The 55703-nt window shown below is 70.6% G+C and carries 53 protein-coding genes and 4 tRNA genes (1 of these 57 running past the window's edge); 21 read left to right on the top strand and 36 right to left on the bottom strand.

Annotation, left to right across the window (positions count from 1 at the left end):
- From ACZ6KF_RS07145 to ACZ6KF_RS07105, 9 genes are all read left to right on the top strand, one after another.
- Nucleotides 1-620 carry the final stretch of an SCO6880 family protein gene (locus tag ACZ6KF_RS07145; protein WP_469157537.1) on the top strand. Its footprint begins 874 nt before the window's first position, so 620 of the gene's 1494 nt are visible here — the last part of the coding sequence; its start codon lies beyond the left edge, outside the window; its stop codon occupies nt 618-620.
- Nucleotides 617-2122, top strand: coding sequence for an ATP/GTP-binding protein (locus tag ACZ6KF_RS07140; RefSeq protein WP_356627516.1), 1506 nt, complete (start codon nt 617-619; stop codon nt 2120-2122). The genes ACZ6KF_RS07145 and ACZ6KF_RS07140 overlap by 4 nt, the downstream gene beginning before the upstream one ends.
- A complete protein-coding gene (locus ACZ6KF_RS07135; RefSeq protein ID WP_469237636.1) occupies nt 2119-3867 on the top strand; it encodes a type IV secretory system conjugative DNA transfer family protein in 1749 nt (582 codons plus the stop codon). Before ACZ6KF_RS07140 ends, ACZ6KF_RS07135 begins: the two co-directional genes overlap by 4 nt.
- On the top strand, nt 3867-4253 hold the full coding sequence (locus ACZ6KF_RS07130; protein ID WP_356627518.1) for a DUF4913 domain-containing protein: 387 nt from the start codon (nt 3867-3869) through the stop codon (nt 4251-4253). Before ACZ6KF_RS07135 ends, ACZ6KF_RS07130 begins: the two co-directional genes overlap by 1 nt.
- Before the next feature lie 23 nt (nt 4254-4276).
- On the top strand, nt 4277-5647 hold the full coding sequence (locus ACZ6KF_RS07125) for a hypothetical protein (protein ID WP_469237634.1): 1371 nt from the start codon (nt 4277-4279) through the stop codon (nt 5645-5647).
- 33 nt (nt 5648-5680) lie between these two features.
- Entirely contained in the window at nt 5681-6124 is a 444-nt protein-coding gene (locus ACZ6KF_RS07120; protein ID WP_469157541.1) for a hypothetical protein, read from the top strand.
- A complete protein-coding gene (locus ACZ6KF_RS07115; RefSeq protein ID WP_469237632.1) occupies nt 6121-7188 on the top strand; it encodes a tetrahydrofolate dehydrogenase/cyclohydrolase catalytic domain-containing protein in 1068 nt (355 codons plus the stop codon). Before ACZ6KF_RS07120 ends, ACZ6KF_RS07115 begins: the two co-directional genes overlap by 4 nt.
- A gap of 82 nt (nt 7189-7270) precedes the next feature.
- Entirely contained in the window at nt 7271-7435 is a 165-nt protein-coding gene (locus tag ACZ6KF_RS07110) for a hypothetical protein (RefSeq protein ID WP_469237630.1), read from the top strand.
- Nucleotides 7436-7691: 256 nt separating this feature from the next.
- Nucleotides 7692-7997 carry a hypothetical protein gene (locus tag ACZ6KF_RS07105; protein WP_356627523.1) on the top strand — a complete coding sequence of 102 codons (306 nt, stop codon included), beginning with the start codon at nt 7692-7694 and terminating at the stop codon, nt 7995-7997.
- 39 nt (nt 7998-8036) lie between these two features.
- On the opposite strand, the gene ACZ6KF_RS07100 is transcribed toward ACZ6KF_RS07105, so the two are convergent.
- The 12 genes from ACZ6KF_RS07100 to ACZ6KF_RS07045 form a co-directional block, all read right to left on the bottom strand.
- Complete coding sequence (locus tag ACZ6KF_RS07100) at nt 8037-8579, bottom strand: DUF1707 and DUF4190 domain-containing protein (protein WP_469176261.1); 543 nt, start codon at nt 8577-8579, stop codon at nt 8037-8039.
- A gap of 163 nt (nt 8580-8742) precedes the next feature.
- Complete coding sequence (locus ACZ6KF_RS07095; protein WP_356627525.1) at nt 8743-12642, bottom strand: DNA-directed RNA polymerase subunit beta'; 3900 nt, start codon at nt 12640-12642, stop codon at nt 8743-8745.
- A 94-nt stretch (nt 12643-12736) separates the two neighbouring features.
- Complete coding sequence (gene rpoB, locus ACZ6KF_RS07090; RefSeq protein ID WP_356627526.1) at nt 12737-16222, bottom strand: DNA-directed RNA polymerase subunit beta; 3486 nt, start codon at nt 16220-16222, stop codon at nt 12737-12739.
- Between the two features lie 591 nt (nt 16223-16813).
- Nucleotides 16814-17203, bottom strand: a complete 390-nt coding sequence (gene rplL / locus ACZ6KF_RS07085; protein WP_356627527.1) for a 50S ribosomal protein L7/L12 — start codon at nt 17201-17203, stop codon at nt 16814-16816.
- Nucleotides 17204-17317: 114 nt separating this feature from the next.
- Nucleotides 17318-17848, bottom strand: a complete 531-nt coding sequence (gene rplJ, locus ACZ6KF_RS07080; RefSeq protein ID WP_356627528.1) for a 50S ribosomal protein L10 — start codon at nt 17846-17848, stop codon at nt 17318-17320.
- 295 nt (nt 17849-18143) lie between these two features.
- Nucleotides 18144-18992, bottom strand: coding sequence for an SCO4651 family lipoprotein (locus ACZ6KF_RS07075; protein ID WP_469157544.1), 849 nt, complete (start codon nt 18990-18992; stop codon nt 18144-18146).
- 48 nt (nt 18993-19040) lie between these two features.
- Entirely contained in the window at nt 19041-19913 is an 873-nt protein-coding gene (locus ACZ6KF_RS07070; RefSeq protein ID WP_469237872.1) for an SCO4651 family lipoprotein, read from the bottom strand.
- A gap of 149 nt (nt 19914-20062) precedes the next feature.
- On the bottom strand, nt 20063-20788 hold the full coding sequence (gene rplA, locus ACZ6KF_RS07065) for a 50S ribosomal protein L1 (RefSeq protein ID WP_356627531.1): 726 nt from the start codon (nt 20786-20788) through the stop codon (nt 20063-20065).
- Between the two features lie 77 nt (nt 20789-20865).
- Nucleotides 20866-21300: a 50S ribosomal protein L11 gene (rplK, locus tag ACZ6KF_RS07060; protein ID WP_003992325.1), complete on the bottom strand. Its 435-nt coding sequence runs from the start codon at nt 21298-21300 to the stop codon at nt 20866-20868.
- 173 nt (nt 21301-21473) lie between these two features.
- Complete coding sequence (gene nusG / locus ACZ6KF_RS07055; RefSeq protein WP_469237628.1) at nt 21474-22337, bottom strand: transcription termination/antitermination protein NusG; 864 nt, start codon at nt 22335-22337, stop codon at nt 21474-21476.
- Nucleotides 22338-22414: 77 nt separating this feature from the next.
- Nucleotides 22415-22702: a preprotein translocase subunit SecE gene (gene secE / locus ACZ6KF_RS07050; protein ID WP_356627533.1), complete on the bottom strand. Its 288-nt coding sequence runs from the start codon at nt 22700-22702 to the stop codon at nt 22415-22417.
- Nucleotides 22703-22807: 105 nt separating this feature from the next.
- Nucleotides 22808-22880 (bottom strand) — tRNA-Trp (locus ACZ6KF_RS07045).
- A 281-nt stretch (nt 22881-23161) separates the two neighbouring features.
- Between ACZ6KF_RS07045 and ACZ6KF_RS07040 the strand changes: the two genes are divergently transcribed.
- Together ACZ6KF_RS07040 and ACZ6KF_RS07035 are read left to right on the top strand one after the other, a co-directional pair.
- Complete coding sequence (locus tag ACZ6KF_RS07040; protein WP_356627534.1) at nt 23162-24388, top strand: pyridoxal phosphate-dependent aminotransferase; 1227 nt, start codon at nt 23162-23164, stop codon at nt 24386-24388.
- A gap of 127 nt (nt 24389-24515) precedes the next feature.
- Entirely contained in the window at nt 24516-25556 is a 1041-nt protein-coding gene (locus ACZ6KF_RS07035; protein WP_469237626.1) for an adenosine deaminase, read from the top strand.
- Nucleotides 25557-25585: 29 nt separating this feature from the next.
- On the opposite strand, the gene ACZ6KF_RS07030 is transcribed toward ACZ6KF_RS07035, so the two are convergent.
- On the bottom strand, nt 25586-26215 hold the full coding sequence (locus tag ACZ6KF_RS07030) for a TetR/AcrR family transcriptional regulator (protein WP_469237870.1): 630 nt from the start codon (nt 26213-26215) through the stop codon (nt 25586-25588).
- A gap of 180 nt (nt 26216-26395) precedes the next feature.
- Here ACZ6KF_RS07030 and ACZ6KF_RS07025 point away from each other — a divergent pair, with 180 nt between their 5' ends.
- Complete coding sequence (locus ACZ6KF_RS07025; protein WP_469237624.1) at nt 26396-27028, top strand: NAD(P)-dependent oxidoreductase; 633 nt, start codon at nt 26396-26398, stop codon at nt 27026-27028.
- Nucleotides 27029-27102: 74 nt separating this feature from the next.
- Here the strand turns inward: ACZ6KF_RS07025 and ACZ6KF_RS07020 are convergent, their stop codons facing one another.
- The 8 genes from ACZ6KF_RS07020 to ACZ6KF_RS06985 form a co-directional block, all read right to left on the bottom strand.
- The gene (locus tag ACZ6KF_RS07020) at nt 27103-28158 is read right to left on the bottom strand and encodes a UDP-N-acetylmuramate dehydrogenase (protein ID WP_469237622.1); all 1056 of its coding nucleotides are present in this window, start codon (nt 28156-28158) and stop codon (nt 27103-27105) included.
- Nucleotides 28159-28530: 372 nt separating this feature from the next.
- Complete coding sequence (locus ACZ6KF_RS07015; protein ID WP_356627572.1) at nt 28531-29919, bottom strand: DHA2 family efflux MFS transporter permease subunit; 1389 nt, start codon at nt 29917-29919, stop codon at nt 28531-28533.
- Nucleotides 29920-30162: 243 nt separating this feature from the next.
- The gene (locus tag ACZ6KF_RS07010) at nt 30163-30741 is read right to left on the bottom strand and encodes a TetR/AcrR family transcriptional regulator (protein ID WP_356627537.1); all 579 of its coding nucleotides are present in this window, start codon (nt 30739-30741) and stop codon (nt 30163-30165) included.
- Between the two features lie 210 nt (nt 30742-30951).
- Nucleotides 30952-31380 carry a MaoC family dehydratase gene (locus ACZ6KF_RS07005; protein WP_356627538.1) on the bottom strand — a complete coding sequence of 143 codons (429 nt, stop codon included), beginning with the start codon at nt 31378-31380 and terminating at the stop codon, nt 30952-30954.
- A gap of 4 nt (nt 31381-31384) precedes the next feature.
- Nucleotides 31385-31837, bottom strand: a complete 453-nt coding sequence (locus ACZ6KF_RS07000; RefSeq protein WP_356627539.1) for a MaoC family dehydratase N-terminal domain-containing protein — start codon at nt 31835-31837, stop codon at nt 31385-31387.
- Nucleotides 31838-32084: 247 nt separating this feature from the next.
- Complete coding sequence (gene rpmG, locus ACZ6KF_RS06995; RefSeq protein WP_003948671.1) at nt 32085-32249, bottom strand: 50S ribosomal protein L33; 165 nt, start codon at nt 32247-32249, stop codon at nt 32085-32087.
- A gap of 88 nt (nt 32250-32337) precedes the next feature.
- Nucleotides 32338-32410 (bottom strand) — tRNA-Met (locus tag ACZ6KF_RS06990).
- A 46-nt stretch (nt 32411-32456) separates the two neighbouring features.
- Nucleotides 32457-32529, bottom strand: a tRNA-Thr gene (locus ACZ6KF_RS06985).
- 261 nt (nt 32530-32790) lie between these two features.
- Here ACZ6KF_RS06985 and ACZ6KF_RS06980 point away from each other — a divergent pair.
- Complete coding sequence (locus ACZ6KF_RS06980; protein WP_469237620.1) at nt 32791-34032, top strand: amidohydrolase family protein; 1242 nt, start codon at nt 32791-32793, stop codon at nt 34030-34032.
- Nucleotides 34033-34166: 134 nt separating this feature from the next.
- The gene (locus ACZ6KF_RS06975; protein WP_356627541.1) at nt 34167-34823 is read left to right on the top strand and encodes an SDR family oxidoreductase; all 657 of its coding nucleotides are present in this window, start codon (nt 34167-34169) and stop codon (nt 34821-34823) included.
- Between the two features lie 11 nt (nt 34824-34834).
- On the opposite strand, the gene ACZ6KF_RS06970 is transcribed toward ACZ6KF_RS06975, so the two are convergent.
- A complete protein-coding gene (locus ACZ6KF_RS06970) occupies nt 34835-35062 on the bottom strand; it encodes a hypothetical protein (RefSeq protein ID WP_469176277.1) in 228 nt (75 codons plus the stop codon).
- Between the two features lie 188 nt (nt 35063-35250).
- On the opposite strand from ACZ6KF_RS06970, the gene ACZ6KF_RS06965 reads away from it, so the two are divergent.
- A complete protein-coding gene (locus ACZ6KF_RS06965; RefSeq protein WP_469237618.1) occupies nt 35251-36129 on the top strand; it encodes an AraC family transcriptional regulator in 879 nt (292 codons plus the stop codon).
- A gap of 160 nt (nt 36130-36289) precedes the next feature.
- Here the strand turns inward: ACZ6KF_RS06965 and ACZ6KF_RS06960 are convergent.
- A tRNA-Tyr gene (locus ACZ6KF_RS06960) sits at nt 36290-36371 on the bottom strand.
- 224 nt (nt 36372-36595) lie between these two features.
- Here ACZ6KF_RS06960 and ACZ6KF_RS06955 point away from each other — a divergent pair.
- A complete protein-coding gene (locus ACZ6KF_RS06955; RefSeq protein WP_469237615.1) occupies nt 36596-37084 on the top strand; it encodes a YajQ family cyclic di-GMP-binding protein in 489 nt (162 codons plus the stop codon).
- A 301-nt stretch (nt 37085-37385) separates the two neighbouring features.
- Nucleotides 37386-38642 (top strand): APC family permease, encoded by a 1257-nt coding sequence (locus tag ACZ6KF_RS06950; protein ID WP_469237613.1) that lies wholly within the window; start codon nt 37386-37388, stop codon nt 38640-38642.
- A 98-nt stretch (nt 38643-38740) separates the two neighbouring features.
- Here ACZ6KF_RS06950 and ACZ6KF_RS06945 read toward each other — a convergent pair whose 3' ends face one another.
- The 13 genes from ACZ6KF_RS06945 to ACZ6KF_RS06885 form a co-directional block, all read right to left on the bottom strand.
- Entirely contained in the window at nt 38741-39316 is a 576-nt protein-coding gene (locus ACZ6KF_RS06945; protein WP_356627547.1) for an SMI1/KNR4 family protein, read from the bottom strand.
- A gap of 279 nt (nt 39317-39595) precedes the next feature.
- Complete coding sequence (locus ACZ6KF_RS06940) at nt 39596-39991, bottom strand: YccF domain-containing protein (protein WP_469157553.1); 396 nt, start codon at nt 39989-39991, stop codon at nt 39596-39598.
- Nucleotides 39988-40848, bottom strand: a complete 861-nt coding sequence (gene htpX, locus ACZ6KF_RS06935; protein WP_469157554.1) for a zinc metalloprotease HtpX — start codon at nt 40846-40848, stop codon at nt 39988-39990. The genes ACZ6KF_RS06940 and htpX overlap by 4 nt, the downstream gene beginning before the upstream one ends.
- A gap of 271 nt (nt 40849-41119) precedes the next feature.
- Nucleotides 41120-42646 (bottom strand): NADH-quinone oxidoreductase subunit N, encoded by a 1527-nt coding sequence (locus ACZ6KF_RS06930; protein ID WP_469237611.1) that lies wholly within the window; start codon nt 42644-42646, stop codon nt 41120-41122.
- Nucleotides 42643-44217, bottom strand: a complete 1575-nt coding sequence (locus ACZ6KF_RS06925) for a complex I subunit 4 family protein (protein ID WP_469176285.1) — start codon at nt 44215-44217, stop codon at nt 42643-42645. The genes ACZ6KF_RS06930 and ACZ6KF_RS06925 overlap by 4 nt, the downstream gene beginning before the upstream one ends.
- 6 nt (nt 44218-44223) lie before the next feature.
- A complete protein-coding gene (locus tag ACZ6KF_RS06920; protein ID WP_469237609.1) occupies nt 44224-46218 on the bottom strand; it encodes an NADH-quinone oxidoreductase subunit 5 family protein in 1995 nt (664 codons plus the stop codon).
- Nucleotides 46215-46610, bottom strand: a complete 396-nt coding sequence (gene nuoK, locus ACZ6KF_RS06915) for an NADH-quinone oxidoreductase subunit NuoK (protein ID WP_356627553.1) — start codon at nt 46608-46610, stop codon at nt 46215-46217. Before nuoK ends, ACZ6KF_RS06920 begins: the two co-directional genes overlap by 4 nt.
- The gene (locus ACZ6KF_RS06910) at nt 46610-47287 is read right to left on the bottom strand and encodes an NADH-quinone oxidoreductase subunit J family protein (RefSeq protein ID WP_469176288.1); all 678 of its coding nucleotides are present in this window, start codon (nt 47285-47287) and stop codon (nt 46610-46612) included. Before ACZ6KF_RS06910 ends, nuoK begins: the two co-directional genes overlap by 1 nt.
- Complete coding sequence (locus tag ACZ6KF_RS06905; RefSeq protein WP_469176290.1) at nt 47284-48030, bottom strand: NuoI/complex I 23 kDa subunit family protein; 747 nt, start codon at nt 48028-48030, stop codon at nt 47284-47286. The genes ACZ6KF_RS06910 and ACZ6KF_RS06905 overlap by 4 nt, the downstream gene beginning before the upstream one ends.
- Nucleotides 48031-48032: 2 nt before the next feature.
- Nucleotides 48033-49001 (bottom strand): complex I subunit 1/NuoH family protein, encoded by a 969-nt coding sequence (locus ACZ6KF_RS06900; RefSeq protein ID WP_356627556.1) that lies wholly within the window; start codon nt 48999-49001, stop codon nt 48033-48035.
- Entirely contained in the window at nt 48998-50371 is a 1374-nt protein-coding gene (locus ACZ6KF_RS06895; protein ID WP_469237607.1) for an NADH-quinone oxidoreductase subunit C, read from the bottom strand. Before ACZ6KF_RS06895 ends, ACZ6KF_RS06900 begins: the two co-directional genes overlap by 4 nt.
- Entirely contained in the window at nt 50368-50982 is a 615-nt protein-coding gene (locus ACZ6KF_RS06890) for an NADH-quinone oxidoreductase subunit B (protein ID WP_356627558.1), read from the bottom strand. Before ACZ6KF_RS06890 ends, ACZ6KF_RS06895 begins: the two co-directional genes overlap by 4 nt.
- The gene (locus ACZ6KF_RS06885; RefSeq protein ID WP_356627573.1) at nt 50973-51356 is read right to left on the bottom strand and encodes an NADH-quinone oxidoreductase subunit A; all 384 of its coding nucleotides are present in this window, start codon (nt 51354-51356) and stop codon (nt 50973-50975) included. Before ACZ6KF_RS06885 ends, ACZ6KF_RS06890 begins: the two co-directional genes overlap by 10 nt.
- Nucleotides 51357-51728: 372 nt before the next feature.
- Between ACZ6KF_RS06885 and ACZ6KF_RS06880 the strand changes: the two genes are divergently transcribed.
- From ACZ6KF_RS06880 to ACZ6KF_RS06865, 4 genes are all read left to right on the top strand, one after another.
- Entirely contained in the window at nt 51729-52910 is a 1182-nt protein-coding gene (locus tag ACZ6KF_RS06880; protein ID WP_356627574.1) for a sensor histidine kinase, read from the top strand.
- A gap of 121 nt (nt 52911-53031) precedes the next feature.
- Nucleotides 53032-54426: a sensor histidine kinase gene (locus ACZ6KF_RS06875; protein WP_469176316.1), complete on the top strand. Its 1395-nt coding sequence runs from the start codon at nt 53032-53034 to the stop codon at nt 54424-54426.
- Nucleotides 54427-54708: 282 nt separating this feature from the next.
- Entirely contained in the window at nt 54709-55389 is a 681-nt protein-coding gene (locus ACZ6KF_RS06870) for a response regulator transcription factor (protein ID WP_356627559.1), read from the top strand.
- 132 nt (nt 55390-55521) lie between these two features.
- On the top strand, nt 55522-55703 hold a 182-nt coding region (locus tag ACZ6KF_RS06865; protein ID WP_469176295.1), incomplete at its 3' end, for a hypothetical protein.

The following is a 55703-nucleotide window of genomic DNA, read 5'->3' as shown; positions in this document are numbered from 1 at the left end:
ACGACCCGGCCATCGCGCCCGACGTACTGGCCGTCCGCGCCCAGCACGCCGGCACGGGCCTGGACTGGAAGGACGCCGGCCCGGCCGCGGCCGTGGAGACGATCGACGCCTACAAGCACGACTCCGGGGTGTCCCGCACCTGGATGCTGACCCTCGCCCCGCGCGGCACCGTACGGTCCAGCGTGCTGCGCGGCCTGCTGGAACCCGCCCACGGCACGCGCCGCAAGCGGGTGTCGCTGGTCTACCGGCCCATCGACCCGGCGACCTCCGCGCGGATCGTGGAGGCCGACCGCAGGGCGGCGCACTTCATGGCCGGCTCCCGCCGGGGCCTGGTCCAGGCGCGTGCCTCGTCCGAGATGCGCGCGGCCGAGCAGACCGCGGCCGAGGAGGCCGCCGGCGCCGGTCTCGTGGAGTTCTCCCTGATGGTGACGGTCACCGTCGACAACGAGGAGGAGCTCCAGGACGCCTCCATCACCGTGCGCAACCTCCAGGCGTCCTCCCGCATCCTGATGCGCCCCGCGGACCGCATGCAGGCGTCGGCGTTCAGCTGCACGCTGCCCGTCGGCCTGCTGCCGTGGGAGTACACGCTCATCCCCTACCAGCTGAGGGAGACCCTGTGAGCAGGCGACAGCGTCCGGCCGCCCGACCGCCGCGCGAACCCGTCGTGCCGGCTCGGGGATGGCCCGGCCCGGGCGGCGGCCAGGTCGGCCACCTGGACCCGCCGACCATGTGGCGCGCGACCACCGTGCAGGCCTGCGGCCTGTGGCCGTTCGCGGCCGGCTCGGGCGCGCCGATGACGGGCGTACCCCTCGGGCAGCATCTGCACACCGGCGCGACGGTGTGCGGGGACCCCATCTCCTGGTTCACCCGGGCCCGTTACATCTCGAACCCGTCGCTGTTCATGCTCGGCATGCCCGGCCTCGGCAAGTCCACCCTGGTCAACCGGATGCTGATCGGCATGACGGCGACCGGGATCGTGCCGCTGGTGCTCGGCGACCTCAAGCCCGACTACGCCGACACCGTGCGGGCCCTGGGCGGCCAGGTGATCTCCATCGGACGCGGGGTCGGCGGCATCAACGTGCTGGACCCCGGCGCCATGGGCGAGGCCGCGGCCCGGATCGGCGGCGACGCCGGCCGGGTGCTGGCGGCCGAGGCGCACGGCCGGGTGCTGAACATGGTTGCCGCCCTCGTCACCATCGTGCGGGGCCGACCGATGGACGACCACGAGCAGTCGGTGCTGTCCGCCTGTCTGCACCACCTCAACGAGCGCGGCAAACCCGGCCGAGCACCGCTCCTGCCCGATCTGCTGAAGGTCCTCGACGAGGGGCCCGACCGAGTGCGCGCGGTGACGCTCGACCGCGGCGACATGGTGCGCTACCAGCAGGCGGTGGACCCACTGCACCGCTCGCTGCTCGGCGTGCTCGACGGCCCGCTCGGTGACACCTTCGCCTCCGAGACGTCGACCCGGATCGACCCGAACTCGCCCGCCGTGTGCGTCGACATCTCCCGGATCGGCGAGGCCGACACCCAGCTCACCGCGGCGGCGATGCTCGCCGCCTGGTCCGACGGGCTCGGCACGGTCGCCGCCGCCCACGCCCTGGCGGACGCCGGGCTCGGCCCGCAGCGCTGGTTCTTCACCGTCCTGGACGAGCTGTGGCGACCGCTGCGCGCCGCCTCCGGCATCGTCGAGCGGATCGACGCGCTCACCCGCCTCAACCGCTCCCTGGGGCTCGGCGACGCCAAGATCACCCACACCCTCAAGGATGCCGAGGCGCTCGGCACCGAGGCCGACCGGGCGAAGGCGCGCGGCTTCGTCGAGCGGGCGGGCATGGTCGTCTGCGCCGGGCTGCCCCGTGCCGAGATGCAGGAGCTCAGCAAGATCGTCGGCATGTCGGAGCGGGAGATCGAACTGGTGTCGTCCTGGTCGTCGCCGCCGGGCTGGGCCGGCACGGACGGCAACGCCGAGCCGCCCGGCCGTGGCCGCTTCCTCATCAAGGTCGGCGGCCGGCCCGGCATCCCCATCAAGGTCGCCATCACCGACACGGAGCGCGCCCTGCACAACACCAACACCCGCTGGACCGGCACGGAACAGGCCGTGCAGCACGGTGAGGGGCCACGATGAGCGCGCGCAGGGGCAGCGCCGGCGCCGACGACTTCCTGCCGTGGATCATCGTCGTGGTCGCGGCGCTCACCGGCTTCGTCTTCTTCGCGGTCTGGCTGGGCGGCACGCTGGGCGCGGCCACCAGCGGCGGTGGCTGGGATCCCCCGCCGTTCGCCCTGTCGACCTTCGCGACCCTGACGCAGGACGGGCCGGAGGCGCTGTGGCCGGGCTCACCGGTCGGCGCCTTGCTGGCGGGTATGACCGTGGTGCTCGGGGTGTGCGTCGCGCTGCTCGTCGTAGTGATCATGCTGGTGCGCAAGGGGTCCGCCCGGCCGACCGGTCTCGCCGGACGCCGGGAGCTCGCGGCCATGCTCCCCAAGGGCGCCGCCGCCCGCGCCCGCGAGCTGCGTCCCTCACTGCCGAGGACGGGACGGCTCCACCCGGACGACACCGGAAACCTGCTGGGCGACCTGGAGCCGAACGGCCCCGAGCTGCGCTCCAGCTACGAGGACGTCGAGCTGGACCTGATGGCCCCGCGGGCCGGCAAGTCCACCGGCATCGCGGTGCCGCGGGTGCTGCGCGCCCGGGGCAGTGTGCTGCTGACCTCCAACAAGGCCGACGTCTACAGCGTCACCCGGGCCGAACGCGAACGGCACGGCACGGTATGGACGTTCGACCCGCAGGGCATCGCGCACACCCCGCGCGCGATGTGGTGGGACATGCTCGCCGACGCGGCCACCATCGAGGGCGCCCGGCGGCTGGCCGGTCACTTCGTGGGCGCCGTCAACGACGACGCCTCCAAGCGCGACTTCTGGATCTCCGCGGCCCAGAACACCCTCACCGCCCTCTTCCACGCCGCCAGCCGGGGCGGGCGGCGGATCGACGAGGTGCTGGCCTGGCTGGCCGACCCGGCCGACCGCACACCGATCGACCTGCTGCGCGACGCCGGCATGACCGCGCTGGCCGACCAGCTGCGCGGCACCATCCAGGGCGCGGTCGAAACCCGGGACGGCATCTACGAGACCGCACGCCAGTGCGTGGCCTGCCTCCTCGACCCGCGGATCGCCGCCTGGGTCAGCCCCGACCCGCGGCTGCCGCAGTTCCGGCCCGACACGCACGTGCTCAGCCGTGACACCCTCTACCTGCTCTCCAAGGACGGGGGCGGCTCGGCCGCCGGAGTGATCGCGGCCGCCGCCGACTCGGTGCTGCGCGCGGGCGTCGTCGCCGCCGAACGGATGGGCGGACGCCTCGACCCGCCCATGACCGCCGTCCTCGACGAGGCGGCCAACGTCTGCCGTATCTCCGATCTCCCCGACCTCTACAGCCACTTCGGCTCCCGCGGCATCAACATCGTGACACTGCTGCAGAGTTACCGGCAGGGCGTACGGGTGTGGGGCGAGCCCGGCATGGACGCCCTGTGGGGCGCCGCCACGATCAAACTGCTCGGCGCGGGCCTGGACGACGCCGACTTCGTCGAGAAGATCTCCCGGCTGGTCGGCGAACACGACGTGAGCACGGTCAGCTACTCCAGGAGCAAGGACGGCAGGTCCCGCTCGACGTCCTACCGGCTCGAACGCATCCTGCCCGCCGACCGCATCCGCGCCCTGCCCAAGGGCACCGCCCTGCTGCTCGCCACCGGGGTCAAGCCGGCCCTCGTCCGGCTGCGCCCCTGGTACCTGGAACCGGACGCCGACCGGATCCGGGCCGCGGCCCAGGCGGAGGTCCAGGCGATCACCCGCCGCGCCGGCAAGGAGACCATCCACTGATGACCGAGCACCTCCCCCACCAGGTGCCGCAGTCTCCGCCGTTCATCCTCTACCTCGACGGCGACGCGTACGTCCAGGAGCTGCGGCTGCTGGCGACCTGGGTGAACTCCCTGCTGCTTCCCGTCTACGGGCGGGAGACCCACTCCGGCTCGCCCTGGTGCCCGCGCTGGTGGGAGCACCTGGAGGCGGTGGCCCGGCTGCACGCGCTGTGGCTCGCCTGGCAGGAACTCACCGATCCCGCCGCGGGCGCCGTCGGTCCCTCCGTATGGCAGCGTGATCACCTGGGACCGGCGCTCAGCGAACTGCGGGACCCCGCCGGGCCGTTCGCCGGCTGCAAGGAAGGCTCCCACCGGGCCAAGGCGGCCCCGGTGGTCGAGCCGTACTGATCGACCGAGAGGACACACAGCACATGCCCAAGACGAAGGCAGCGGCGAGCGCCCTGCTCGCGGGGCTGCTCCTGGCCGGCTGCGGCGACGGCTCGTCGCCGGACCCGAAGAACGAGCACACGGCGTCCGCCGGCCCGTCCGCGAAAGCCTCCCCCACCCCGGAGGGCCCGTCGGTCCTGTTGACGGTCCCCTCCCAGTACGACCCGGGCAAGGGCTGGCAGCAGACGCTCTCCTGGATGCCGAAGAACTACTCGGCGCAACCGCTGGTGGCCGTGGGTACCCGGAGCGACACCGTCGCCCATGTGAACACCACGGAGGACGGGTACGTCGTCCAGGTGCGCGACGCGACGACGGGGAAGATCCGCTTCACGGGCGAGCCGTGGGAGCCGCCTGCTCCCAAGGAGAAGACGAACTCGCTGTTCGGGCACTCGGTGCAGCTGCCCTCCGTGTCGACCACCGTCCAGAACGGCCGCGAATACGTCGTGCTGTGGGCCCACGGCGTCCTCGGCGCAGACGCCCTCGACAAGGGCAAGGAGATCGTCCGCCTTCTGGTCTATCCGATGAATGCCTCCGGCAGCGCGGTGGCCCCTACGCGCGAGATCGACATCCCCGTCGAACTGTTCGCACTCGGTCGCGACTACCTGAGGGTCGTCGACCTCGGAACGGGCTTGCAGGTTCACTGGGAGGCGCGCAACACGGACAAGGAAGCCGTCGCCGTGAACGTGACGAACGGGACGCTCGACCACTGCGCGGACGCCTGCTCCGAGAGCATCGGACGCCTCTGGACCGACAAGGGATGGGTCGTCTCCGACTACTCCCAGGACACCGTGTCGATGCCCAAGTCGTGGCACATCACCGACGACGCCCCGCCCGGCGCCAAGTACGCACAGGACTCGGCGTCCGGGAACGGCGCGTACGTGGGAATCACCGGCGGCCATCTCTTCACCCGGTGGAAGGCCGAATCCGGCAGCGTCATGCACCCTCTCACCGCCCTGCACGACGCCGCCACGGGCAAGCTGGAGACCAGCATCGTCTGCGACCGGCCGTCGGAGGGCGACACCGTCTCCTCCCCCAACGGCCGCTTCGTCGCCTCCGGCACCGTCGCCTTCGACCTCCAGCAACGCAGCGGCTTCTGCCTCGACGCCGGGAAGGAGCGGAAGGCCAGCGTGTACATCCGGTCGATCACCGACGAGGGGATCGCGTACGGAGGGCTCGATCACACCCCCCGCGAGGGAGAGGAGACGGCCGAGGTCGACCTCTCCTCCGGCACCGCCGCCCCCGAACTCCTCCCCGAGGGCACCGTCCTGCCCCACCTGACCCTGAAGAACACGGGTGTCTTCCTGACCCCGAGCCCCGACGACGGCGTGCTGATCTCGGTACTCCGCCACAAGTGACGGCCCTCGGCCGACCGATTCCGGGAGAGGTACATGTCCCTTCCTCAGCTCACCCAGGTGCTCCACTGGCAGAACCGCTGGTCCGGTCCCGCGCACACGCTCCTGCGCGCCTTCCACGATCCCACCGCCCGGGAAACCGTGGTCGTCGTGTCCGAACTGGCGGACAACCCGATGGAGCGCGGCATCACCGGCGACTTCCAGAGCGTCGCGGACGCCGCCCTCCCCCTGCTGCGCCGGCATCTGTCCCCCGACCTCGGCCACATCGTCTGGATCGCGCACTTCGGAGACTTCTCCTCCTACGACCCCGGCGGCCCCGAGACCTTCACCCGCATTGCCGTCACCGAGACCGACGGCGTCCACGAGGAGAACCTCCACGAAGACCGGCGGCTTACCGCACAGCAGGTCACGGAACTGCTGAAGGGCCGGACCCTGGCCCCCGTGCCCGAGGTCCTCGCACAGCTGGGCCACCCGAAGTGACCGAGCTGGTCTCCGGCAGGGACGTGCTCGCACAGGCTCGTGCGCTGTACCAGGGCTACCGGTCGGCCATCGAGCCGACCGGCATGCGTGTTGCCATCATCCGCTTCACGCCCTCGCCCGAGGACCCCGCGGACTGGCATGCGCGGCTTGAGGCGTCCAGGGTCTCCGCCGAGCAGAAGGTGAAGAGCTTTGAGTACCTCGGCTTCCGAGCCGAGCACGTGGTCCTGCCACCGGGGGCGCACCGCTGGCAGTTCGCCGATGTCCTCAACCACTACAGCCAGGACCCGAAGACACGGGCGATCATCGTCCAGTACCCGCCGCCACAACAGTTGGCGCCTCTTGTCGCCCGGATGGACCCCGCCAAGGACATCGACGCCCTCCTCAAAACCCGCTCCCCCTACCCGTCCTGCGCCACCGCCGAGGGCATCTACCGGGTGGCCGAGCCGTTCGCCGAGGACGCCCCGGCGATAGCCGTCGTCGGCAGCCGCGGCTTCGTCGGACAGGGCGTGGTCGAACTGCTCCGCAACAACGGCCACGACCCGATCACCCTGGACGCCGGCGACGACCTCAGGCACGTACGTGACGCCGACATCGTCATCTCCGTCACCGGCAACCCCGGTATTCTCGGCCCCGACCACCTGCGTCCGCACCACCGCCTGGTCATCGACTCAGGCTTCGTCCCCCAGCGCGACGGCACCGTCCAGGGCGATGTACGCCGGGAGATGTACGGCGTTCCCCAGCACCTCACACCGGTGCCCGGCGGCATCGGACCGGTCGAGATGGCCACGCTCATGGAACGGGTGATCCGCCAGGAGGTCGACCCCCAGGTGACACCGTGGAAGGTCGAACCACGCCCTTACCTGACCAGAGACCAGATCACCACAACCGGCCTTCCAGCACCCGCCCCCGCCTCTCTCGCCGAAGCAGCCCGCCTGCGGGCACCCCGCATCACAGCCCCCACCACCACCCAACCCCCGGCCGGGCACCACCCGACGTCGGCACACCCGCAGATGCCCACCCAACGCCCGCCGACATCCCCACGCCCCGGCGGCCCCGGACGCTGAACGGCCCCCGCATCCGCCCGCCGTACCCCGCGAAACCATTCCAGCGCCGGCGCGCCCGGTCTACCGACCTCCGGAGAGATACGTGTCCCTTCCCCAGCTGACGCGTTCGTTCCTCCGGCAGCGCCCGCTCCACGGAGAGACGTTCTCCCTGCTGCGCGCCGTCCAACGGTGGCGCGAGACGTTCACCGCGATCGCCCTGAAGGTCACGGGACCGGCTACCAGGACGACCACCGGGACCGAAGGCTGACCGCCGACGAGTTCATCCGCCTGCTCGGCGGACAGCCCCTCGCCCCGGTGCCCGACGTATTGGCCGGCCTGGAGCCCCGCACGTAACGGAACTGGCGTCCGGCCGGGACGTTCCGCGTCAGGCTCGCGAGCTGCACGCGCACTACCGACCGGTCGTCGAGCCGACCAGGATGGGGGGCGGGTGGAATCCCCGGCCTGCCGATCCCGAGGGGGTACGCGCTCCGCACCGCCCCCACCGCACACCGGAAAGGAAGAACATGTCGCACGACGGCATCTCGATCACGCACCGATTGGACCCGCACGAGTGGTCCAACGAGGAGACGGCCGCGTATGAGGCGGCCATCGAGGCGGTCAACGGAGCGGTGGCCGCCTACAGCGCCGTCATCGCCGCCGAGGAGGCCAAGTCCGCGCCGGACGGCGCAGTGATCGAGGCCGCTGTGGCCGCGCAGACCCGGCTGGCCCGGGAACGCGAGAGCCTGCGCTCCTCCGACCACGAACAGATCGCTGCGGCCCGAGCCCACTACGCCCGGCTCGCCCATGACGTCATGGCGGGCCTCGCCTGATCGGCCCGCGGAAGGTGACGGGCGGGCGGGATGCCGCCGTCAGCCCCCCGACCCCGCCGCCGCAGCGAACACCATGATCAGGACCATCAGAAGAGCCAGGCCGGCCACGGAGAGCCAGCCGAGGATCAGGCCGGTCAGGGCGAAGCCGTCGCCGGCCTCACCGGTGCGGCGGATCTCGGCGCGGGCCATGTGACCGAGGACCACCGCGGGGATACCGGTGATCCCTCCGGTGAACACCGTCAGGATCCCGCACACCATCGATCCGACCGCCTTGCCGTTCTGCCTCGGCTGAGGCGCGGGCAGGAACGTCTGCGGCACCGGGCCGGCCATGGCGACCGGCTGCTGCATCTGCGGCCCCTGCGGCAGATCCGCGACGAGCAGCGCCAGGTCGGCGATCGAGCGGGCCTGATACGCCCGCGCGATGCGCTTCTCGAACTCGGCATGGTCCAGCCGCCCCTCGCCGTAACCGGCCCGGAGCACGTCCACGGCGCGCTCCCGGTCGGCATGCGACGCGAGCATGGGCGGCGGGCCGAACGGCCCCTGCATCGGCGGCTTGCCCTGCCACGGTGTCGGGTACGACACGGGTGCCTCCCGGGCGCCGGTGAACGGTCTCGAAGACTCGAACGCTCCATACCCACCGTTTGGTTCCGGGCACCCTCGCGAAACCAGCGGTTTGTGACACTGCCGTCACACGACAAGCCGAAGGGCGGCCACCCCTCGGGATGACCGCCCTTCGTACCACTGCCTACTGGTTGTACGGACCGTAGTCGTAGTCCTCCAGCGGAACGGCCTGGCCGGAGCCCGTGCCGAACGGCGAGTAGTCGATGTCGTCGTAGCCGACGGCCGAGTACATCGCGGCCTTGGCCTCCTCGGTCGGCTCGACCCGGATGTTGCGGTAGCGGGACAGACCCGTACCGGCCGGGATGAGCTTACCGATGATGACGTTCTCCTTGAGGCCGATGAGGCTGTCGGACTTGGCGTTGATCGCCGCGTCCGTCAGCACTCGGGTCGTCTCCTGGAAGGAGGCGGCCGACAGCCAGGACTCCGTCGCCAGCGAGGCCTTGGTGATACCCATCAGCTGCGGACGACCCGAGGCCGGGTGACCGCCCTCCTGGACCACACGACGGTTCTCGTGCTCGAAGCGCGAACGCTCGACCAGCTCGCCGGGCAGCAGCTCGGCGTCGCCGGACTCGATGATCGTCACACGGCGCAGCATCTGCCGGATGATGATCTCGATGTGCTTGTCGTGGATCGACACGCCCTGCGAGTTGTACACCTTCTGGACCTCGCCGACCAGGTGGACCTGGACGGCGCGCTGGCCCAGGATGCGCAGCACGTCGTGCGGGTTGGTGGCGCCCACGGTGAGCTTCTGGCCCACCTCGACGTGCTCGCCCTCGCTGACCAGGAGCCGGGCGCGCTTGGAGATCGGGTACGCCGTCTCGTCGCTGCCGTCGTCCGGAGTGATGACGATCTTCTTGGTCTTCTCGGTCTCCTCGATCCGGACGCGGCCGGAGGCCTCGGAGATCGGGGCGACGCCCTTCGGGGTACGGGCCTCGAAGAGCTCGACGACACGCGGCAGACCCTGGGTGATGTCGTCACCGGCCACACCACCGGTGTGGAAGGTACGCATCGTCAGCTGGGTGCCGGGCTCACCGATGGACTGGGCGGCGATGATGCCGACCGCCTCGCCGATGTCGACCAGCTTGCCGGTGGCCAGCGAGCGGCCGTAGCACATGGCGCAGGTGCCGACGGCGGACTCGCAGGTCAGGACCGAGCGGGTCTTGACCTCCGCGACGCCGTGCGTGATCAGCTCGTCGATGAGCACGTCGCCCAGGTCGGTGCCGGCCGGGGCCAGCACCTTGCCGTCCACGACGATGTCCTCGGCGAGGCAGCGCGCGTACACGGACGTCTCGACGTTCTCCGCCTTCAGCAGCGAACCGTCGGCGCCGCGCTCGGCGATCTGCAGACGCAGGCCGCGCTCGGTGCCGCAGTCCTCCTCGCGGATGATGACGTCCTGGGAGACGTCGACCAGACGACGGGTGAGGTAACCCGAGTCGGCGGTGCGCAGAGCGGTGTCCGCCAGACCCTTACGGGCGCCGTGGGTGGAGATGAAGTACTCCAGCACGGACAGGCCCTCACGGAACGACGCCTTGATCGGACGCGGGATCGTCTCGTTCTTCGCGTTCGACACCAGACCACGCATACCGGCGATCTGACGCATCTGCATCATGTTGCCTCGTGCACCCGAGTTCACCATCATGAAGATCGGGTTGGTCTTCGGGAAGTTGTCGTTCATCGCCTCGGCGACCTCGTTGGTCGCCTTGGTCCAGATCGCGATGAGCTCCTGCGTGCGCTCGTCCTTGGTGATCAGACCGCGCTCGTACTGCTTCTGGACCTTCTCGTCCTGCGCCTCGTAGCCCTTGACGATCTCCCGCTTGGCGTCGGGGACGACGACGTCGGAGATGGCGACGGTGACGCCGGAACGGGTGGCCCAGTAGAAGCCGGCCGCCTTCAGGTTGTCGAGCGTCGCCGCCACGATGACCTTCGGGTAGCGCTCGGCCAGGTCGTTGACGATCTGGGAGAGCTGCTTCTTGCCGACCTCGTAGTCGACGAACGGGTAGTCCTCGGGCAGCAGCTCGTTGAAGAGCGCACGGCCCAGCGTCGTCTTCAGCGTGAAGCTGTCACCCTGCTGCCACTCCGGCTCGCCCTCCTCACGCGCCGGCGGCTCCCAGCCACGCGGCGGGATGGTGCCCACCGGGAAGCGGATGTCGACCGGCGCCTGCAGCGACAGGTCGCCGGCGTCGAACGCCATGATCGCCTCGGCGACCGAGGAGAACGGACGGTCGGCGCCCTTGATGTCGCGGCCCTCGGCGTCCGTGGTGAGGAAGTACAGACCCAGCACCATGTCCTGGGTCGGCATCGTCACCGGACGGCCGTCGGCGGGCTTGAGGATGTTGTTCGAGGACAGCATCAGGATGCGGGCCTCGGCCTGCGCCTCCGCGGACAGCGGCAGGTGCACGGCCATCTGGTCGCCGTCGAAGTCCGCGTTGAACGCGGTGCAGACGAGCGGGTGGATCTGGATGGCCTTGCCCTCGACCAGCTGCGGCTCGAAGGCCTGGATGCCGAGGCGGTGCAGCGTGGGCGCACGGTTCAGCAGAACCGGGTGCTCCGCGATGACCTCTTCCAGCACGTCGTACACGACCGTGCGGCCGCGCTCGACCATGCGCTTGGCGCTCTTGATGTTCTGCGCGTGGTTCAGGTCGACCAGGCGCTTCATCACGAACGGCTTGAACAGCTCCAGCGCCATCGCCTTCGGCAGACCGCACTGGTGCAGCTTGAGCTGCGGACCGACGACGATCACGGAACGCGCGGAGTAGTCCACGCGCTTGCCGAGCAGGTTCTGGCGGAAGCGGCCCTGCTTGCCCTTGAGCATGTCGGACAGCGACTTCAGCGGACGGTTGCCGGGGCCCGTGACCGGGCGGCCGCGGCGGCCGTTGTCGAAGAGCGCGTCGACGGCCTCCTGGAGCATGCGCTTCTCGTTGTTCACGATGATCTCGGGCGCGCCGAGGTCGAGAAGCCGCTTCAGGCGGTTGTTGCGGTTGATCACGCGGCGGTACAGGTCGTTCAGGTCGGAGGTCGCGAAGCGGCCACCGTCCAGCTGCACCATCGGACGCAGGTCCGGCGGGATGACCGGCACGCAGTCGAGCACCATGCCCTTGGGGCTGTTGCTGGTCTGCAGGAACGCGGAGACGACCTTGAGGCGCTTGAGCGCACGGGTCTTCTTCTGGCCCTTGCCGGTGCGGATGATCTCGCGGAGGCGCTCGGCCTCCTCCTCCAGGTCGAAGGACTCCAGGCGCTTCTGCAGCGCCGCGGCGCCCATCGAGCCGTCGAAGTAGGTGCCGAAGCGGTCGCGCAGCTCGCGGTAGAGCAGCTCGTCGCCCTCCAGGTCCTGGACCTTGAGGTTCTTGAACCGGTTCCACACCTCGTCGAGGCGGTCGATCTCGCGCTGGGCGCGGTCGCGCAGCTGCTTCATCTCGCGCTCGGCGCCCTCGCGCACCTTGCGGCGCACATCGGCCTTGGCGCCCTCGGCCTCCAGCTCGGCCAGGTCGGTCTCGAGCTTCTTGGCCCGGGCCTCCAGGTCGGCGTCGCGGCGCTGCTCGATCTGCTGGCGCTCGACGGAGACGTGCGCCTCCAGCGAGGGCAGGTCGCGGGTGCGGCGCTCCTCGTCGACGTACGTGATCATGTACGCCGCGAAGTAGATGACCTTCTCGAGGTCCTTGGGAGCCAGGTCGAGCAGGTAGCCCAGCCGGCTGGGGACGCCCTTGAAGTACCAGATGTGCGTGACGGGGGCGGCGAGCTCGATGTGGCCCATCCGCTCACGGCGCACCTTGGCGCGCGTGACCTCGACGCCACAGCGCTCGCAGATGATGCCCTTGAAGCGGACGCGCTTGTACTTGCCGCAGTAGCACTCCCAGTCCCGGGTCGGACCGAAGATCTTCTCGCAGAAGAGTCCGTCCTTCTCGGGCTTGAGGGTGCGGTAGTTGATGGTCTCGGGCTTCTTGACCTCGCCGTGGCTCCACTGACGGATGTCGTCAGCGGTGGCCAGGCCGATCCGGAGCTCGTCGAAGAAGTTGACGTCGAGCACTATGCGTCAATCCCTCTCAGGGTCGTAAGTCTTGGGGTCTGAAACGGGGTCCCGGGGTCGGCGGGCCTTCTCGGGGAAGGCCCGCCGGACTCCGTCAGACCTCTTCGACGCTGCTCGGCTCGCGCCGGGACAGGTCGATGCCGAGCTCCTCCGCAGCGCGGAAGACGTCCTCGTCGGTGTCACGCATCTCGATGGACATACCGTCGCTGGACAGCACCTCCACGTTCAGGCACAGGGACTGCATCTCCTTGATGAGCACCTTGAAGGACTCGGGGATGCCGGGTTCGGGGATGTTCTCGCCCTTGACGATGGCCTCGTAGACCTTCACGCGGCCGGTGACGTCGTCGGACTTGATGGTCAGCAGCTCCTGGAGGGCGTAGGCCGCTCCGTACGCCTCGAGTGCCCACACCTCCATCTCGCCGAACCGCTGACCGCCGAACTGGGCCTTACCGCCCAGCGGCTGCTGGGTGATCATCGAGTACGGGCCGGTCGAACGGGCGTGCAGCTTGTCGTCGACCAGGTGGTGCAGCTTCAGGATGTACATGTAGCCGACCGAGATCGGGTCCGGGAACGGCTCACCGCTGCGGCCGTCGAACAGCCGCGCCTTGCCGGACGGGAGCACCATGCGCTCGCCGTCGCGGTTCGGGATGGTGTGCTGCAGCAGACCCGCGAGCTCGTCCTCGCGCGCACCGTCGAAGACCGGGGTGGCGACGTTGGTGCCGGGCTCGACCTTGTCGGCGCCGATGACCTGGAGGCGCTGCGCCCACTCCTCCGCGAGGCCGGAGACGTCCCAACCGCGGCTGGCGAGCCAGCCGAGGTGGATCTCCAGGACCTGTCCCGGGTTCATTCGGGACGGGACGCCCAGCGGGTTGAGGATGATGTCGACCGGGGTGCCGTCCTCCAGGAACGGCATGTCCTCGATCGGCAGGATCTTGGAGATGACGCCCTTGTTGCCGTGGCGGCCGGCGAGCTTGTCACCGTCGGTGATCTTGCGCTTCTGCGCGACGTACACGCGCACCAGCTGGTTCACACCGGGGGGAAGCTCGTCGCCCTCCTCGCGGTCGAAGACGCGCACGCCGATGACCTTGCCGGTCTCGCCGTGCGGCACCTTCAGCGAGGTGTCGCGGACCTCACGGGCCTTCTCGCCGAAGATCGCGCGCAGCAGGCGCTCCTCGGGCGTCAGCTCGGTCTCGCCCTTGGGCGTGACCTTGCCGACCAGGATGTCGCCGGCGATGACCTCGGCGCCGATGCGGATGATGCCGCGTTCGTCGAGGTCGGCGAGGACCTCCTCGGAGACGTTCGGGATGTCCCGGGTGATCTCCTCGGGGCCGAGCTTGGTGTCACGGGCGTCGACCTCGTGCTCCTCGATGTGGATCGAGGAGAGGACGTCGTCCTGCACGAGGCGCTGCGACAGGATGATCGCGTCCTCGTAGTTGTGGCCCTCCCACGGCATGAACGCGACCAGCAGGTTCTTGCCGAGCGCCATCTCGCCGTTCTGGGTGGCCGGGCCGTCGGCGAGGACCTGGCCGGCGATGATCCGGTCGCCCTCGTTGACGATGACCTTCTGGTTGACCGAGGTGCCCTGGTTGGAGCGGGCGAACTTGGCCAGGCGGTACGTGATGTACGTGCCGTCGTCGTTGGCGGTGGTGATGTAGTCGGCGGAGACCTCCTGGACCACGCCCGGCTTCTCGGCCTTGACCACGTCGCCGGCGTCGACCGCGGAGCGGTACTCCATGCCGGTGCCGACGAGCGGGGACTCCGCCTGGATCAGCGGAACGGCCTGGCGCATCATGTTCGCGCCCATGAGGGCGCGGTTGGCGTCGTCGTGCTCCAGGAAGGGGATCATCGCGGTCGCGACGGACACCATCTGGCGCGGGGACACGTCCATGTAGTCGACGTCGTCGCCGGGGACGTAGTCGACCTCGCCGCCACGGCGGCGGACCAGGACCCGGGACTCCTCGAACCGCATGTCGTCGGTGAGCGTGGCGTTGGCCTGCGCGATGACGAAGCGGTCCTCCTCGTCGGCGGTCAGGTAGTCGACCTCGTCGGTGACCCGGCCCTCGACGACCTTGCGGTACGGCGTCTCCACGAAGCCGAACGCGTTGACGCGGCCGTAGGAGGCGAGCGAACCGATCAGACCGATGTTCGGGCCTTCCGGGGTCTCGATCGGGCACATGCGTCCGTAGTGGGACGGGTGCACGTCACGGACCTCGAAGCCGGCCCGCTCACGGGACAGACCACCCGGGCCGAGCGCGGACAGACGACGCTTGTGCGTCAGCCCGGACAGCGGGTTGTTCTGGTCCATGAACTGGGACAGCTGGCTGGTGCCGAAGAACTCCTTGATGGAGGCGACGACCGGCCGGATGTTGATCAGCGTCTGCGGCGTGATCGCCTCGACGTCCTGGGTCGTCATGCGCTCGCGCACGACGCGCTCCATCCGGGCCAGACCCGTGCGGACCTGGTTCTGGATGAGCTCGCCGACGCTGCGCAGACGGCGGTTGCCGAAGTGGTCGATGTCGTCGGTCTCGACGACGACGGTCTCGCCGCTGTCGCCGACCGTCTCGGTCTCGCCGGCGTGCAGCTTCACCAGGTACTTGATCGTCGCGATGATGTCCTCGACGGTCAGGATGCCCGCGTCCAGCGGGGTGTCCGTACCCAGCTTCTTGTTGACCTTGTAGCGGCCGACCTTGGCGAGGTCGTAGCGCTTGGGGTTGAAGTAAAGGTTCTCGAGCAGCGTCTGCGCGGCCTCGCGGGTGGGCGGCTCGCCCGGACGCAGCTTGCGGTAGATGTCGAGCAGCGCGTCGTCCTGGCCCTGGGTGTGGTCCTTCTCCAGGGTGGCGCGCATGGACTCGTACTCGCCGAACTCCTCGAGGATCTGCTCGGTGGTCCAGCCGAGCGCCTTCAGGAGGACGGTGACGGACTGCTTGCGCTTGCGGTCGATGCGGACGCCGACCATGTCGCGCTTGTCGATCTCCATCTCCAGCCAGGCGCCCCGGGAGGGGATGATCTTGGCGGAGAAGATGTCCTTGTCGGACGTCTTGTCGATGGAGGAGTCGAAGTAGACGCCGGGCGAACGCACCAGCTGCGACACGACGACACGCTCGGTGCCGTTGATGACGAAGGTGCCCTTGTTGGTCATGAGCGGGAAGTCGCCCATGAAGACCGTCTGGGACTTGATCTCGCCGGTCTCGTTGTTGGTGAACTCGGCGGTGACGAAGAGCGGGGCCGCGTACGTGAAGTCGCGCTCCTTGCACTCGTCGATCGAGTTCTTCGGCGGCTCGAAGCGGTGGTCGCGGAAGGTCAGCGACATCGACCCGGAGAAGTCCTCGATCGGGGAGATCTCCTCGAAGATCTCCTCGAGCCCGGACTTGGTGGGGACGTCCTGACCGTTTTCCAGAGCCTCCTCGACACGAGCCTTCCACGCGTCGTTGCCGAGCAGCCAGTCGAAGCTCTCGGTTTGCAGCGCAAGAAGGTTCGGAACCTCGAGGGGCTCCTTGATCTTTGCAAAGGAGATGCGCAGCGGGGCGGTGCTGGCAGCGTTGTTCGTATTCGCGGTCGAGGCAGTGCGCGAGGCGGCCAAGAGGGGGTCCTTCCGAGGGCTCGGACTCACTACGCGCGTACCGGTCCCTCACCGTCGCACAGGGACAGAAACCTTGGGATCCGGCCGAAAGGCCAGCTCGGAAAGGTCCGGTCATCTGTGCTGGAGCGAGGGCATGCCCCTGGTGACGGGCAGGGGACAGCTAACAGGCAGCGCAAAGGGTCAGTGTAGCCACTTGGCACACTGATGTCCAGTGCGGGCTTTTTGGAACCCTCGTTGCCCTCGTTGTCCTCAACCCCTGCGACAAGGCCACGCCCTCAACGCACGTTGATACTGCCCTCTTCGTCGCCGATCCATGCCTCGGATTCGGATCCTTGTGACGACGCGTCCTGAGAATTGCGCGCTGCGTGCGGTTCGTCAAGGCCCCGCCGGTCCGAACCGGGTGCCGCCCTCGTCACGTGCGGGCCGCAGCGGGCCGCCGGGAGGCACGACGAAGATCACCCTACCCCCCGCCCCCACCGCCGCAAGGCGGCGCAGCCGGGCCCCCACAAACGCCGAAGAGCGACCACCCGGTTGGGTGATCGCTCCTTGGCGCTCGAGCGTTACAGCAAGGTCCGGCGGAGCCGGAGAACCTTACTTGACCTCGACGGAGGCGCCGGCGCCCTTGAGGGCCTCGGCGGCCTTGTCGGCGGCGTCCTTGGCGACCTTCTCGAGAACGGGCTTCGGGGCGCCGTCCACGAGGTCCTTGGCCTCCTTCAGACCCAGGGAGGTCAGCTCGCGCACGACCTTGATGACCTGGATCTTCTTGTCGCCGGCACCGGTGAGGATGACGTCGAACTCGTCCTTCTCCTCGACGGCCTCGGCAGCGCCGGCGCCACCGCCGGGACCGGCCATGACGACCGGGGCGGCCGCGGCGGCGGTGACGTCGAACTTCTCCTCGAAGGCCTTCACGAACTCGGAGAGCTCGATGAGGGTCATCTCCTCGAACTGCGCGAGCAGGTCTTCCTGGCTGAGCTTCGCCATGATGGCGGTCCTTCCACTAATTCGGCAGGTGCCGGATGTACTGGGTGCGGCGGGCGTACGTCGGGCCCGCGTCGGCCCTCGCCTCAGGCGGCGAGAACCGGAAAGCGAGCCGAATTACTCGGCACCGCCCTGCTCGTCCTGCTTGGCACGGAGCGCGTCCACGGTGCGGACGAGCTTCGACGGCAGCGCCTGGAAGACAGAGGCAGCCTGGGACTGCTTCGCCTTGAAGGCACCGGCCAGCTTGGAGAGCAGAACCTCGCGGGACTCGAGGTCCGCAAGCTTCTTGATGTCATCGGCGGACAGCGCCTTGCCGTCAAGGACACCGCCCTTGATGACGAGATTCGGGTTGTCCTTGGCGAAGTCGCGCAGACCCTTCGCCGACTCCACCGGGTCACCGGTGACGAAGGCGACGGCCGTCGGACCAGCGAAGAGCTGGTCGTCAAGCGTGATCCCGGCCTCGTTGGCCGCAATCTTGGTCAGCGTGTTCTTCACCACGGCGTACTGGGCGTTCTCACCGAGCGAACGGCGCAGCGTCTTGAGCTGCGCCACGGTGAGACCGCGGTACTCGGTCAGCACGGCGGCGTTGGAGCTGCGGAACTTGTCCGTCAGCTCGGCAACCGCGGCAGCCTTGTCGGGCCTCGCCATAGAGCCTCGGCCTCCTTCCGGGTGATTCGGACCGCGCGGACCCGAAGGAGGACTGGGGAAAACGAAACGCCCCGGCGCAGGCGCACGGGGCGTGGCTCGACCTGAGAGGGTTCCGCACGAGCGGAACCGGTCCGGGAGCAACATTCCACAGTCACCTGCGCGGGTCGTCCGCAGTTCAGCGGATCCTTCGGCCACCGAGCCCTCTTGCGAGCGCACGGCAACGACCAGCGGTCTTTGGCTTCTGTGGAAGAGTACGCGACCGGATCGCCACGAGGCAAATCCGGTCGTACGGGGCTCAGCTCTCGGCCGTCTCCAGCTCCTTCATCATCTCCGCGAGGTCGACGGTGTCGCCGGCCGGCGGCGCCTTCACGGTGACGGGCTGGTTGAAGTCGAGGAAGGTGATGGTCATGTCCAGCGGGCCCTTGTCGGCGTCGGCGCGCATCCGGACCTGCTTGGTGTGGTCCTCGCCGTCGATCCACATGTCCATGGCCAGCTCGTCGACGCCCATGTCCTCGTACTGCTCGAGGCTCTTCTCGCGCATCTCGCGGGTCTTCTTGTCCTCGCCCTTCAGGCTCTCGCGCATCTGGTCGAGGGTGAGGGTGCCCTTGTAGTGCGTGGTCTGCACGCCGTCGACCTTCTCGGAGCCGACCTTCTCCAGGTCGTCGGAGCCGGTGAGGAAGCCTGTCTCGGCGGCCGGGTTCTTGTCGGGGCCGAAGCCGCCGGTGTCGGCGCCGAGGCCCGCGCCGGCGCCGCCCATCTGGGAGGCGTCGAACTTCATCCAGCTCTTGCCGTCCATCTGCTCGGCCATCGCCTCGCCGCCGATGTACACCTGCCCGCCGACCATCCGCATCTCCACGTCGCCCTGGAGCTCCGGGTCGTCCGGCACGGACATCGTCATGCTCATGGCCTGGGGCTTCATGCTCATGGCGGCCTCGCCCTCGACGCGGCCCTCGCCCGGTATCTCGCCGGTCATCCGGAAGCTGAGCGAGGTGATGTCCTCCGAGTTCTCGGCGGCCTTGGCGACCGCGGCCGCCGGCGTCATCTCCGGCGACTGCTCGGCGCCGCAGCCGACCGCTCCGGCGAGCAGCAGCGCCGCGAGCCCGGCTCCGGCCGCCCCGCCCCGTCCACGTACAGAAAGCCCCATCGAATGCCCCCAAGAAATGCATGGCCGATACACAGCAGGACGGCGAGCCTATCCCAGCGGTTCCGGGGGCTCCGTGGAATTCGCCCGCCGGTCCAGCAGCTCCCTGACGTCCTGGGTGTCGTGGGCCGGGGGTTCCTCGGCGCGGGCCTCGGCGCCGTAGTCGCTGTAGTAGGCGGTCTGGGTGGACTCGCCGGTGGCCGTGCGGCCCTTCTCGACCTTCTTGACGAGCAGGTCGCGCTCGTTGATCCACAGGTCGACGGTCTGCGCGGCGAGGCCGTCGTCCTCGGTGTCGACGGTGCCCGCGTAGCGCGTGGTGCGCTCGCCGCGGACGGTCTCCGTGCCGACCACGCGCACGTCCCCCGAGTCCAGCAGCAGCCGCACGGAGCGGTCCGGGGTGGTCTGCCGCATCTGTTCCTGGAGCTGGGCGCCCTGGCTGCCCGCCAGCTCGTCCAGGTCGTCGTAGGCGTACTTCACCCAGTGCCGCCCACCGGCCTGCGCGGCGAACGCGTCGCCCATGCGCGCGTAGTACGCGTCGGGCAGGTAGCGGGCCTCCATCGAGGTGCTGCCGAGGCGGCGCATGGTGTCGGCGACCGTGCCTCCGGTGTAGGTGAGGGTCAGGGTGCCGGTGATGCCGTCGCTCCAGCCGAGGACGCCGTCGGCGGACATGGTCATCAGCGAGCCCATCGCGGTGACCGACCGGACCCGGGCGGACGCCGCCCGCTCGGTGGCCCGCTCGGCGGCGCGCAGGGCGGCGGTCGCGGCGGCGGAGGGGGCACTCGCGCGGGTGGCCCTGTCGTCTCCGGCCCGCTGCTCGTCGGCAGAGGTGCAGCCGCCGCTCAGCGGCGTCAGCGCGGCGACCATGGCCACGGCCAGGGCCGTACGCGCACCCGTCCTCGTCATGCGTCCCCCGTCCCCCGGCAGGTCCGGCCGGCTCGTCCGTGGGAGCACGCTAACCCAGCACGCCGACAACCGGAGCCCGGCGGCGGCGGAAAGGGAAGGTGGCCGAAAAGGGACGGGCCCCGCACCTCGGAAGGTGCGGGGCCCGTGACCGGTTGGGCGAGCCGTCGGGCTCAGACCGCGGCCGGGTCCTCCTCGACGAGGAGGTTGCGGGTGCGGTTCGGGTCGACCGGAATGCCGGGACCCATCGTGGTGGTGATGGCGGCCTTCTTGATGTACCGGCCCTTGGCGGCGGACGGCTTCAGACGGAGGATCTCCTCCAGCGCGGCGCCGTAGTTCTCCACCAGCTTGGTGTCGTCGAACGACGTCTTGCCGATGATGAAGTGCAGGTTCGAGTGCTTGTCGACGCGGAACTCGATCTTGCCGCCCTTGATCTCGGTGACGGCCTTGGCGACGTCGGGAGTGACGGTGCCGGTCTTCGGGTTCGGCATCAGACCACGCGGACCGAGCACGCGGCCGAGGCGGCCGACCTTGCCCATGAGGTCCGGGGTGGCGACGACGGCGTCGAAGTCCAGACGGCCCTTCGACACCTCGTCGATCAGCTCGTCGGCGCCGACGATGTCGGCGCCCGCGGCACGCGCGGCCTCGGCACGGTCACCGGTCGCGAAGACCAGGACCCGGGCGGTCTTGCCGGTGCCGTGCGGAAGGTTCACGGTGCCACGGACCATCTGGTCGGCCTTGCGCGGGTCGACACCCAGACGGAAGGCGACCTCGACGGTGCCGTCGAACTTGGTCGTGGAGGTCTCCTTGGCGAGACGGACGGCCTCGAGCGGGGCGTAGAGCTTCTCCCGGTCGATCTTGGCGTCCGCAGCGCGGAGAGACTTGCTGCGCTTGCTCACTACTGCTCCTGGGGTTCTTAGGAGTCGTGGTCCGGGCCGAGCAGGCCCTGCCACTACTGCTGATGGAAGGTTGGGGCTCAGCCCTCGACCGTGACGCCCATGGAACGGGCGGTGCCGGCGATGATCTTCTCGGCGGCGTCCAGGTCGTTGGCGTTGAGGTCGGGCATCTTGGTGGTGGCGATCTCGCGGACCTGGTCGCGCGTGATCTTCGCGACCTTGGTCTTGTGCGGCTCGCCGGAGCCCTTCTCGATGCCCGCGGCCTTCAGGATCATCTTGGCGGCCGGCGGCGTCTTGGTGATGAAGGTGAAGGAGCGGTCCTCGTAGACCGTGATCTCCACCGGGATCACCCAGCCACGCTGCGACTCGGTCGCGGCGTTGTAGGCCTTGCAGAACTCCATGATGTTCACGCCGTGCTGACCCAGCGCGGGGCCGACCGGCGGGGCCGGGTTGGCGGCGCCGGCCTGGATCTGGAGCTTGATGAGCCCCGTGACCTTCTTCTTCTTGGGAGGCATGGCTCTCCGGGTCCTTTCGATTCGGGTCCTGCCCGCGCCCGGAAAGACTCCCCCGGATGCAGGCATACCGCACAACGATAACGGGTATGAATGCGCGGCCAAAAACCGAGCAGGTCAGGCAGGCTCCGAGAGCCCGCCCGACCTGGCCGGAAGCGGTGGGTGGTCCAGAAGGGCTAGTTCTTCTGGATCTGGTCGAAGCTCAGCTCGACCGGGGTCTCGCGGCCGAAGATCTCCACGAGGCCCTTGACCTTCTTGGAGTCGGCGTTGATCTCGTTGATCGTGGCCTGGAGCGTGGCGAACGGGCCGTCGGTGACGGTGACCGAGTCGCCCACCTCGAAGTCCAGCACCTGGACCTCGACCTTGCGCTGCGGCGCCGGCTTGCCCTCGGCCTCTGCGGCCTCGCGGGCTGCCTTCTCCTCGGCCTCCGGGGCGAGCATCTTGACGATCTCGTCCAGGGTCAGCGGGTACGGGTCGTAGGCGTTGCCCACGAAGCCGGTGACGCCCGGCGTGTTGCGGACGACGCCCCAGGACTCGTTCGTCAGGTCCATGCGGACCAGGACGTAACCCGGGAGCTTGTTCTGCTTGATCGTCTTGCGGTCGCCGTTCTTGATCTGGACGACCTCTTCCTGCGGCACCTCGGCCTGGAAGATGTAGTCCTCGACGTTCAGTGAGACGGCGCGCTGCTCCAGGTTGGTCTTCACCCGGTTCTCGTAGCCGGCGTAGGTGTGGATCACGTACCACTCGCCGGGCAGGGTGCGCAGTTCCTCGCGCAGGGCGGCGACGGGGTCGACGGGCTCGGCGGGCTCTTCCTCCTCGGAAGCGGCCTCGTCCTCGGTCTCGTCGTCGTCCTCGGTCTCGTCGTCCTCGACGGACTCGTCCGCGTCCTCGACGTGCAGGGCGTCTTCCTTCGCGGGCTCCCCGGCCTCGGCGTCGGCAGCCTCGAACTCGTCCAGGTCGTCCGCGCCCTCGACGATGTCGAGCTCGTCATCCACCGACGCATCCGGCTCGATTGCGTCGTTCAGGTTCGGGTCAGACACTGTGGCTGCTTCTTCCTGGATACATAGGGGTGGAACACGCGAAAGGGGCGCCGGTCAGGGCGCCCTTCGCTCTTGGCTCAGCCGAAGACGTACTTCGCGGCGTGGTCGAGCCCGTAGTCGATCAAGGTTACCAGGCCGATCATGATGACCACGAAGATGATCACCACGGTCGTATACGTGGTCAGCTGATTCCGGCTGGGCCATACGACCTTGCGAAGCTCGGCGACGATCTGCCGGTAGAAGAGCGCGAGGCGCTTCAGCGGGCCCTTCTTGGCGCGCTTGCCGCCCTTGCGGGTCTTCTTCTGGGACTCCGGCGCCTCGTCCCGTGCATCAGGCGTATCGATGGAGCCCACGGCGTCCGTCATGCATCCTCACCTGATCCCGGGTCGTGGCCGTGCCGCGCCCGGTCTGAGCCGCACGGCGGTGCATTGCTGTACGTACCTGCGCACACATCCTGGCGGTGTGTGGAGCAGGGCCGGAGGGACTTGAACCCCCAACCGCCGGTTTTGGAGACCGGTGCTCTACCAATTGAGCTACGACCCTTTGTCTGCCCACCAACGTACCGCATCCGACCGGGTGCTCGATGTGCACCGGCTGAGTGCGGCCGCCGAAGGCCAACGAGGTGAGAGTGTACGTGTTCCTGGGCCGGGCGTCGAACAGAAAGTGCCCGTGAGAACCGCGCGGGGCGAAGATCGGCCGCACTTGGGCGGAAGATCACCAGGCCACCGGATGGTTCCGGACAGTTGTTCAGTGGTTTGCCCGGAGCTGTTCAGTCCGTGAAACCCGTGTGCCGGGCGCGTTTCGGGTCTGGAACGATGGCCCCCATGAGCGCTGCCAACCCTCCCACCGAGCGCCGGGTCTCCGCCCGCGTCGGCTCGATCTCCGAGTCCGCCACCCTCGCCGTGGACGCCAAGGCCAAGGCACTGAAGGCCGCCGGTCGGCCGGTGATCGGTTTCGGCGCCGGTGAGCCCGACTTCCCGACTCCGGACTACATCGTCGAGGCCGCGATCGAGGCCTGCAAGAACCCCAAGTTCCACCGTTACACGCCGGCCGGCGGCCTGCCCGAGCTGAAGTCCGCGATCGCCGCGAAGACGCTGCGCGACTCCGGCTACGAGGTCGACGCGTCCCAGATCCTCGTCACCAACGGCGGCAAGCAGGCCATCTACGAGGCGTTCGCCGCGATCCTCGACCCGGGTGACGAGGTCATCGTCCCGGCGCCGTACTGGACGACGTACCCGGAGTCGATCCGGCTGGCCGGCGGCGTCCCCGTCGAGGTCGTCGCCGACGAGACCACCGGCTACCGCGTCAGCGTGGATCAGCTGGAGGCCGCTCGCACCGAGCGGACGAAGGTCGTCCTGTTCGTGTCGCCGTCGAACCCGACCGGCGCGGTGTACTCCGAGGCCGAGACCGAGGCCATCGGCCGCTGGGCCGTGGAGCACGGCCTGTGGGTGCTCACGGACGAGATCTACGAGCACCTGGTCTACGGCGACGCCGTCTCCGTGTCGCTGCCCGCGCTCCTGCCCGAGCTGCGCGACAAGTGCATCGTCGTCAACGGCGTGGCCAAGACGTACGCCATGACCGGCTGGCGCGTGGGCTGGATCATCGGCCCGAAGGACGTGGTCAAGGCCGCGACCAACCTCCAGTCGCACGCCACCTCCAACGTCTCGAACGTCGCCCAGGCGGCGGCGCTCGCCGCGGTCTCCGGCGACCTCGACGCGGTGGCGACGATGCGGGAGGCCTTCGACCGCCGCCGCCGGACGATCGTCCGGATGCTCAACGAGATCGACGGCGTGGTCTGCCCGGAGCCCGAGGGCGCGTTCTACGCGTACCCGTCGGTGAAGGGCCTGCTGGGCAAGGAGATCCGCGGCAGGCGTCCGCAGGACTCGGTGGAGCTGGCCGCGCTGATCCTGGAGGAGGCCGAGGTGGCGGTCGTCCCGGGCGAGGCCTTCGGCACGCCGGGTTATGTGCGGCTGTCGTACGCGCTCGGTGACGAGGACCTGGTCGAGGGCGTGAGCCGGATCCAGAAGCTGCTGGCGGAGGCGCGGGACTGACGTCCGCCGCCACCGCGGGAGCACTCGGGCCGGTCTCGGTCCCGGGTGCTCCCGTTTTTTGTGCGAGCACGCGCACGTACGGGGAAAGCGGTACCCGGACACGGTCGTCGTACGGCAGGATCTGGGAATGGAGCGTGTACGTGATGTCTCTGAGCTGCCGAAAGCCCATCTGCATCTGCATTTCACCGGATCGATGCGGCCCGGCACCCTGCTGGAACTGGCCGACAAGCACGGGGTGCGGCTGCCCGACGCGCTGACGGACGCGCTGGCCAAGGGCGAGTCTCCGCAGCTGCGGGCCACGGACGAACGGGGCTGGTTCCGCTTCCAGCGGCTCTACGACGCGGCGCGGTCCTGCCTGCGGGAGCCCGAGGACATCCAGCGGCTGGTCAGGGAGGCCGCGGAGGAGGACCTCAAGGACGGTTCGGGCTGGCTGGAGATCCAGGTCGACCCGACGTCGTACGCGCCCCGGCTGGGCGGTCTGATCCCGGCGCTGGAGGTCATCCTGGACGCGGTGGACACGGCGGCGCGGGAAACCGGTCTCGGGATGCGGGTGCTGGTGGCCGCGAACCGGATGAAGCACCCCTTGGACGCGCGCACGCTGGCCCGGCTGGCGGTGCGGTACGCGGACCGGGGCGTGGTCGGCTTCGGGCTGTCCAACGACGAGCGGCGGGGCATGGCACGGGACTTCGACCGCGCGTTCACCATCGCCCGTGAGGGCGGGCTGCTGTCGGCCCCGCACGGCGGCGAGCTGACCGGCCCGGCGTCCGTCCGCGACTGCCTCGACGACCTGCACGCCCACCGGATCGGCCACGGGGTGCGGGCGGCGGAGGACCCCCGCCTGCTGAAGCGGCTCGCCGACCGGAGCGTGACCTGCGAGGTCTGCCCCGCGTCGAACGTCGCCCTCGGCGTCTACGAGAAGCCCGAGGACGTCCCCCTGCGCACCCTGTTCGAGGCGGGCGTTCCGCTGGCCCTCGGCGCGGACGACCCGCTGCTGTTCGGCTCCCGGCTGGCGGCGCAGTACGACCTCGCGCGGGAGTGCCACGGCTTCTCCGACCAGGAACTGGCGGAACTGGCCCGGCAGTCGATCCGCGCCTCCGCGGCGCCCGAGAAGACCAAGGCCGAGCTGCTGGCCGGGGTGGACGCCTGGCTGACCTCGCCGGTGGGGTGAGGGCGCGGCGCGGCGCGGCCGGGCCCGGGTCAGGCAGCGCCGATGCCTGCCAGCAGAGCGCGGGCGAGACGGGCGGCGAAGGCCTCGGCCGGGGGGCGGCTCGTGTCGTCCGCGTCGTAGGCGAAGGCACGCTGGGCGCACGCGCCGAGCAGCAGGGACGCGGCGGCGAAGGTGTCCGCGTCGGGGGCGAGCCGGCCCAGGTCGCGCTCGGCGCGCAGGTAGGCGTCCAGCGCCGCGATGGGCATGTGCGGGCCCGACTCCAGCCGGCGCATGGCGTCGTCGTGCCGGCGTTTGAGCTGGGTCTCGGCGTACAGCGAGGCGGCGATCGGGAAACTCTGCTCGTAGAACAGCGCTGCCTGGCGGGCGATCTCGGTGAGGTTGGCCTCGACGGTCCCCCGGCCGGGCTCGGCGGCGAGGCCGCGCAGCAGCGGGTTCAGCTGGGGCAGCCGCTCCATGAGGACGCGGATGAACAGCTCCTCCTTGCTCGCGAAGTGCTTGTAGAGCGCGGCCTCGGAGCAGCCCGCCGCCTTGGCGATCTCCTTGGTGGTGGCGCGGGCGAGTCCCACGGTGAGCATGAGCCGGTGAGCGGCGTCGAGGATGCGCTCCCGCGCGGGCTTGGGGGCGGGCTGCGGGGCGAGGGCGTCCTGGGGCTGCTGCATGGGCTGCTGCTGGGGCTGCATGGGCTGCATGGGCTGCATGGGCTGCATGGGCTGCATGCGTCCAAAGGATGGCATGGAGGGCTCCGGGTGGCTTGACGGGTGGGTGAGTGTTTACTCACCCTGGTGGTGTCAGGGGTGAGTGAATACTCACCCACCCAGTGGGAGGGACGGAAGAACGCCATGAACCTCACCGTTTTCGGTGCCACCGGAGGCATCGGCCGGGAGCTCGTGCGGCAGGCGCTGGCCGCCGGGCACCGCGTCACGGCGGTCGTACGGGATCCCGCGCGGCTGGCGGTGACGGGCGGCGCCCTGGAGGTGTTCCGGGCGGACCTGGCCGACCCGGAGGTGCTGCGCCGCGCGGTCGCGGGCCGGGACGCCGTGCTGTCCGGGCTCGGCGCGCGCAGCCGCAAGGACGTCGGGGTGGCTGCGCGCCTCACCCGTACGGTGCTGGGCGCCATGGAGGCCGAGGGCGCCCGGCGGCTCCTGGTGGTGAGCGCCGCCCCGGTCGGGCCGGAGCCGGAGGGCGCGGGGGTGCTCGACCGGGCGCTCCTGCGGGTGGTCTCGGCGGTGTTCCGGGACGTCTACGCCGATCTGCGGGAAATGGAGGCGGACATCGGCCGCAGCGCCACCGACTGGACGGTCGTCCGGCCGCCCAGGCTCCAGGACACGCCGCTCAGGGGGGTGTACCGGACGGTGGTCGGGGGAGCGCCGCTCAAGGGCAACCTGGTGGGCCGAGCCGACGTGGCGCACGCGATGCTGGCGATGATCGACGACCCGGCGACCGTGAAACAGGGGGTGGGGGTGGCTTACTGAGCCGTGGGCGTGGCGTGCCGAGGGCGTGGTCTCGCTCCCGAGGGCGTGAGGCTGCTCCTCAAAGGCGCGTCGGCTCAGAGGCTCGCGCCGACCGTCACCGGCTCGTTGACCAGGATGATCCCGAACGCCTCGCGGACGCCGGCGACGACCTCGCGGGCCAGCGCCAGCAGGTCCTCGGTGGACGCGCCGCCGCGGTTGGTGAGGGCGAGGGTGTGCTTGGTGGAAATGCGCGCGGGTCCGCTGCCGTACCCCTTGGTGAACCCCGCCTTGTCGATCAGCCAGGCCGCGGAGGTCTTGGTGTGCCCCTCCCCCGCCGGGTAGGCGGGCGGCTCGGCGTCCTCGCCCAGGCGCTCCTTCACGCGCGCGCGGAACGCGGCGAACTGGGCCTCGGTGAGGATCGGGTTGGTGAAGAACGACCCGGCGGACCAGGTGTCGTGGTCCTCGGGGTCGAGGACCATGCCCTTGCCCGTGCGCAGCTTGAGGACGGTTTCGCGAGCGTCGGCCAGCGGCACGCGCTCGCCGGGCTCGACGCCGAGGGCGCGGGCGGTCTCGGCGTACTTCAGGGGCGCGGACAGCCCTCCGGCGTCCTCCAGTTCGAACCGGACGCGCAGGACGACGTACCGGTCGGGCTCGGCCTTGAAGCGGCTGTGCCGGTAGGAGAACGCGCACTCGTCGTTCGACAGCGTGACCGTCTCGTGGGTCCGGCGGTCGTAGGCGATCACCTCGGTGATCGTGGACGACACCTCCTGGCCGTACGCGCCGACGTTCTGGATCGGCGTCGCGCCCGCCGAGCCGGGGATGCCGGCGAGGCACTCGATGCCGGCGAGCCCGGCCTCCACGGTGCGGGCCACCGCGTCGGTCCACACCTCGCCGGCGGCCAGCTCCAGCCGCGTGCCGGTCAGCTCGACGCCGCGCGTGGCGATCCGCACGGCGGTGCCGGCGAACCCGGCGTCGCCGATGACCAGGTTGGACCCGCCGCCGATGACCAGCAGCGGCGTCCCGGCCGCGTCGGCCTCGCGCACGGCCGAGACGACTTCGGCGTCGGTCGTCGCGGTGACCAGCCGGTCGGCGGGTCCGCCCAGCCGGAAGGTGGTCAGCGGGGCGAGGGGGGCGTCGTGAAGTACGTGCACGGGCCAAGACTACGAGACGGGACTGACAGGCTTGCGGGGTCGGGCTGGGGGGTGAGGGTGACCTCGTGGGGAGGCCGGCCGCGTTGGGGGGCCGGCCGCGGGGTGAGGCCGACTGCGTTGGGGGCGGCCGCGGGGTGAGGCTGAGGGTTGAGGAGTACGGGCCGCGGAGTGGGGCGTGGGCGGCACGGCGCGGGAGGGCGCGGCGCGGGGGCGCGGAGGGGCGCGGCGCGGGGGGGCGCGGCGCGGGGGGGGCGCGGCGCGGAGGGCGCGGCAGAGCATGGCGCGGGGGGGGCGCGGCGGGGGGACGGGCGGCGACCGGAACCCCGGCCCCGCACCCGGCCTCCCCCACCCACACCCCGCGCAGGCGCCCGCTCAGCGCCCCACCGCCTCCATCTCCACCGCCTTCCGCCCGGCACCGCCCTCGGACCCCGACCCGGCATCGGTGGACGCGCCGCCCCGCCGACCGGGTATGACCAGCGCCGCAACCCCCGCCAGCGCGACCACCCCCGCGCCCACGGCGATCGCCGGGCGCAGTCCGTCGACGAAGGCCTGGGACGATTCGTAGCCCCCCTGCGCCGCGAAGATCGACGACATGATCGCGATGCCGAGCGCGCCGCCCACCTCGCGCAGCGCGTTGTTCGCGCCGGAGGCGATGCCCTGCTCCGCGGGGACGACGCTGGACATCACCAACGCCGAGGCGGGCGCGAAGTACAGGGCCATCCCGATGCCGCTGACGACGAGGCCGGGCAACTGGGAGGCGTAGGAGGCGTCGGCCGTCGCCACGAGGGCGAGGTAACCGAGACCCGCCGCCTGGAGGAAGAGGCCCGCCGCGACGACCGGCCGGCCGCCGATCCGGTCGGACAGGATGCCCGCGATCGGCGCGACCAGCATCGGCATCCCGGTCCACGGCAGCATGCGCAGCCCCGCCTCGGTGGGCGAGTAGCCGAGGACGCCCTGCATGTACTGGCTGAGCAGGAAGATCGACCCGAACATGCCGAGGAACATCAGCAGACTCGCCGCGTTGATCCCGGCGAAGGCCCGCGAGCGGAACAGTCGCATGGGCAGCATCGGGTTGCGCCCGTGGACGCCGTGCAGCACGAACCCGGCGAGCAGGGCGGCGCCCGCGAACAGGCCGGTCAGGACGACCGGGTCGGCCCAGCCGTCGGCCGGCCCGCGCACCAGCCCGTACACGATCCCGAACAGACCGCCGCTGGCCAGCAACGTGCCGGTCACGTCGAGCCGGGCGCCGGCGCCGTACGACTCGGCGAGCCGCAGCCGGGCCAGCGGCAGCAGGGCGATGCCGAGGGGAACGTTCAGCCAGAAGATCCACTGCCAGGAGATGTGCTCGGTCAGGGTGCCGCCGATCAGCGGCCCCGAGGCGACGGCGAGCCCGTTGACGGCCCCCCAGATCCCGAACGCCATCCCCCGCTTGTCGGCCGGCACCGCCGCCGTCAGCAGGGTGAGCGTCAACGGCATCATCACGGCCGCGCCGACGCCCTGCACCGCGCGGGCGGCGATCAGCGAGTCGATGCCGGGCGCGAGGGCCGCGGCGGCGGAGGCGGCGGTGAAGACGGCGAGGCCGACGAGGAACAGCCGGCGCCGGCCGAAGCGGTCGCCGAGCGCCGCGCCGAACATCAGCAGCACGGCGAAGGTGAGCGTGTAGGCGCTGACGGTCCACTCGAGGTCGTGCAGGGCGCCACCGAGGTCCTCGCGGATGGAGGGCAGGGCGGTGGTGACGACGAGATTGTCGAGGCTCGCCATGAAGCCGGCGACGCTGGTGATCACCAGGGCCCAGACGGCTCGGGCGCGTTGTTGGGCGGTGGTGGTGTGTGCGGCGGTCTCCGATCCGGCTGACCCGGCTGGTCCGGCTGATGCAACTGGTGACATGGCTCCCCCAGAGCTGATTCGGTCGACTGTTCTTGTTAGTTATTAATGACTAACTTTTGTGGCCGCGGAAGGACCCGAAGGACTCACGCGCCGTGGACCAGGCGCGCCGACGACGGACTACCCCTGCCCCTTCTTGAGCTCCCCGGTGACCCGCGCGGAGGGGTAGAGCCCTTCCCAGACCCGATGGTCGGGCGGGAACCCCATGGCCGCGAGGGTGTTGACGAGCATGCCGAAGGCCATGAAGGTCGTCGTCTCCTTCGTGTCTCCGCCCAGCGGCACGTGCACGGTGTCCCAGAGCTCCATCCAGCTCCGCCGGACCATCTCACCGAACTCGTGATCCCCGGCAGCCTCCGCCGCAGCCACGGTGACGTACGTCTGCAACTGCATCTGGAGCCGCTCGGGCTGCTCCGCGATCAGCCGCGTGTACGCGTCCGCCATGGCATGCAGGGCGTCCTCACCCGTCCGCTCACCGGCGGCCTCGGCGAAGAAGTTCCGCATGTCCGCCATGCAGCGCTGGGCCGCCGCCAGGAAGATGGCCTTCTTTCCGGGGAAGAGCCGGAAGAGGTACGGCTGCGAGACCCCGACGCGCTTGGCGATCGCCTCGGTGGATGTGCCGTAGTACCCGTTCCGCGCGAACTCGGAGATCGCCGCTCGCACGACGCTCTCCCGTCGCTCATCCGCGCTCATCCTGACCATGGGAACAAAGTTAGTGCTCAATCACTAACGGAGTCAACAGGAGCAGTGGGAGGACAGAAGGAAGCGGTCGAGGACAGACGAAGCCGTCGAAGGACAGAAGGAGCCGTCAAGAACCGACGGATCGGCCGAAGGGCAGACGGGTGCAGGCACGGGTAAGGGGCGCCGGCCATTCCCGACGCCCCTTGCCTCGCACACCTCGCACCACTCGGGTCAGGCCAGCCGTACGACCGCCCGCGACATCCCCAGCACCTTCTGGCCGGCGCTGGTCGCCGTGAGGTCCACGCGGACCGTGTTGTCGTCGAGCTTGGCCGCGACCTTGCCGCTGACCTCGATCGTGGCGCCCTGATCGTCGTTCGGGACGACCACGGGCCGGGTGAAGCGGACACCGTACTCGACCACCGCACCCGGGTCGCCGATCCAGTCGGTGACCACGCGGATGGCCTCGGCCATGGTGAACATGCCGTGCGCGATGACGTCCGGCAGGCCCACCTCCTTGGCGAACTTCTCGTTCCAGTGGATCGGGTTGAAGTCCCCGGATGCGCCCGCGTACCGGACGAGTGTGGCCCGGGTCACGGTGAAGGTCTGCGCGGGCAGTTCGGCGCCGACCTCGATGTCGTCGTACGCGATCGTGGCGGTCATCTGCTCACGCCTCCTCGGCCGCGCGGGCCACCAGCTTGGTCCAGGCGGTCACGACGTGCTCGCCGGACTCGTCGTGCACCTCGCCGCGGATGTCCAGGATGTCGTTGCCGGCCAGGGACTTGATCGCCTCTATGGTCGAGGTGACGGTCAGCCGGTCACCGGCGCGCACGGGCCGGCTGTAGACGAACTTCTGGTCGCCGTGCACGACCCGGCCGTAGTCGAGGCCCAGCTGCGGGTCGGCGACGACCTGCTCCGCCGCCCTGAAGGTGATGGAGAACACGAAGGTGGGCGGCGCGATCACGTCGGGGTGGCCGAATGCCTTGGCGGCCTCGGGATCCGTGTACGCCGGGTTGGCGTCTCCCACCGCCTCCGCGAACTCACGGATCTTCTCCCGGCCCACCTCGTAGGGGTCGGTGGGCGGGTAGGTCCGCCCCACGAAGGACTGGTCGAGCGCCATGGCTCGGCACCTCCTGGTGTCTGCTGGTTGGCCGGTAACACCGTATAAAAGGGCGGGCGCGACGCCGCAGTGCGCCCGGGGGCCGCGCTGACCGAAGGGTGGCCGGGAACGCCATCAGGCCGCCCCCGAAGTGCGGGGGCGGCCTGATGAACGTCGTACTGGTTACGTACGTGATGTACGTGACGTACTGGATCGAGACGTACGGATTGAACTGGTGTTCTGTACGACCGAGATGTACGGGCCTGCGTCAGCGCGTTTCGCGGTGAGCGGTGTGCGCGTTGCAGCGGGGGCAGTGCTTCTTCATCTCAAGACGATCCGGGTTGTTACGCCGGTTCTTCTTGGTGATGTAGTTCCGCTCCTTGCACTCCACGCAGGCCAGCGTGATCTTCGGGCGGACGTCGGTGGCAGCCACGTGAGTGCTCCTTGACGAACGGGTGGTTAATTCAACGCAAGAAAGAGTAGCCGATCGAAGGACCGACCCCGCAATCGGCTACTGTCAGTAGCGGTGACCGGACTTGAACCGGTGACACAGCGATTATGAGCCGCTTGCTCTACCGACTGAGCTACACCGCTGCGATGCGATCGGATCCCGCCTTGCGACGGGAACCTCTCACATCAGAGCCCCAATACGGAATCGAACCGTAGACCTTCTCCTTACCATGGAGACGCTCTGCCGACTGAGCTATTGGGGCGAGCGATGAAGACATTACACGCTCGGCAGCCGTTCACCCAAATCCGTTTCCCGCCCTCCGCGGACCCCCACCGCACCGCCGCGCCCCCGGTACGACTATTGCCCTCCTCCACGCCCCGCGCCCACCTCCGTCCTAGGCTCGACTCACTCTGCGTGATCTTGCGAAGGTCCCTCCCCTCCCCTCCCCGTCCGTCCCACCACAGCCCCGCCTCAGAACCCAGCCCCCGAACCGAGCCCCCCGGAACTGAGCCTCTGGAGCACGATGCCCGACAGCCGGCCCCGGCCACCCCACTTGTCGTCGTCCTCGGGAGACACGGCCGCCCTGTTGCTGTGCGGGGCGCGCCTGACCGACGGCCGGACCGTGGACGTACGGCTGAGCGGCGGCCGTATCGAGGCCGTGGGCACGGCGGGCAGCCTGGCCGGGGCGCGGGGCGCCGGAACCCGGGTCGACCTGAAGGGATATCTGCTCCTCCCGGCGCCCGCCGACCCGCACACGCACGCCGACACCGCGCTGTCCGCGGACGCCGGCCCGGTCTCGTACGACCCGCGGAACGTCCAGCGCCGGGCCACCGAGGCGGCACTGCTGCACCTCGGGCACGGGGCCACCGCGGTGCGCGCGCATGTGCGCCTGGGCGAGGTGCAGGGGCTGGGCGCGCTGACCGCCGTTCTGCGGGCACGCCGGTCGCTGCGGGGCCTCATCGACCTGACGACGGTGGCGATGCCGAGGGTCCTGACGGGCGTGGCGGGGGCCGACGGGCTCGCGATGCTGCGGGACGCGCTGAAGATGGGCGCCTGCGCGGTGGGCGGCTGTCCGGATCTGGACCCCGATCCGACCGGATACGTGGAGGCTGTCCTGGAGGTCGCCGCCGAGCACGGCCGTCCCGTCGATCTGCACACCGACGCCGCCGACCCGGCGCGTCTGGCCCGGCTCGCCGCGATGGCCGGCGGGCTGCGTCCCGGCGTGACGGTCGGCCCGTGCGGCGGCCTGGCCCGGCTGCCCGAGACGGCCGCCGGACGCACGGCGGACCGGCTGGCCGCCGCCGGAGTGACCGTGGTGTGCCTGCCGCAGGGCGGCTGCGGGGGCGTTCAGGAGCGCGGAGCGGCTCCCGTACGGTTGCTGCGCGCCGCGGGCGTGCGCGTTGCCGCCGGCAGCGGCGCCCTGCGCGACGTGTCCAACCCGGTCGGCCGCGGCGACCCGCTGGAGGCGGCGTACTTGCTGGCCTCCCGTGAAGGGCTGAGCCCCGAGGACGCGTACGACACGGTCAGCGCCTCGGCCCGCGCGGCGCTGGGCCTGCCCGAGGTGCGCGTGGAGGCGGGCTTCCCGGCGGAACTCCTGGCCGTGCGCGGCGACGGGCTGGCGGGGGCGTTGTCCCTGGCGTACAGCCGGATCGTGGTGCACGGGGCGCGGGTGGTGGCGCGGACGAGCGCGGTGCGGGAGTACTGCGACTCTGCCGCGGCGGCGGAGCTGGGACTGCCGCGGCAGGGGCGGGGCGAGGTGTCGTAGGCGGAAGCGCCACCCCCTCGCCGGTCACCGGCTGCGACCGTTGCGGCGTCCGACGCACGGTCCGCGACAGGCCTGGCACAGGGTTCGGGACAGGCGTACGGCACACGGTCCGGGACAGGCGTACGGTCGGAGGCATGCGCATTGTCATCGCTGGTGGTCACGGACAGATCGCTCTCCGGCTGGAACGGCTGCTCTCGGCGCGGGGCGACGAGGTGGCCGGCGTCATCCGGCGCGCCGAGCAGGGCGACGATCTGCGGGAGGCGGGCGCCGAACCGGTCGTCCTGGACCTGGAGTCGGCCACGGTCGAGGAGGTCGCCGAGCGGTTGCGCGGCGCGGACGCGGCGGTGTTCGCCGCCGGCGCCGGGCCCGGCAGCGGGGTCGACCGCAAGGCCACGGTGGACAAGGGCGCGGCGGTGCTGTTCGCGGACGCGGCCGTCCGGGCCGGCGTACGGCGCTTCCTGATCGTGTCGTCCATGGGCGCGGACCCGGACCACGAGGGCGACGAGGTCTTCGACGCCTACCTGCGCGCCAAGGGCGAGGCGGACGCCCACGTACGCGGCCTGGACGGCCTGGACTGGACGATCCTGCGCCCGGGGATGCTGACGAACGACGCCGGCACGGGCCTGGTCCGGCTGGAGGCCCGCACCGGCCGCGGCCCGGTCCCGCGCGACGACGTGGCAGCCGTGCTCGCCGAACTGCTGGAGACGCCGGCGACGGCGGGGCTGGTGCTGGAGCTGGTCTCCGGTTCGACACCGGTGTCGGTGGCGGTGAAGTCGGTGGCGGGCAACTGAGCGACCAGACTTCAGAACAGGGGCAGCTGCCCCGGGAAGTCCGGTACGACGTACCCGTCCAGGGACGGCTGGGCCGCGCCGAGCTGTGCATGCCGCCGCGACCCCGGGCACGAGACGAGCTGCCCGCTGTCCCTCGCACCGGGCGGATCGTGCCGCGCGAACCGCCCCGCGACGACGGCGATCTCACGACGGCACTCGGGGCAGACCCTGCGGCGTGCGGAACCGGAACCGGATGACATGCCGCCAGTGTGCCCTGTCCCACTGACAGCGACGGTCGGACGGACTCCTGGGCTTTTGGGCTCTCTGGGCCCTCGGGATGCCCTCACTGGGTGCGACGGCCGACCAGACAGGACCGGGCACAGGATGTCGGGTCCGGCGCCACCCCCGCCGCCTAGCGTGACGGGCGTCAAGCGGAAGGAGACGGGGCGTGCTGGACGGGCTCAACCAGGCCATGGAGCAGATCGAGCGGAACCTCGATCAGCCCATCGACGTGGCGGAACTCGCGCGCATCGCGGCGACGTCGGAGTACCACCTGCGCCGGATGTTCTCCGCGCTCGCGGGGATGCCGCTGTCGGAGTACATCCGGCGCCGGCGGCTCACCCTCGCGGGCGCGGAGGTCCTCGCGGCGCGGGAGACGCTGCTGGAGATCGCGGTGCGCTACGGCTTTGGCTCCGGTGAGGCGTTCGCACGGGCGTTCCGTGCCATGCACGGCGTCGGCCCGGGCGAGGCACGCCGCACCGGCGCCACGCTCAGCTCACAGCCCCGGATGGCCTTCCGCCTCGTCGTCGAAGGGAGTACCGCCATGCGTCACCGCGTCGTGGACAAGCCGGCTTTCCAGGTCGTCGGGCTCAAGGCCCGGGTACCGCTAATTCATTCGGGCCCGAATCGGGCGATCATCGACTTCGTCCGCGGCATCGGCCCGCAGACGCTGGAGCGCCTGGAGAGCCTGTCGGACCAGGAGCCCCAGGGGATCGTCGCGGTCTGCGACGACTTGGACCCCAGCCGTGCCGAGGGCACGGAACTCGACTACTACCAGGCGGTGATCACCTCTGCCCCCGCTCCCGAGGGCATGTCCGCTCTGGACGTCCCGGCCGGGGCCTGGGCAGTGTTCACCACTTCCGGCCCGGCCCCGCAGGCCATCCAGGAACTGTGGCGCGATGTGTTCACCCAGTGGTTCCCTTCCAACCCGTACCGCAGCCGCCCCGGCCCCGAAATCCTCCGCACCAGCCTCTCAACGGACGGCACGGAGGCCGACGCGGAACTGTGGCTGCCGGTGGAAGAGGTCCGGGGAGGGACCGACGGCTGAGGCCGGGACCGAAAGGCGGAGGCCGAAGGCTGAGCGGCTGGGGGCAACCGACCCGCTGACGGGCCGATTGGCCGGGAAGCTGTAGGTCACTGAAAGGCGCGCATGCCAAAGGGCCCGTGACCTACTTTGCAGCAGGTCACGGGCCCTTTGTTCTCCCGTGTGGCGGCGCCAGGATTCGAACCTGGGAAGGCTGAGCCGGCAGATTTACAGTCTGCTCCCTTTGGCCGCTCGGGCACACCGCCGGGGGTTGCTGCCGTTCGAACCGCTTTTCGGCGGTGCTCTCCGGCAACGACGTAAACAATACCCGATGCTCGGGGGTGCTCCGCCACCGGATTGATCGGCGCTCGGAGGCCGGTGGGTGGCTAGGCTTGTCCGGATGCGGTCCGGAACCCTGACGGGCCCGGCCACCGCCTCGCGTACGCCGCTACGCGCCCGATCCGCCCCCCGATACAAGGAGCCACAGCACATGGCCGACGCCAGTTTCGACATCGTCTCCAAGGTCGAGCGGCAGGAGGTCGACAACGCCCTCAACCAGGCCGCCAAGGAGATCTCGCAGCGCTACGACTTCAAGGGCGTGGGCGCCTCGATCTCGTGGTCCGGCGACAAGATCCTTATGGAGGCGAACTCCGAGGACCGCGTGAAGGCCGTCCTCGACGTCTTCCAGTCCAAGCTGGTCAAGCGGGGCATCTCGCTGAAGGCCCTGGACGCGGGCGAGCCCCAGCTCTCGGGCAAGGAGTACAAGATCTTCGCCTCGATCGAGGAGGGCATCTCCCAGGAGAACGCCAAGAAGGTGGCGAAGATCATTCGCGACGAGGGCCCCAAGGGCGTGAAGGCCCAGGTACAGGGTGACGAACTGCGCGTCAGCTCCAAGAGCCGTGATGACCTGCAGGCCGTGATCGCCCTGCTCAAGGGCAAGGAATTCGACTTCGCACTGCAGTTTGTGAACTACCGGTAGTCAGGGAGGAAGGGTGGGCCCTCGCGCCCGCCCTTCTCGCGGGACTTCCCATGAGGTGGCGGGGCTTCCGAGCGGGCTGCCGGGGCCGCCCTCGCGCTGCCGCGGGGCTGTGGGTTGGGATGCTGGTGAGTTGCATGAAGTCCTTCCCGCTGTCACGGCTGTCGCGGCTGGCGTGAGTCGGTGTGGGCCGGTGGCAGATGCGTACCGGGGCGGGTTCTCCCACGTCGGGGGTTCGCGCTGTGTTCCACTGCCCTTGGGTGCGGCTGCATCCGGTGCTTGCCGCCCTCAGTAGGGTGCGGCCATGACACAGTCCGGCTCCGAACTGCGCCGCACCCTGGGCGTGAGCGACGCCGTCCTCATCGGTCTCGGCTCCATGATCGGCGCCGGCATCTTCGCCGCCCTCGCGCCCGCCGCCCGCGCCGCCGGTTCCGGGCTGCTGCTCGGACTGGCCGTGGCCGCCGTGGTCGCCTATTGCAACGCCATGTCGTCGGCACGGCTCGCGGCCCGCTATCCGGCTTCCGGCGGGACGTACGTGTACGGGCGCGAGCGGCTCGGGGTGTTCTGGGGATACCTCGCGGGCTGGGCGTTCGTGGTCGGCAAGACGGCCTCCTGTGCGGCGATGGCGCTCACTGTGGGCGCGTACGTCTGGCCGGACCAGGCGCACGCGGTGGCGGTCGGGGCCGTGGTGGCGCTCACCGCGGTGAATTACGGCGGCGTCCAGAAATCCGCCTGGCTGACCCGGGCGATCGTGGCGGTGGTCCTGGCCGTCCTCGCTTCCGTGGTGGTCGTGTGCCTGGGATCCGGGGAGTCCGACGCCGGACGTCTCGACATCGGGGCCTCGGGTGGGCCGGGGGGCGTACTTCAGGCGGCGGGCCTGCTGTTCTTCGCGTTCGCCGGGTACGCGCGCATCGCGACCCTCGGCGAGGAGGTGCGGGATCCCGCACGCACCATTCCCCGCGCGATCCCGACCGCTCTCGGCATCGCGCTCGCGGTCTATGCGTTCGTGGCTGTCGCCGTCCTTTCCGTGCTCGGGTCCGAAGCGCTCGGGCAGGCCACGGCTCCGCTGGCCGACGCGGTCCGTGCGGCCGGCGTGCCGGGGCTCGTGCCGGTGGTGCGGTTCGGGGCGGCCGTGGCCGCGCTGGGTTCTCTCCTCGCACTGATCCTGGGTGTCTCCCGTACCACGCTGGCCATGGCACGGGACCGTCACCTGCCGGGTGCGCTGGCTGCGGTGCATCCGCGTTTCCAGGTCCCGCACCGGGCGGAACTGGCCGTCGGCGTGGTGGTCGCCGTGCTCGCCGCCACGGTGGACGTGCGCGGCGCGATCGGTTTCTCCTCCTTCGGTGTGCTCGCCTATTACGCCGTCGCCAACGCATCGGCCTGGACTCTCGACACGGCTCCGGCGGCGCGCGCGGTTCCGGCGGTGGGGCTGCTCGGATGCGTGGTGCTGGCGTTCTCGCTGCCTACGGCTTCGGTGGCCGTGGGAGCGGGGGTGCTGGCGGTGGGTGTCCTGGCGTTCGGAGTGCGGCGGTGGGCGGCCGGTAGGCAGGCGGATACGTAGGCAGGCCGGTATGTGCCCTACGTGCCGGTAGGCGGACAGATGGGGAGGCCGTGCGGCAGGGAGCCGAGCCGCCTCGAGACCTGGTCGGACGGCGTCCGTCAGACGGCTTCGCCGGCCGGCGGAGCCGCCGTGCGTATGCGGAAGTCCGACCAGGGCGCCATCTCCATGCCCTCGTTGACCTGCTCGTACCAGCCGTCGCCGTCGAGCCAGGCGCGCAGCCAGGCGGTGAGGCTGGGGGCGTCCACGTACCAGGCGTGGCCGGCCTCGTCCGCGTTCGGCTCGAAGAGCAGGACGGGGGCGTCGGGGACCAGGCAGTCCACGCAGGCGTACATGGCACAGCCCCAGTGGGATATCGGCAGCACGCCTTCGGGCCAGGGCCAGTCGGGGTCTTTGCGGCCGCTCTCCCGGTTGGCGAGGTACTGCACGACGGCGGCCGGCTCGCCCGCGGGCGGGTTGTCGAGCAGGGGCAGCAGACCGTACTCCGGGCCGAACCCGCCGTCCCCTATCCGCAGGTACAACTCGGCGAGCAGCGGGGGAAGGCGGAAGCCGAGGGCCGCCTCGGCCCGGGCCGGGGCGTCGGCGTCCACGGGTGCGGGCAGGGAAGTCCAGCCCCACGGGCGGGTGTTACGGGCCTTGGCCTCCACCCTGGTCAGCAACTGCTCGTTCTCGGTCATGGGTTCATGATGCAGCGCGCCACTGACAATCGTGCGGGCCTGTGGACAACTCTGCGGCTGTGGAAAACATTGCGGGCGTGGACGTCTCCGTGGACCCGTCCGCCTTCTCGGGAATGTACGGCTCCGCGGGGATGGACGGCGATGCAGGGGTAAACGGCGATGCAGGGTGGACGGCTCCGCGGATCCGGTACGTCGCGGACGCGTCCTTCCCCCCGACGCCTGCCTCTCGCCGCCGCCCCTTCCCCTGCACCGCCCCCTGCTCTGCCCCGGCTTCCGCCTCTACCAGCGCCAGGCGAGCAGTTGGTCGGTGGGGACGATGTCGCGGCCCAGCGGCACCAGCGAGACCGGGACCAGCTTGAAGTGGGCGATGCCGAACGGGATGCCGATGATCGTGACGCACAGGGCGATGCCGGTGACGATGTGGGTGAGTGCCAGCCACCAGCCCGCGAGGATCAGCCACAGGACGTTCCCCACCAGCGAGGGCGCGCCGGCGTCGCGGCGCTCGACCGTAGTGCGGCCGAAAGGCCAGAGGGCATAGGCGCCGATGCGGAAAGCGGCGATGCCGAACGGGATGCCGATGACCGTGATGCACAGCAGCAGGCCCGCGAGCACATAGCCGAGGAACAGCCAGAGGCCGCTGACCACGAGCCAGATGACGTTGAGGATGGTCTTCATCGGTGGCCTGCCATCTGTTCGAGGCGGGCGATGCGCTCCGCCATCGGCGGGTGGGTCGAGAACATCTTGGACATGCCCTGGCCGGGCCGGAACGGGTTGGCGATCATCATGTGGCTCGCGGTCTCGATCCGGGGCTCGGGAGGCAGCGGAAGCTGTTTGGTGCCCGCCTCCAGCTTGCGCAGGGCGCTGGCGAGGGCGAGCGGGTCGCCGGTGAGCTGGGCGCCCGAGGCGTCGGCCTCGTACTCGCGGGAGCGGCTGACGGCCAGCTGGATGAGGGTGGCCGCGAGCGGGCCGAGGATCATGATCATCAGCATGCCGAGGAGGCCCGGGCCGTCGTCGTCGTCCGAACGGCCGATGGGGATGAGCCAGGCGAAATTGACCAGGAACATGATCACGGAGGCGAGGGCGCCGGCGACGGACGAGATCAGGATGTCGCGGTTGTAGACATGGCTCAGTTCGTGGCCGATGACGCCGCGCAGCTCACGCTCGTCGAGCAGGCGCAGGATGCCCTCGGTGCAGCACACTGCGGCGTTGCGCGGGTTGCGGCCGGTGGCGAAGGCGTTGGGTGCCTCGGTCGGTGAGATGTACAGGCGGGGCATGGGCTGGCGGGCCTGCGTGGAGAGGTCCCGGACCATGCGGTAGAGCCCCGGGGCCTCGAACTCGCTGACCGGGCGGGCCCGCATCGCGCGCAGGGCGAGCTTGTCACTGTTCCAGTACGCGTACGCGTTCGTGCCAAGGGCGATCAGCACCGCGACGACGAGCCCCGTTCGGCCGAAGAAGCCGCCGATGACGATGATGAGTGCGGACAGTCCCCCGAGGAGTACTGCGGTCCTGAGCCCGTTGTGCCGGCGGTGCACGGTACGCCCTCCAAGTGGTGCGGCAGGGGAACCCTTTTTGCTTGCTGATCTCACATCCCACCGGTGTCGTGGTGACACGTCCAGTGGACCCTCCCCTTGTGGTCAACGCCAGGCGGGAGGCACTAGTTCCCTTGTGCGCGCGGGGGCGCGGCTGGGCCGTCCGGGTGAAGGCGCCGGGAGCGTCCCGGCAGCGGGTCCCGGCACCGGCCCGCGGACTGGCTGGCTAGCGGGTGTCTCCCCCTGACCCCGGGGAGGGCGTCCTGCCGCGTTCCTAGAAGAGCGCGGTGTCGGCGAAGCGCAGCGCAAGCTGCGGTGCGCCGGACAGGCCGACGGCCAGTACGGCGGTAAGGGCGATGGCTGCCGTCAGCGGCGCGGGGAGCGCGTGCTTCGCGGGTTCTCCCTCGGGGGCGCGGAACAGCAACGCCGTCCACTGGAGGTAGTAGTACAGCGCGATCACCACGTTGACCGCCATGACGACGGCCAGCCAGCCGAGGCCGGCGTCGACGGCCGCGGAGAAGACGGTGACCTTGGCGAACAGGCCGATGATGCCGGGCGGGAGTCCGGCGAGGCAGAGCAGGAAGAAGGCCAGGAGCAGCGCCGTGACGGGGTTGGTGGCGTACAGGCCGCGGTAGTCGTCGACGCGGTTGAGGGTCCGCGTACGGCCCACCAAGGCGGCCACGGCGAAGGCTCCGAGGTTCACCGCGGCGTAGATGAGCGCATAGGCGAGCGTGGATCCGATGGACCGCTCGGCGTCGTCGGAGTACCCCGCGGCGGCGATCGGGACCAGAAGGTAGCCGGCCTGGCCGACGGAGGACCAGGCAAGCAGGCGTACCGCGCTGTACGCGCGCGTGCCCTGCTGGCGCAGGGCGCCGACGTTGCCGACGGTCATGGTGAGGGCCGCCAGGGCGGCGAGGGCCGGGCCCCATACGTCGGCGTACGACGGAAGGGCGACGACAGTGACGAGGATGAGGCCGGAGAAGCCGACGGCCTTGCCGATGACCGAGAGATAGGCGGCGATCGGCAGCGGCGCTCCCACGTAGGTGTCGGGCACCCAGAAGTGGAAGGGCACGGCGGCCGTCTTGAAGGCAAAGCCGATGAGGGTGAGGACGACTCCGGTCTGGGCGAGGGTGTGGAGCTGTCCGTCCACGTTCTGGATGCGGTCGGCGACCTGGGTGAGGTACAGGGTGCCCGTGGAGGCGTAGACGAAGCTGATGCCCATGAGGCTGACGGCGGTCGCGGTGACCGACGACAGGAAGAACTTCAGGGCCGCCTCCGCGGACTTGCGGTCGCCGTGTCGCAGGCCCACGAGGGCGAAGGCGGGCAGGGAGGCGACTTCCAGGGCGACGATGAGGGTGGCGAGGTCGCGGGAGGCGGGCAGGAGGGCGGCGCCGGCCGCGGAGGCCAGCAGCAGGAACCAGAACTCGCCCTCGGGCAGCCCTCCGCGCGCGTCCTTCAGTGCGGTGACGGACAGCAGGGCGGCGAGGAGCGCGCCGCCGAGGACGAGGAACTGGATGACGAGGGTGAAGCGGTCGGCGGTGTAGCTGCACACGCCCGGGTCGCCGGTCAGGCAGAAGGTGGAGCGGTCGCCGTCCAGGAGCGGCAGCAGCATCAGCGCGGAGGCTGCGAGGCCGGCTACGGACAGCCATCCGAGGAGTGGTTTCCTCGCGTCCTCGAGGAAGAGGTCGGCGACGAGCACGGCGAGGGCGACCAGGGCGGCGATGGTGGGCGGCGCGACGGCGAGCCAGTCGACGGACTGGACCAGGGACTGGGCGACCGGCTGGGCGGCGAGGGTGCTCATCGGGTGCCTCCTGCGAGGAGCTGCTGCACGGCCGGGTCGGACAGGCCGAGGAGGGTCTTGGGCCACAGTCCGGCGACGACGGTGAGGGCGACGAGCGGAGTCCAGGCCACGTACTCGTACGTGTGTACGTCCGCGAGTCGCGGCGCGTCCTGCGGTACGGCGCCCATGCAGACGCGGCGGACCACGACGAGCAGGTAGGCGGCGGTGAGCAGGGTGCCGAACGCCGCGATCGCCATGAAGGTGAGGAAGGCGGGGCGGCTGAGGCCCTCGGCGGGTCGGAAGGCTCCGAACAGCGCGAGCATCTCGCCCCAGAATCCGGCGAGGCCCGGCAGGCCGAGGGAGGCGACCGCGCCGAAGACGAGCAGCCCGCCGAAGCGCGGGGCCCGGCCGTAGAGCGCGGCGCCGGTCCGGTCGGCGAGGGTGTCGAGGTCGGTGGTTCCGGTGCGGTCCTTCAGGGCGCCGACCAGGAAGAACAGCAGGCCGGTGATCAGGCCGTGGGCGATGTTGGCGAAGAGGGCGCCGTTGACTCCGGTCGGGGTCATGGTGGCGATGCCGAGCAGCACGAAACCCATGTGGCCGACGGAGGAGTAGGCGATGAGCCGCTTCAGATCGCCCTGCGCACCGCGCTTGGCGAGGGCGAGGCAGGCCAGGGATCCGTAGATGATCCCGACGACGGCGAAGGCGGCGAGGTAGGGCGCGAAGGTGCGGAATCCGTCCGGCGTGACCGGCAGCAGAATACGGACGAACCCGTACGTTCCCATCTTCAGCAGCACACCGGCCAGCAGTACCGAGCCGATGGTCGGCGCCGCGGTGTGGGCGTCGGGCAGCCAGCTGTGCAGCGGCCACATCGGGGTCTTGACCGCGAGCCCGATCCCGATCGCCAAAACGGCGATGACCTGCACGGACGTGGTCAGCGACCGGCCGTTGTCAGTGGCGAGTGCCATCATGTCGAACGTGCCTGCCTCGAGTCCGATCAGGAGCAGGCCGAGCAGCATGACGACCGAACCGAGCAGTGTGTAGAGGATGAACTTCCAGGCGGCCCGGGTCCGTCCCTCGCCACCCCAGCGGGCGATGAGGAAGTACATCGGGATGAGCACCATCTCGAAGGCGAGGAAGAACAGCAGCAGGTCGAGGACGGCGAAGGTGGCGAGAGTGCCGGCCTCCAGGACGAGCAGCAGCGGTACGAAGGCCTTCGGGGACGGGCCCGAGGGCATCTTGAAGTAGGAGTACAGCGCGCAGAGGAAGGTCAGCAGCGCGGTAAGGACCAGAAGGGGGAGGGAAATGCCGTCGACGCCGAGGTGGATCCGCACGTCGAGTGCGGGGATCCAGCTGATGTCCGTACTGGCCTGCATCTTCGACGGCTGGTCGTGGTCGAAGCCGAGCGCGAGGGCGATCGCCGCGGCCAGGACCGCGCCGGTCACGGTCACGCCATGGCGGAGCACGGCCTGTTCCGGGGACTTCCCCTTCAGCCCGGGCGGGGCCGGCAGGAGAGCGGCGGCGGCCCCGAGAAGCGGGCCGACCACGACGAACGCCAGAAGGAACTGCATCACGGACTCGCTGATATCGATCACGCCTGCTCACGCTCCCGTGGCGACGAGGACGGCGGCGACGGCCAGGACGACGGTGCCGGCGAGCAGCGCGCTCACATAGGTCTGCACGTTGCCGGTCTGGGCGCGCCGTACGGCGGCTCCCAGCCAGCGGGGTAGCGTCCCGGCGCCACGTACGTAGGTGTCGACGACCTCGCGGTCGAGGAACCGGACGAGCACGGCCGCGGCCCGCACCGGGCGGACGAACAGCGCCGAGTACACGGCGTCCAGGTGGAAGCCGGCGGCGGCGTGGCGGTGCAGCGGGCCCAGGATCAGGCGCCCGGGGTCCGCCGGGTCGGGGGCCTCGGCGATGTCGCCGTACGCGGGGGTGTGACTGGCGATGGCCTCGGCCTCGACCTGAGCGGCGTCGCCCTCCGGGTGGGCGGCGACCGCGCCGAGGGGGGCCTGTGCCGCGAAGGCGGTGGTGTGCCGCCAGGCCGCGTAGACGACGATGCCGCCGACCAGCGCCAGGCCCGTGCCGAGCACGGAGGTGGTGAGGGTCGGGGTGAGGTCGTCGCCGCCGAACCAGCCGGGCAGGGAGTTGTACGCCAAACCGCCGAGGGCGAGGGACGGGGCCGCGAGCACCCACAGCACCACGGTCATGGCGAGGGGCTGCCTGCCGTGGTCGGGGGCCTCGGTTCCCCGGCCGCGGAAGGCTAGCAGCCACAGGCGCATCGCGTACGCCGCGGTGAGCAGCGCGGTGACCAGTCCCGCGACGAGGACGATCCAGCCCGCCGTGGCGGGGGCGTGCTCGGTGTGGCCGGTGGTGACGTGCTCGGCGGCGCCGAGGACGGACTCCTTGGAGAAGAAGCCGCTGAACGGCGGGATCGCGGCGAGCGCGAGGAGCGCCACGGTCATCGTCCAGTAGGCGTCGGGGACGCGGTCGTGCAGGCCCTTCATCCGGGACGTGGCGGCCAGCGAGTTGGTGCCGGCGGCATGAATGATCACACCCGCGGCGAGGAACAGCAGCGCCTTGAAGGCGCCGTGCGACAGGAGGTGGAAGACGGCGGCCCCGCGGTCGCCGACGGCCAGGGCGCCGGTCATGTAGCCGAGCTGGCCGATCGTCGAGTAGGCGAGGACGCGCTTGATGTCGTCCTGGGCGAGCGCGGCGAGGCCCGAACCGGCCATGGTGACGGCGGCCATCACGGCGAGGACGGTCATCGCGGCCTGGGATGCCTGGAACAGCGGGAGGAGACGGGCGATGAAGTAGACGCCGGCGGCGACCATCGTCGCGGCGTGGATCAGCGCGGAGACCGGTGTGGGGCCCGCCATGGCGTCGGGGAGCCAGGTGTGCAGCGGGAACTGCGCCGACTTGCCCGCCACGCCGGCGAGGAGGAGCAGGGCGATCAGCGTCGGGTGGTCGAGGCCGCCGTTCGCGACGGCGGCGAGCACCCGGGTGATGCGGAACGACCCGGCGTCGTCGGCCAGCGCGAACAGGCCGATCAGGAAGGGGACGTCGCCGAGCTTGGTGACCAGGAAGGCCTTGAGGGAGGCGGCGCGTGCTTCCGGCGTCTCCCAGTAGTGGCCGACGAGGAAATAGGAGCAGATGCCCATGACTTCCCAGCCGACCAGCAGCACCATCAGGTCGCCCGAGTAGACGACGAGGAGCATCGCGGAGGTGAACAGGGAAACGAGCGCGGCGTAGGAGGGGTAGCGCGGGTCGTCGCGCAGATAGCCGGTCGAGTAGATCTGCACGCAAGTGGCGACGAACGCGACCAGTACGGCGACGAGGGCGGCGAAGCCGTCGATGTGCAGGGCGAGTTCGATCGGGACGGATCCGGTGGGCGTCAGCTCGGCGGCGGCGTCCACGGGCTCGTCGCCACCCTGGCGCACGGCGACGACGACGGCGAGCGCGAGTGCGGTCAGCGTCGGCAGGACGGCGAGCGGGCGGACGAATCCGGGTGCCGTTCGGCCCAGGAGCAGGCCGGCGACCGCGCCCAGGAACGGAAGGAGAGGTACGAGGACGGCGAGGGTGGTCGTGGTCACGCGGTGGCCTCAGCCTTCTCGGCGGCCGGCTCGGCCACGAGGGCTTCGGCGCCGTCGGGGCCGTCGGTCTCGCGGCCCTCGGCGGTGTCGCGGAGCTTGTCGATGTCCGCGGTGCCTCGGTTGCGGTGGACGGCGAGGACGATCGCCAGGCCGATGCCGATCTCGGCGGCGGCGATGGCGATGGTGAACAGGGTCAGGGCCTGCCCGGAGTGCAGGGTCTCCTCGGCGGCCCGGCTGAGCCAGACGTCGAAGGCGACGAGATTGAGGTTGACGGCGTTGAGCATCAGCTCGACCGACATCAGGACCAGGATCGCGTTGCGGCGGGCGAGGACGCCGTACAGGCCGGTGCAGAAGAGGAGGGCCGACAGGACGGCGGGATAGGCGAGGTGCATCAGCGGGCGCCGCCCTTCTCGCTGCGGATGCCGGGGGCGGGTGCGCGGGAGTCGGGCGCGCCCGGAGTGGGTGTGTCCTGCGTGGGCGGGACCGCCTTGGCCTTGCGGGACAGGACGATCGCGCCGACCAGGGCGGCGAGGAGGAGGACGGAGAGGGCCTCGAAGGGGAGGACCCAGTTCTGGAAGAGTGCCTTGCCGGTGACGTCGGTGGTTCCGGCGGGGGCGCCGTCCAGGTCGATCCAGGTCGTGCGGAAGGCATCGACGACGACCCACACCAGGGCCGCGGCCGAGGCGAGGGCCACGGCGAGGGCGGCCCAGCGGTTGCCGGAGTCCGCGTCCGGGGAGCGGCCGATGGGGGCCCTGGTCAGCATCAGCCCGAACAGGAGGAGGACGACGACGGAACCGACGTAGATCAGGACCTGTACCCAGGCGATGAACTCGGCGGTGAGCAGGAGGTACTCGACGGCGAGGCCGCCGAGGGTGACGACGAGCCACAGGGCGGCGTGCACCAGCTGGCGGGTGGTGACGGTGACGACCGCCGCGCCGAGGGTGACCAGGCCGACGAGGAGGAAGGCGATCTCGACGCCGGTCGGGGAGAGGAAGCCGTGGCCCTCGGCCGCCAGGCCGCCGGCGGCGTTGACGACGGAGGCGGATACGGATGCGGCTGCGAGGGTCATCCCTGGCCCTCCTGTCGGGGCTTGTCCGTCTCCTGTCGTGGGCCGCCCGCCTCCTGGGACGGCCGGCCCCTCTCCTGGGTCGGCTGGTCCGACTGTTGCCGGGACTCGCCCATCGGCCGGGTGGGCTGCTCGGCGGCGCGGGCCTGCTCGTCGGCGTGGGGTGTGGTGGAGGAGAGGTCGGCCGGGGCGGCAGGGGTGGCGACGGCAGGAGTGGTTTCCTGCTGGGCGGCCAGTTTCTCGGCCGTCTTGCGGGCCGCGGCGATCTCCTTCGGTTCCTCCGCGCCGGGGTCGAGGGCCGGCGGGGCAGGGACGGTCCACATCCACTCGCGGAGCTTGTCCCGCTCGTGGGTGAGGTCGCGGATGTCGGTCTCGGCGTACTCGAACTCGGGCGACCAGAAGAGGGCGTCGAAAGGACAGACCTCGATGCAGATACCGCAGTACATGCACAGGGAGAAGTCGATGGCGAACCGGTCGAGGACGTTGCGGCTGCGCTCCCGGCCACCGGGGGCCGCCGCCGGGATCGTCTCCTTGTGGGAGTCGATGTAGATGCACCAGTCCGGGCACTCGCGGGCGCACAGCATGCAGACCGTGCAGTTCTCCTCGAACAGCCCGATGACACCGCGGGTGCGGGGCGGCAGGTCGGGCTGGACCTCCGGGTACTGCTCGGTGACGGTCTTCCTCGTCATCGTGCGCAGGGTGACGGCCAGGCCCTTGGCCAGGCCGGAGCCGGGAATGGGGGGCATGGTTACGCGATCACCACCTTGACGATGCCGGTGAGGGCGATCTGGGCGAGGGAGAGGGGGACGAGGAGGGTCCAGGAGAACTTCTGGAGCTGGTCCTCGCGCAGGCGCGGGTAGGTGACGCGCAGCCAGATCACGACGAAGGCGAGGACGGCCGTCTTCAGCAGGGTCCACACCCAGCCGAGCCCGTCGGCGCCCCACGGCCCGTGCCAGCCGCCCAGGAAGAGGACGGTGGTCAGGCCGCACAGGACGACGATCCCGGCGTACTCGGCGAGGAGGAACAGGGCGAAGCGCAGGCCGGTGTACTCGGTGTAGGCACCGAAGATGATCTCCGAGTCGGCGACCGGCATGTCGAACGGGGGTCGCTGGAGTTCGGCCAGGCCCGCCACGAAGAACACGATCGCGCCGACGATCTGCCAGGGCAGCCACCACCACTCGAACGCGTCGAGGATGCCGGGGAGGGAGACGGTGCCGGCCGCCATGGCGACGGAGGCGGCGGCCAGCAGCATGGGGAGTTCGTAGGCGAGAAGCTGGGCGGCGGTGCGCAGGCCGCCGAGCAGGGAGAACTTGTTGGCGGAGGCCCAGCCGGCCATGAGCGAGCCGAGCACGCCGACGCCCATCACCGCGAGCACGAAGAAGACGCCCGCGTCGACGACCACGCCGACGGCGCCTTCTCCGGGGCCGATCGGGATGGCGAGGAGGACGAGGAGGTACGGCAGGAGGGCGACGGCGGGGGCGAGCTGGAAGATCCGGCGGTCCGCGCCCGCGGGGACGACGTCCTCCTTCTGCACGAACTTCACGCCGTCCGCGACGAGCTGGGCCCAGCCGTGGAAGCCGCCGGCGTACATCGGGCCGAGGCGGCCCTGCATGTGGGCCATCACCTTGTGCTCGGTCTGGCCGATGAGCAGGGGGAAGGTGAGGAAGACGACGAAGACGATCAGGAGTCGCAGGATGACGTCGAGAGCGTCGTTCACTGCCGGCCTCCTTCCGGGTCTTCGGGGTGTGCGGGCCGCGAGCGGTGTTCGGTGCGTCCCGGTTGTTGGGGCCGTCGCGATTGCTCGGGCCGAGGTGCCTGCTCGGGCTGCGAGGACGGTTCGGGCTGCTCCTGGGGCCGGACGCCCTCCGCCTTCGGGCCGGGCTCGGGCTTCGCCGCGGGCTCGGCTTGGGCCGCACGCTCGGGCCGGACGGCAGGCTCCGGCTGGAAGCCAGGATCGGCCTCGGCCTTGACTCCGGGCTCGGGCTTCACCGCGGGCTCGGGCTTCACCGCGGGCTCGGCCTGGGCCGCGGGCTCGGCCTCGGCTCCGGGCTCGGGCTCCTCGAACGCCGGGCGGGCGTGGTGCCAGGGGGCATCCGGACTGCGCGGGGCTGCCGAGGCCTTCGGCTGCGCGGAGGGCGGAGTCTGGGCGCGCTGGGAAGCCGAGCCCTGGGAGGCGCTTCGGGCGCGGCGCGGACCGGCGGGGGCGGTCGAGGGTGCCGAGGGCGTCGGCTCCCCGGTCGCCGGTGCCTCCGAGGACTGCGTGCTCTCCACCCGCTGGGACGCCGAGCCCTCGCTCACGCTCCGGGCGCGGCGCGGACCGGCGGGGACGCCGGTCCGCGGGGCCGTCTCGCCGGCCGCGGGGGCACCCGGCGCGGGAGGTGCCGCATCCGTGGTCGGGGCCGTCTGGCTTGCCGAGCCCTCCGACGCCGTTCGGGCGCGGCGTACGGGGCGGTCGCCCGCGGCTCGCGGGGTGCGGGCCGGGCGGGCGGGGGCCGGGGGGAGCTGACCCTTCAGGGGGCCCCACTCGTTCGGGTCGGGGACGCCAGGTGGCAGCATCTGGCGTCGCTTGGGGCCGCCGTGCTCCGACTCACCGGGTTCCTTCGCGCCGGGCCATGCCTTCGCGACGCGCGCCGCCAGGACGAAGTCCTTGCGCAGCGGGTGGCCCTCGAAGGTCTCCGGAAGGAGGAGGTGGTCCAGGCCGGGGTGGCCCTCGAAGGTGACGCCGAACATTTCGTGGGTCTCGCGCTCGTGCCAGGCAGCGCCCGCGTAAACGCCGACGGCCGAGGCGAGGGCGGGCGCGGAGTGCGGGACCGTCGTGCGCAGCATCAGCCGGCGCACCGGCGACAGGGCGACGACATGGGCCGAGACGCGGAAGCCGGTGCCCGGTTCGTCGACGGCGCTGAGCCAGTCGAAGTAGGTGCAGCCCAGTTCGTCGCGGGCGGTGCGCAGGGCGGCCGTCCAGGCGGCGGGGGGCACGTCGACCGTGAGGACCTCGTACGACTCCTCGGCGGTGGCGTCCGCGCCGAAAAGGTCCTCGGCGGGAGCGGGAAGCCAGCCGGCCGTTCCCGTGCCGGCGTCGCCGCTCATCGGGCCTCTCCCGCACCGGCGCCGCTGCCGCCGGGCGCCGGCGGCTGGACCAGGCCGCTCTGCAGGGCCGCCGTGGAGGGCCGGGGCGCGGTGACGCCGTAGCGCTCGCCGAGCGACTCGCGGGCGATCTTCTCCTGGAGCTTGAGGATGCCCTGGAGCAGCGCCTCGGGCCGGGGCGGGCAGCCCGGGACGTAGACGTCGACGGGGATGATCTGGTCGACGCCCTTGGTGACGGAGTACGAGTCCCAGTACGGGCCGCCGCAGTTGGAGCACGCGCCGAAGGAGATCACGTACTTCGGCTCGGGCATCTGCTCGTAGAGCCGCTTCACGGCGGGCGCCATCTTGTCGGTGACCGTGCCGGAGACGACCATCAGGTCGGCCTGGCGGGGTCCCGGCGCGAACGGGATGACTCCGAGGCGGATGAAGTCGTGGCGGGCCATCGACGCGGCGATGAACTCGATGGCGCAGCAGGCCAGGCCGAAGTTGAAGACCCAGAGCGAGTAGCGGCGGCCCCAGTTGAGGACGACCTTCATCGGCTCGGGGGCGAGGCGCGCGAGGGCGCCGAGACGCTTCGGCTCGGGGAGCGACACAGGAGTGGGCGTCACGTCCATGCCAGAACTCCCTTCTTGTAGGCGTACAGCAGGCCCACGGCGAGGAAGCCGAGGAAGATGAACATCTCCACGAGGGTCGTCGCGCCGTAGCCGGGGGCGGCGAAGACCGTGGCCCAGGGGAACAGGAAGATCGAGTCGACGGCGAAGATGACGTAGAGGAAGGCATAGACGTAGTAGCGGACCTGGGTGTGGGCCCAGCCCTCGCCGACGGGGTCGACGCCGCACTCGTACGTCAGCAGTTTCTCCGGGGTGGGGACGACGGGGCGCAGCAGCCGGCCCGCGCCGAAGGCGACGGCGACGAACAGCACGCCGATCGCGGCGAGCAGTCCGACGACGGAGTAGGACTGAAAGTAGTCGGCCGCGACGGCGACCATCGGTTCGGCGCTCGGTTCCCGCACGTCAGCCCCTCGCTCCCTGACCTCGACCCATGACCGTGTTACGCACGGGAGTCTAGGGCCTGCTAAAGGGACGGTAAGCAGCCCGTCACGCCTTGAGATGCCGGGGTGGGGTTTTCCTCAGTCCGGACCTGGCGGTCCACCTCATGGCGTGGCGGCGCGCCACCCGGCACGCTAGCCCATGTGACCGATTATTTCCCGTCCCCGGGCGCCACGGCAGCCGACCCCGATCACGCCCGCAAACGCGACGGTACTCCTGACGACGGCCTTCCGGGCCGAGCCGCAGACGCACGCGACGGTTCGAACGCCGCACGCCACGGCTCGGACGCGCGCCACGACGCGAACTCCGGTGTGGACACCGACTCCGCCAAGGACGAAGAAGTCCGCGGCCACCGTCCGCCGCCACCGCGTTTCGCCTACGACGCGCACACGTGGAAGGAGATCGTCCATCTCCTGACGAACCTGCCGATGGCTCTGCTGGGCTTCGTCTACGTGGCGACGGTGCTGTTCACCAGCGCCTTCCTGACCGTCACGGTGATCGGCTTCCCGCTGCTCGCCCTCGGTCTGATGGGCGCGCGGCTGCTGGGCCGGCTGGAGCGGGGGCGGGCGAGGGCGTTGCTCGGGGTGCGGGTGGACGAGCCGAGCCGACTGCCGTTGCGCGGGGCGGGCGGATTCCTGCCGCGTATATGGATGATGCTGAAGGACCCCGTGGGCTGGCGGACCATGCTCTACGACTTCATGCGGCTGCCCTGGGGCATCCTCACCTTCACCATCACGCTGACGTCGCTGTTCGTGCTGTGGCCGGTGCTGCCGTTCGTGGCGCGCGGACTGGCCAACGCCGACCGGGCGATGGTGCGGGGTCTGCTGTCGCCCTCGGACGAACTGGAGCGGCGGATCGCGGAGCTCGAGTCGGACCGGGGGGTCGTGGTGGACACGGCCGCCGCCGACCTGCGCCGTATCGAGCGGGACCTGCACGACGGGGCGCAGGCCCGGCTGGTCAATCTGGCGATGGGGCTGGGCCTGGCCAAGGAGAAGCTGCTGGAGGATCCCGACCAGGCGGCGGTGATGGTCGCGGAGGCGCACGGCGAGGTGAAGCTGGCGCTGCAGGAGCTGCGTGATCTGGCCCGCGGGATCCATCCGGCGGTGCTCACCGACCGGGGCCTGGACGCGGCGCTCTCCGCGGTCGCCTCGCGCTGCACGGTGCCGGTGAAGGTGACGGTCGACCTGGACGTCCGGCCGGCCGAGGCCATCGAGGGCATCGCCTACTTCACCGTCTCCGAGCTGCTGCAGAACGTCAGCAAGCACAGCGGGGCGAGATCCGCGTCCGTGGACGTGTGGCGTACCGAGGAACGGCTTCTCATACAGGTCGGCGACGACGGGCGCGGCGGCGCTCGGCTCGACGGAGGCACGGGGATACGCGGGCTGGCCGACCGGCTGGACGCGGTGGACGGGCTGCTCGTGGTCGAGTCGCCGGAGGGCGGGCCGACGCTCATCACGGCCGAACTGCCGTGGCGCGACCGGCCGGAGCAGTAGGGCTCCTCGGGCGGAGGTAGGGAAAACCCCCCGCCCAAGAGGGAGACGTGCTCCATGGTCCGCGCATCCGCCGTCGGCGAGGGTGGAGATACGACGCGACGAGCAGAAACGGGGCGAGCCGATGGCCACGGAGTACGGGGACTACCGGGACTATGAGGAGTACGGACGGTACGAGGAGCACCGGACGTACGGGAAGTACGGGAGCGGGTCCGCGTACGGGCGCCGCGGCGGGCGCCGGTGGAGGCTGCCGGCCGCGTTGCGGGCGCCGGTGGAGGCGCGCAGCTGGGCGGAGCTGGCGTATGTACTGCTCGGTCTGCCGATCGGCATCCTGCTGTTCACGTACGCGGTCATGATGGTCTCGATAGGCGCGGGGCTGCTGGTGACGTTTCTCGGCGTTCCGGTGCTGGCGGCGGGTCTGGCGGGGTGCCGGGGGCTGGGTGCGATGGAGCGGGCGCGGGCCCGGGCGCTGCTCGACCTCGACGTGGAGGCTCCGGAGCCGGTGCGGGTGCGGGGCCGGGGGCTGATGCCGTGGATGGGGGCGGTCCTCAAGAGCGGCACGTCGTGGCGTCAGCTGCTGTACATGGTGCTGCAGTTCCCGTGGGCGGTGTTCTCCTTCGCCGTCGCGGTGGGCTTCTGGGCGTGCGGCTGGACGATGCTGACGTATCCGCTGTGGTTCTGGCTGTTCCCGGCCTACGCCGGCCAGGACGGGCTGCAGTTGTACGGTGACGAGACGCATCGGGTGTACCTCGACAACCCGTTCGAGATCGCGGTGACGGCGTCCGTGGGACTGCTGATCACGCTGGCCACGCCGTGGATCGTGCGGGCACTGACGCTGGTGGACCGGGTGCTGGTGCACGGGCTGCTGGGTCCCTCACGGCTGGCGACGCGGGTGGTGGAGTTGGAGTCGGACCGGGGGGTCGTGGTGGACACGGCCGCCGCCGATCTGCGGCGCATCGAGCGGGACCTGCACGACGGGGCTCAGGCCCGGCTGGTGGCGCTGGCGATGGATCTGGGCCTGGCCAAGGAGAAGCTGGCGGAGGATCCGCAGACGGCGGCACGGATGGTGGACGAGGCGCACGGCGAGGTGAAGACGGCGCTGCAGGAGCTGCGGGACCTGGCGCGGGGCATTCACCCGGCAGTGCTGACCGACCGGGGACTGGACGCGGCACTGTCGGCGGTGGCGTCGCGGTGCGCGGTGCCGGTGAGGGTGGAGGTGGACCTGCCGTCGCGGCCGGCGCCGGCCATCGAGGGGATCGCCTACTTCACCGTCTCCGAGCTGCTCCAGAACATCAGCAAGCACGCGCGGGCCACGTCGGCGGCCGTGGACGTCTGGCGGGTGGAGGACCGGCTGATGATCCAGGTGGAGGACGACGGGGTGGGGGGTGCGAACGCGGCACAGGGCTCCGGGCTGGCGGGCCTGACGGAGCGGCTCGACGCGGTGGACGGAATCCTGGTCGTGGATTCCCCGGCGGGCGGCCCCACCCGGATAACGGCGGAGCTGCCCTGGCGGGGCTGAGCCGCAGCCCTGCCCTGGTGCGGCTGGGTCCGTAGCCCTGCCCATGCAGGACCTCCTCGGCCGCGGCCCGCCCTGGCGGGACCATGCCGTAGCCATGGCGCGGGCGGCCTGAGCGTGGCCACGGAGCCCCGACCTGTTGTCCGCCCGTCCACACTTGCCCACTTGTCCACTTGTCCACAGCCTCATCCCCGGGTTATCCACAGCCTGGCTTCCTTCGCCACCGGATGTGCCGAAAGCTGGAATGCTTGGCGCGTCGTACGTGGCGGAGCCGGGTTGTGGGGGATGTGGGTCGTGGAGGACAGGGTACGTGTGGTGATCGCCGAGGACTCGGTGCTGCTCAGGGAAGGGCTCACCCGGTTGCTGACCGACCGCGGGCACGACGTGGTCGCCGGGGTCGGCGACGCGGAGGCGCTGATCAAGACGATCACCGAGCTGGAAGCCGAGGGCCACCTTCCGGACGTGGTGGTGGCCGACGTGCGGATGCCTCCCACCCACACGGACGAAGGCGTCCGGGCCGCCGTACGGCTGCGGAAGACGTATCCGGGACTCGGGGTGCTGGTGCTGTCGCAGTACGTCGAGGAGCGTTACGCCACCGAGCTGCTGGCCGGATCGAGCCGCGGGGTCGGGTATCTGCTGAAGGACCGGGTCGCCGAGGTGCGGGAGTTCGTGGACGCGGTGGTGCGGGTGGCCCAGGGCGGCACCGCCCTCGACCCGGAGGTGGTGGCCCAGCTGCTGGGGCGCAGCCGTAAGCAGGACGTGCTCGCGGGGCTCACGCCGCGGGAGCGGGAGGTGCTGGGGCTGATGGCGGAAGGGCGGACCAACTCGGCGATCGCCAAGCAGCTGGTGGTGAGCGACGGCGCGGTCGAGAAGCACGTCAGCAACATCTTCCTCAAGCTGGGTCTGTCGCCGAGTGAGGGCGACCACCGGCGCGTGCTCGCGGTGCTCACGTATCTCAACTCCTGAAGCGTGCCCCCGCCGGTCGTGTTCATCATGCGAATGACCCGGGGGAGCCGACCCCCGCGGACGTAGGGTTGATCTGGGAGGGCCTACGGAAAGGCCGGTCCCAGACAGCCGCCTCGAAGGAGGACCAGTTCAGTGACGAGCCAGGTCAGTAGTCCAGCGGAGCAGGCCGACGGAACGGTCGTGGGAGAACAGCGCAAAGCGGCCGACGTGAAGGACGTGCGCCGTCTCGACCGGGTGGTCATCAGGTTTGCGGGGGACTCGGGTGACGGGATGCAGTTGACGGGTGACCGTTTCACGTCCCAGACGGCGTCGTT

Source organism: Streptomyces sp. NPDC046379, from assembly GCF_055587785.1.
Note: the sequence above shows the minus strand (reverse complement) of the source record. Positions and strands in the feature narration are given on the sequence as shown.

Bases quoted from the DNA above. Each gene is read 5' to 3' on its own strand.
- ACZ6KF_RS07015 (WP_356627572.1), bottom strand. From the start codon at position 29,919: ATGGCGAGCCTCGACAATCTCGTCGTCACCACCGCCCTGCCCTCCATC.
- ACZ6KF_RS06955 (WP_469237615.1), top strand. From the start codon at position 36,596: ATGGCCGACGCCAGTTTCGACATCGTCTCCAAGGTCGAGCGGCAGGAG.
- rplK (WP_003992325.1), bottom strand. From the start codon at position 21,300: ATGCCTCCCAAGAAGAAGAAGGTCACGGGGCTCATCAAGCTCCAGATC.
- ACZ6KF_RS07135 (WP_469237636.1), top strand. From the start codon at position 2,119: ATGAGCGCGCGCAGGGGCAGCGCCGGCGCCGACGACTTCCTGCCGTGG.
- ACZ6KF_RS06890 (WP_356627558.1), bottom strand. From the start codon at position 50,982: ATGGACGTGACGCCCACTCCTGTGTCGCTCCCCGAGCCGAAGCGTCTC.
- ACZ6KF_RS06905 (WP_469176290.1), bottom strand. From the start codon at position 48,030: ATGCCCCCCATTCCCGGCTCCGGCCTGGCCAAGGGCCTGGCCGTCACC.
- ACZ6KF_RS06975 (WP_356627541.1), top strand. From the start codon at position 34,167: ATGCGCATTGTCATCGCTGGTGGTCACGGACAGATCGCTCTCCGGCTG.
- ACZ6KF_RS07030 (WP_469237870.1), bottom strand. From the start codon at position 26,215: ATGCAGCAGCCCCAGGACGCCCTCGCCCCGCAGCCCGCCCCCAAGCCC.
- nuoK (WP_356627553.1), bottom strand. From the start codon at position 46,610: ATGCACCTCGCCTATCCCGCCGTCCTGTCGGCCCTCCTCTTCTGCACC.
- ACZ6KF_RS07105 (WP_356627523.1), top strand. From the start codon at position 7,692: ATGTCGCACGACGGCATCTCGATCACGCACCGATTGGACCCGCACGAG.
- ACZ6KF_RS07005 (WP_356627538.1), bottom strand. From the start codon at position 31,380: ATGACCGCCACGATCGCGTACGACGACATCGAGGTCGGCGCCGAACTG.
- ACZ6KF_RS06945 (WP_356627547.1), bottom strand. From the start codon at position 39,316: ATGACCGAGAACGAGCAGTTGCTGACCAGGGTGGAGGCCAAGGCCCGT.
- ACZ6KF_RS06970 (WP_469176277.1), bottom strand. From the start codon at position 35,062: ATGTCATCCGGTTCCGGTTCCGCACGCCGCAGGGTCTGCCCCGAGTGC.
- ACZ6KF_RS07075 (WP_469157544.1), bottom strand. From the start codon at position 18,992: ATGGGGCTTTCTGTACGTGGACGGGGCGGGGCGGCCGGAGCCGGGCTC.
- ACZ6KF_RS06870 (WP_356627559.1), top strand. From the start codon at position 54,709: ATGTGGGTCGTGGAGGACAGGGTACGTGTGGTGATCGCCGAGGACTCG.
- secE (WP_356627533.1), bottom strand. From the start codon at position 22,702: ATGACGGACGCCGTGGGCTCCATCGATACGCCTGATGCACGGGACGAG.
- ACZ6KF_RS06875 (WP_469176316.1), top strand. From the start codon at position 53,032: ATGGCCACGGAGTACGGGGACTACCGGGACTATGAGGAGTACGGACGG.
- ACZ6KF_RS06930 (WP_469237611.1), bottom strand. From the start codon at position 42,646: ATGAGCACCCTCGCCGCCCAGCCGGTCGCCCAGTCCCTGGTCCAGTCC.
- ACZ6KF_RS06950 (WP_469237613.1), top strand. From the start codon at position 37,386: ATGACACAGTCCGGCTCCGAACTGCGCCGCACCCTGGGCGTGAGCGAC.
- ACZ6KF_RS07130 (WP_356627518.1), top strand. From the start codon at position 3,867: ATGACCGAGCACCTCCCCCACCAGGTGCCGCAGTCTCCGCCGTTCATC.
- rplJ (WP_356627528.1), bottom strand. From the start codon at position 17,848: ATGGCGAGGCCCGACAAGGCTGCCGCGGTTGCCGAGCTGACGGACAAG.
- rplL (WP_356627527.1), bottom strand. From the start codon at position 17,203: ATGGCGAAGCTCAGCCAGGAAGACCTGCTCGCGCAGTTCGAGGAGATG.
- ACZ6KF_RS06940 (WP_469157553.1), bottom strand. From the start codon at position 39,991: ATGAAGACCATCCTCAACGTCATCTGGCTCGTGGTCAGCGGCCTCTGG.
- ACZ6KF_RS07120 (WP_469157541.1), top strand. From the start codon at position 5,681: ATGTCCCTTCCTCAGCTCACCCAGGTGCTCCACTGGCAGAACCGCTGG.
- ACZ6KF_RS07040 (WP_356627534.1), top strand. From the start codon at position 23,162: ATGAGCGCTGCCAACCCTCCCACCGAGCGCCGGGTCTCCGCCCGCGTC.
- ACZ6KF_RS07035 (WP_469237626.1), top strand. From the start codon at position 24,516: ATGGAGCGTGTACGTGATGTCTCTGAGCTGCCGAAAGCCCATCTGCAT.
- ACZ6KF_RS07025 (WP_469237624.1), top strand. From the start codon at position 26,396: ATGAACCTCACCGTTTTCGGTGCCACCGGAGGCATCGGCCGGGAGCTC.
- ACZ6KF_RS06910 (WP_469176288.1), bottom strand. From the start codon at position 47,287: ATGACCCTCGCAGCCGCATCCGTATCCGCCTCCGTCGTCAACGCCGCC.
- ACZ6KF_RS06980 (WP_469237620.1), top strand. From the start codon at position 32,791: ATGCCCGACAGCCGGCCCCGGCCACCCCACTTGTCGTCGTCCTCGGGA.
- ACZ6KF_RS06895 (WP_469237607.1), bottom strand. From the start codon at position 50,371: ATGAGCGGCGACGCCGGCACGGGAACGGCCGGCTGGCTTCCCGCTCCC.
- ACZ6KF_RS06885 (WP_356627573.1), bottom strand. From the start codon at position 51,356: ATGGTCGCCGTCGCGGCCGACTACTTTCAGTCCTACTCCGTCGTCGGA.
- ACZ6KF_RS07010 (WP_356627537.1), bottom strand. From the start codon at position 30,741: ATGGTCAGGATGAGCGCGGATGAGCGACGGGAGAGCGTCGTGCGAGCG.
- ACZ6KF_RS07125 (WP_469237634.1), top strand. From the start codon at position 4,277: ATGCCCAAGACGAAGGCAGCGGCGAGCGCCCTGCTCGCGGGGCTGCTC.
- ACZ6KF_RS07000 (WP_356627539.1), bottom strand. From the start codon at position 31,837: ATGGCGCTCGACCAGTCCTTCGTGGGGCGGACCTACCCGCCCACCGAC.